Genomic DNA, 55,742 nt, shown 5'->3' on the forward strand with positions numbered 1-55,742 from the left:
GCGGAGAGCGCGCCGGTGGAAGTCGACCGGAACCGACCGCGGGCATCGTCCGTCCAACAGATCAGAAGTGTTCAACCCCGCACGCAAGGAGCGCGATGACCGACTTCCAAGTCGTACCCGACGATGTGGACAAGTTCAGCGGCGCGATGCGTGATCTCGCGGGCCAAGCCGGCGCAGCAGGCAGCCACGCGACGAAGTGGTTCAACCTCTCGGATGCCCACACCGGCATATTCGTCGAGGTCAAGGGGATCGTCGAGCATATCCGGCAAAATCTCGAGGACAACTACAAGCACCTCCAGACGCTGGCCGACGGCTCGGCGACCGAACTCGCCAAAGCCGCCCAGCTCTACCGAACGACCGACTACGAGCACGCTCGGCAGCTCGACGAGACATATCCGGGGAATGCGCGATGACCCGTCCCGAAGAGAAGCTGGTCGATCCTCAGGCCGACGACCCGATGCCGGGCCTGGTGTCGTTCATCGCCGGGGGAAATTTCGTCTCCCCCGCCTACTACATCTCGACCACGATCAAAACCCTCGTCGGCTTCGACGTTTACGGCTGGGCAGGAGAGAAGGTCAACGGCGACTGGGAGGCGGTCGCGAAGGCCGCCGGAGCCGCGGGCAACCTGAGCCGCTTCAATTCGGCGTATGCGGAGTCGATCAACACTCAGTGGCAACAGAGCGCCGGCGCCACCTGGCACGGTCACGCCGCCGACAGCTCGCAGACCTATTTCACACATCTCGCTGCCTGCGTCGAGTTCCAAGTTCGCCCGCTCGAAGAGATCGAACGGCAGCTGACGAATATCAGCACCGGCATGCGGGAACTGGGCCGCCGAGTCGGGGACTTCCTACAGGACATCTCCGATTTGGCCCTGCTCTGGCTCGCATCGCAAGCGGCGGAGGCGGTTCTCGCTTCCAGTCTGGTCGGCGCACCCGCCGCAGCCGCCCAAGCCGCGGTGTCCGCGGCCTACCTGGTCCAAATCGTGGCGAAGGTGGGCGAACTCATCAAACTCGTCACCACCGCGTACAAGGCGATATACGGGATGATCGGATTGCTGAACGCACTGTCGAGCCAGACGACTCCGGAAAACCTTCCCGCACTGCCGAATTCGACCTACGACCACCCGGGGGTTTGATCGAATGGAAGATCGCTCCGAAGTCAGCTTCGACGTGGCACACGGCGACATCGCGGTGTCCCGCCAACTGCGCCGTTCCCTGGAAACGATCAAGTCCGCCATAACCGACCCCGATCTGCGAAAGCAACTCGACGATGTACTGAACGGCCGCCGCGGCATGCGAGACTTCGGTACGTCCGACGCGTTCGCGGGAATCATGGACTCCGTACCCGCCGGCCAGCTGAACCGCGCCCTGACAATGCCGGAAGACCAGCGTCAGGCTCTGGCCCAAGCAGGCGAACAAGAACTCGAACGTCTGCGAGGCGATCAGCACGAGACCGCGCCCACTCCACCTCCGGGCAATGTGCCGCCGACTCCCTCGACGCCCGCGAAAGATTCCGGCAGCCCGGTGATCCCACGAACGAGAAAACCGAATCGCGAACAGCTGTACGCCCCCGATGAACCGGACGAGGACGATCTCTACTTCCAACAGCGACGCAACCGAGGATGGCTGGAGTGAACCCCCGCTCCGGCGCGCAAACCGATGTGGCAGTGCGAATTCGCCTCCGCGAGGATTTCGCGGGAGACCCCGATTTCGATCCGCAGGAAACCTTCGTCCTACAACTGGCCGACGAGCTACCCGACGTATGTACCCGCCACGGCGAGACCGCGATCGAACAGCGCAACAAGGACTTCGACTTCCGCCCGAAGACTGCCCGGCGTTCTACGGAACAACAATGGATACAGCGAACCCCTTCGTACGAAGTCCGGTTCCTGCTGCGAGGCTTCTACCGCGTCGCCACATTCAGATGGTTCGCGGTCAACCCACCATCCACCGTCCTCGAGGGAACGTGGCCGATCTGCGCGAAATGCAAACGCACGAGCCAGATTTGCCAATACACCGGACACGCGATCGTTTTTCTGGGCCTCGCCGCAATTCTCGTCATCCTCGCAGCCACCCAAACAACAACCTCCGACCACCTTCCCGTACCGCTTGTGTTGGCCGTCTTCCCGGGATGGGGGCTGTTCGGGTTGATCGCCGCATACCTGTTCTACCGCCGGTCGACGACGTTCGTACTGTTCCGGCCTATTGCCGATCTCGGGTCAGTACGGATCAGGGCACACCCGCGATTCGTCGCGGCGTTCGAATCTCGCGGGTCGGTGCCTGGGGAGGCGTAGCCCCGTCTGCTCTGCGAAATACGTGCGAACGGATACCGCAGTGCCGGGATTGGGCGACGGTGCAACCTTCGCTGTGACCACGGACCGCAACGATCAGAGCTTGATGCGACTGGCCGTGTGGCGGGGCAATCTGCTGGTGAACGTCTACGTCCGGGGCGAACAACGGCACTTCTTCTGGACCACCCAAATGTCCACCGAGGAAGCACGGCAATCGAGCATCGCGGTCGCGAAAGAGCTGCTGCGGCGCACATGGTAACGCCCCGTTCGCATTTCGCCGACAGTCGGCGGCTGCGCCGACGCTAGGAGTCCGAGACATGACAGGATCGCTATCCGACAGCGAGTTGGCGACATTCGATATCGACGCAATGCTGCGCGCCGGACTGGCCGGCGACAACGACGTCGCCCGTCGCAATCTGTTCAGTATCGGCGCGGTAGGCGCCGCAGTAATCCTGGACCGCGCGCAAACGATCCCCCGATCGCTCACCTATCTTGCCGAGGTCGTACACGCCGGCGGCATCAGCCGCGCCCTCGAATTACCCGAGCCACTGCCGACGACCCCGCAAACCGAAATCTGTCGTTCCTGGCTCACCGCGGCCGCAAGCATCGGTCACTCCGTCGAGACCGACGACCTGTTCGCACGATGGCTTGAAGCGGTCGCCACGATCCTGGCCGTGCGCATCAACGATCGTCAATCGCTGCGGGGATGAGCGGGTGGTGTGTGGGCTCGGCAGGTGGGCCGACGGCGAGGACTTCGCGGCACGACTCCGCCACGCGATCGGGAGACGAGCGACCTCGAGGCTTCCGATCGACGGACACATGGTGTCACCCTCGTTCCGCGCTCACCCCAGTCACGACCATGTTCACCAGGCGCTCGATATACGCGGCGTCGGGTCCCGGCGGTCCAATCACCTTGTGCGAGAACAAGACGTGACTCAACGCGGCCCCGGTCAACATCTCCAGCAACGTGGTGATGTTGGTGGTGGCGGGCAAGTCGCCGCGGTCGATGGCGCGCCGCACTATGTCGCGGGTCGCCGTGAATCGGCTGGCGCTGATGGTCCGGGTGAGCGGTTCGAGCAGCTCGGGAAACACCCGGGCGTCGAGTGCGACACGTAGAGCGACCAATCCGGCCTGAGATTGATAGCCGGTAAGTAGTTGGCGTGCCAGCTCCTTCAGATCACCCTGTGTTGTGCCTGTATCGATCGGGTCGTGCAGCGGCGAGACCTTCTCGAGTGCTGCGATGAGCAGTTGAATCTTGGTCGGCCACCGGCGGTAGATCGCCGCGCGGCCGACCCCGGCCGTCTTGGCGACTGCGTCGATGGTGAAGCCTGACCAGCCGGTTTCCCAGTAGACCGTCTGCACTGCGGCGAACACCCGAGCCTCGATGCCCGGGTCACGCGGACGGCCACGTGCGGGCGCGGTGTCCTGCGGTCGCCTCGGGGAACTCACGGTCTCGATTGTGCCGGACGGTCACGGTCCCGAATCCTTGACTTTCGGACACTGAGTGTCTGTAATTACTTCACGCAGCCGCCCTGTGTGTCCTGGGTCACTACTGAGGGGCTGTTGTGGGGGTCGACGGGATGGAGCAATACGCGATGGGACGCAGTGTCCGGACCTGTTCGGCAGCGCTGATAACGGCGCTTGGGATGTTGTTCACCGGAGTCGGGACGCCGCACGGCTCGGCAAACCCCGCCGATGTGCCGGCGCCATCCGGTTCGTGGGGGGCGTTCTATGATCCGCCCGCGGTCTTGCCCGGCGAAGCAGCAGGCGATGTGATCCGCGAACAGCCCTTCACCCCGGTTCTGTCGGCCCCCTCGCCGACGGGCGCTTTCCCCGGATCGGCGCGGCGCATCATGTATCGCAGCGTCGACGACGCCGGTCGCGCGATCGCCGTGACCGGCACATACTTCGAGCCCAGCACTCGGTGGCCGGGCACGGGGCCGCGGCCTTTGGTGTCGCTGGCTTCGGGAACGATCGGCGAGGGGCGCCAATGCGCGCCATCGATCGCGATGCAGTCGGTGCTGAACTACCGCCCGCCGTTCGACATGTCGATCGCCTACGAACAGCTCGCCGTCGATTATCTACTGGCACAAGGGATCGCGGTCGTCTTCACCGATTACGTCGGCCTCGGAACGCCGGGACCCCACCCCTACGGCAACCGCACCGCCTCGGCGCGTGCGGTAATCGACGCGGCACGAGCGGCGCAGCGCCTGCCGGGAACCTCATTGAGTTCGCGAGGGCCGGTTGGGTTCTGGGGCTATTCCCAAGGAGGCCACGCCGCCGCGGCCGCCGCGGAGCTCCAGCCGACCTACGCACCGGAGCTGAACATGAAGGGCACCTACGCCGGCGCCCCGCCGGTCAAACTCGACGACACCCTGGCCCGAGCAGAAGGAAGCACCCTGATCGGAGCCGTCGGCTATTTCCTCAACGGCGCCGTGCGCACCAACCCGGAGATCCAACCCGTGCTCGACCGTGTCCTCAACGATCAGGGCCGCGGCATGATGCGCAACACGGCCAACCAGTGCGTCGCGGAAACCTTGCTGAGCTACTCGTTCCAGCACACCTCGCAATGGACCACCACCGGCGAATCGCTGGGCGCGGCGGTCGTCGGCGACCCGGTCGGGCGACGCATCGTCGAAGAACAGGCGGTCGGAAACCTCACCCCCGCCTCACCAGTCCTGCTCGCCGCCAACGTCAATGACGACGCGGTCCCCTACAGTCGCGTGCACGATCTCGCGCAAACCTGGTGTTCGCGCGGGGTTCCGGTCACCCTCGATACCATCGAGCTGCCACCGCTCGTCCCGGGAACCGCTGTCGGCCACGGGATTCCCGAGTTCGCCAACGTCCCGAGAGCCGCCGCGTGGATGATCGACCGCTTCAACGATGCACCTGCGCCGCGCTGCGCCTGATGCGGGGGTGTCTCTGAACCATGCTCCATCGCGACCAGCTGTACGCCGGACTAGTACGATTCCTGGCCCCACATGACGGCGGCGTGAATTGCGCGTCGATCAGTAACCCGGCGCGGCCCACCGGGAACCGATAACGGGGATCATCCCCAACATGATGGACCCGAAACCGTTCTTGGTATCCATATCCATCGATCCCGCCGCAGTCTCGGGCCGGAGCAACGGTGGTGTCCCACTCCCCTGGCCCGGCGGTCGGTACTTCGCTGACATCTCCGAATTCGGCATCATCGGTCACACCGCCAGAACATGAATCACCAGAGCTGCTCTGGAATCAGAACTGTCCAGACCCGCCCCGGCGCGAAGGGGATGGCTGCACCAGTGGGGGTTGTATAGGTTGTGCCCGCCTCCGGGGAGGGCCGGGACCACACGGCCGGGAACGCTTGACCGTCGCGAAGTACGAGTGCCTGACCGCTACCTGTCGTATGGGCCAGAGGTGAGACGCTGCCCGCCACGTCGCTGATGGCCGAGTTCTGCACCTGCACACTCTGCAGCACGACCGTACTTGCCATGAGCTGTCCGGTATCGGCAGCGGTGTAGGCAGCACCGTCCATGGACACCAGCCAGCCGTGATCGCTGGGTGACCAGTCGAAACCGATCACCGCGGCCGGATACCGCGCTTCCTCATGTTGCGTGGGCCGGCCGCCGGCGGGCGCAGGACCGAAGTGCAGTTGCGAAGCCTCCGGCCAGCCGCCGCCTTCGGGCAACTGATCGGAGCGGACGAACAGGTTGTGTGGCGCGGCGCGACTGTAATCGCGGTAGTACGCCGCGGGTTGCAGATCGGCCGAGGCGTTCTGGAGCGAGGAGGAATCGATGGCGGGAATCAACTCGGGTGCGGAACCAGAGGATGCCAACGTCGGGTTACCGAACTGGGCCAACAGCGTCAGATCCGTTTCCCGCGCACTCCGGACAGGTCCGATCACCGGGGGTTTCTGTGTCGAGAACACCGCGGCCAGCCGACTCAAACCACCCTCGACCGGCTCGACGTAGACAACATCGGCGGCTCCGAGCCCAACCGGTGGGCGTGCCTGCGGACTGTTGTCTATCTTCGCGACCAGCACGGGCACCCCTACTGGTGAGGGTGGGGGCGAGTCAGGTGCCGCCTGCTCGGGTCCGGTGCGGGTGCCGGTGCCAGTGCCGGTGCGGGCGGCGGGGCCGGTGTCGGTGCCGCTACTGCACGCGAACGTAGTGCACATTCCCAAGGTCATCAGGAACGCGGCAATCCACACCCACCATCGCTGTTGCATAAGGCAAACCTCTAGCTACCAATTTACGCCGCGCTCGACCACTCGGGCCGGTCGCTGGTTGAGGCTTATGCCCCCGGCGAGCGCCCGTGAGTCACCCGACGACCCGCGGCGCGTGGGCACGGACAGGCGGTGAGGTGCTCGCCTGTAATCTCACGATCATGGTGGACACCCCCTTCGGTCGAGTCATCACGGCGATGGTGACCCCCATGCACGTCGACGGCTCGATCGACTACGACGGCCTGCAGAACCTCGCCGTATATCTCGCCGACCACGGCCATGACGGATTGCTGGTCAACGGGACCACAGGTGAGTCCGCCACCACCACCGACGAGGAGGACTACGCCTGCGTGCGGGCGGTGGTCGAGGCCGTGGGCGACCGTGTCCAGGTGATGGCCGGCTGCGGCACCAACGACACCGAGCACTCCACTCGTGCGGCGCGTGAGATGGTCAGCTGTGGCGCCGACGCTCTGCTCGTCGTCACGCCGTATTACAACAAGCCGCCGCAGGACTGCATCCTCGAACACTTCCGTCTGGTCGCCGAGGCCGGCGGCGGTGTGCCCGTCATGCTGTACGACATCCCGGGCCGGACCGGGACGGCGCTGAGCACCGACACCATTCTCCGCGCGGCCGACATTCCCGCCGTTCGCGCCGTCAAAGATGCCAAGGGCGATTTCTTCGAGGCCAGTCGGATCATGTCGAAGACCGACCTGCTCTGGTATTCCGGCGACGACGTCGTCAACCTGCCCCACCTCGCTCAAGGCGCGACCGGCATCGTATCGGTGGTCGGTCACGTCGCGGGCGATCGCTACGCGGAGATGATCGCCGCCGTCGACCGCGGTGACCTGTCTCGGGCACGCGAGATCCACCAGCGTCTCATCCCTGCCGTCGATGCGATCATGCACGTCTCGCAGGGCGCCATTCAGGCCAAAGCCGCGATGAAAATGCTCGGTATCATCTCCTCCGATGCGCTGCGTATGCCATACCGGCAGGGCCCGGCGGAGCATCAGCACCGCCTGCGCGCCGGCCTCGCGGAAGCCGGCCTGTTGTAGACAGGCGCGTGAATATCACCGTGCAGCAACCCAAGTCGAATCAGCTACCTTGGCCGAAGCCGAACGGTGAGAACCACCCCTCTCCCCGCGAGAGACCAGTACCTGTCGGCCTAGGACCACGAAGAACACGGATACGTCAGTCATCGAAGTCGAGCCGAATCTCCCACTGGTCGTCCAACTCCGACCGAAGCCGCTCGCCTACGCGGCGCCCTTCGTCCCAGAAGGGTTGCTCGGCAGTCGGCGAGTCGAACGTCGGATCAGCAGGATCGTTGACTAGATCGTAGGTCGAATCCCAACGGGCTGCTCAGTCGCCGAGCGCGCGCACCAGGGCCGATGAAAAACCCAGTGGTCGCGGAGACGTTGTCGCACACACCATTTCGATACACCCAGGTGGGGTGGCTTGGATCTCTGGTCGAATTATGAGATCTGGCGTCCATATTGTTCATCACGAGGTCACCGTCCGCCGGGGCTCACTCTGCGCGGGCAGTTCTCCAATCTTCCTGCTGTGCAATACTTCGCGCGACAGCTTGTCGAGATGCCGACGCTCGAGGCCGAGTCGCCGGACGGAGGTGCGGTGACACCGTTCGACTCGGACGCCGCACTCACCGAACCCGCGCCGACAAATGCGACTCCCGGAACATCTCCTGCGCCGGGCTGGTACCGGACCCACAGCGTGTGGCCAACTGGCGATCGTGGAGCGGCTCGGCGTGGACCGACTACACCGGTTGATCAGCTGCATGTTCACGCGTCGGTCATCACACTCGATGATGATGGACGGACGGACCGCTGATCGCTTAGCATCGCCGTGTGACTGATAGCGGGGGGAATATTCCAGCTCTTGGCCAGGGGTTTTCGGTTCTCCCGAACCAGGTGCGTGATGTCGGGATCTACATCTACAGCTTGGCTGGCACCTTGTCCGGAGCTCTGAATTCCGCGGCCGAGGAAGTCTCCGAACTGCTCAACGGCAGCTGGACCGGCGACTACGCCGACGAATTCTCCGAGGGCTGGACCGAGGTCCACGACGGCGGGCGGCAGATCTTCGCGGCACTGACCACCATGGCGGAAAAGCTCGGAGTCGTCGCCGAAACATTCCAGTCGATGGATGCGAACAATGCTGCGGCGCTAGATATCCCGAAGCTGAACTGGACGTAGTCCGATGGCTTCACAGTTCTCGGTCGACCTCGAACACCTCGACCAGATCGTGTCCCGGCTGTCCGGTCTGGCTGGCTTCATCGCTGACCATCTCGCCGATATCGAACACCGTGTCGCAGCCCTCCAAGGCACCGGCTGGGAGGGTGTGGCCGCCCGCGCCTATGACGACGCACACCGCGAATGGGTTAGTGGCGCAGAGGAACTCGTCGAAGGCGTCAAGGATATGAGCGACGCTGCCAGACAAGCCCACACTGCGTACAGCACGGCACTGGAACTCAACGGGCGGATGCTGCGGAGCGGGCAACAGTGATCGTCGACTGGCAGATCTACTACGACGCCGCCAAGAAATGCCGTGACCTGGCCGACGAACTGCGTAAGGCCGACAAGCCTGTCCACGACGCGATCAGGGGCGACTGCCTAGGCATGGCCGGCGACGCCCCCGGCTGCGCGGACTGGGGCAAGGCCTACGACATGGCCGCCAGACAGACCCTGCAGGCCAGCGCGAGCCTGGCCAATGCGCTGACCAACTACGGTGCGGTGCTGTACGCGATGGGCCACAACTACGGCGTCGCCAACAAATCCAATCCCTCCCCGCCGCAACCCGATGTCAGCCAGGTCGGCGAATACAAGGTCTCCCTCCCGTCCTCGGTGGCCGACAACGGGCCCGGCCTCGACGATCACGGCGCGGTCAAGGAATTCTTCGACAAGCTGCTGGCCAAGGTGCTCAACAACTTCGGGAAGCTCCCCAACGGCGACAAAAACAAACTCGACAGGGCCCACACCGTCTGGGACACCTTCGCCAAGCACCCCACCGTCACCAGCGCCGCCGCCGGCATCTCCGGGATCTCGGCGATGTTCGACGGAATGGACGACGCCAGCCACCGGAGCCTGCTGCAGGACCATTTCGCCACCCTGAAAACCAGCGCCGACACCGTCGCCACCTCCGCCCAGCAGATGGCCGCTCCCGTCGCGGACTATCGCGACGCCACGGTCGCGCTCGGCAGCGACACCAGCAGCAAGATCAACACCCTCGAACTGACCATCGCGATCACTGCGATCGCCGGTGGTCTGCTGGCTCTGTTCAGCGCCGGTACCTCCGCGGTCGCCGCGACCGCGGCCATCGACGCCGACGTCGTCACCACCATGGAGGCCATTCAGACCGCCTACCAGGCCAGCCGGATGAAGACCGTGATCGGCCTTGCGGCCCTCGCCGCCGGTGCCACCGCCACCATCGACGCCTTCCACGCCCTGCCCACCATCGACCTGGACAAGGCCGTCACCAACCTCGCCACCATCATCGCGATGAAGGTCATCGTCGCCGCGGACGGCGCGATGACGGTGGCGACCAAATACGAAGATCTGCCGCAGGCTCCGGGCATTCCACTCGGCGGCCTCACCGATGAATCCGAGGCCTACATCAACGGAAAGCATGTTCAGGGCGGCCACAACGTCACGCCCGACAAAAGCACCTTCCCCGAAGGTACAGACCTCGATGCACTGACCGAGGCCGCGGAGAACGTCACAGCTCGCGGGCCGAACGATTACGGCAACTACGAACGTGAGGTGGATGCCGGGCACCCCGTCGGAAACAAGTCGCAGAACAACGGCGGCCAACCGACGAACAAGTACAAGGTGATCACGGACAGGTGGGGTACCGTCATAAACATGTTCCCCGAATAAGGAGGATGAGTTGGGGATTACGATAAGCATACAGAACATGAACCACAACGAGATGGAGTCGTTCTCCGGCGCTGCCGCCGACACGCTCTCGGATATAGTCTTGGATTCACCCACCGGTCCGATGATGCGCGGAATTCATAAATACGCCGACACCATGTTCAATTCATACCAATTGAAATTCTTTCTGGAGGAGCTGGATTCCGCGAATCCGCGGAGCGACTCGGAGCGAGAACTGTTCTCCATCCTGCGGCGAGCATCGGAATCGGCGATCCGGCAGCAAGGTTACCTGTGGTTCAGTGGTGACTGACCGAGGTGGGCTGGTAATCAGCACACCCATGCGCGGAGGACATATGAGGAACCAAAAAGCCGAGCGGACGTTCACTCTGAGTGCGACGGACTTCAGCGTTGCGCGGCAGCTGACTCACGAACTTTCGAACATCGCACAGGTCGAGCTGCAAGGCATCGGATGGACCGCCGATACAAAGCAGTTCCTCAAAAATCTCATGTATTCGGTTTCTCGCGAATTGGAAGAACCGAAACAAGTACAGTTGACGATTCGAGAAATCGACAACCACACAGCAGCGGAGCTTGATGCGAAACGGCGGTCCGCGAAGCAAAGCGATCCTGAAGCGCCGATCCACAGGACTATCCCTGAAAGCATCGTGAAAATTTGGCTCACAGCGCTCCGCATAGTATGGCAGCACCTCGGGCCTTTAGAGGGCAGGTACCGAACCGGCTACGACGAGCACGAGATAGAACACGCTCTCGCCGCCATGGAAGTAATGGCCCACTGATTCGAACCCTATCTGTAGGAGCGACGTAGTCGACCACAGCACAGCGCGCCGGATTCCCCCTCCTTCCACGACGCCTTACCGCTTGGCAGTCCGCCATCAGCCTGCCGGGCCCTCTCGACGGATGAGATACGATCTTGCACCCGTTGCCCGCTAGGTCGGCACGTTGGATGCGTTTTCAAGCAGAGCGGTGGTTATGCGCCGGCGGTCAGCGAGTAGGTTGCAGCACGCATCCGTTCGAACCCCGTGCGATGCCCTCCCAGAAACCGAGGAGTGAATTGGCCGGCTTTTCTGCCGGCCGAAGCGGACGTCCGCCTCGGTTTCCATTCCGTCCCTTGGCAATCCGGCCTACGATACCCACCCAGCGCGAGCGGGCCACCGCTAATGTCGGACTTCATGCACAACAGGTCCGATGGTTGCACCGTGCAGCTCCGCCTCCTGACGGGCGACCCCCACGGCGTCAAGATTCTCAGGCGTGCCCGATGGGATGGATACGCCCTCGCCGTCCCCCGGGCCGATGTGGAAACCAAACCGCGCGGGAACTCGAAAAGCTGAATAAGGGCGGAACCGTCATCCTGCTCGGTTCCACCACCGACAATCGGGCCCTTGTCCGTGTCGGCCATGCCAATCCAGCTGCGCCGAAGCCCGTAGGTACCAGCGGCGGCAAGCAGACGGCCACCCTGTAACAGGGCTCGAACTCCCCGCGATCCAGCAGTGGTCCTCGATGGGGTTCGAGTAGGGGTTCGATATGGGGAGCAAGTCGGTAGGCGGCGCGTCCAGTGCCGTCGCGGCATCCGCACACGCCGCGTGCGCGCGGTTCCGGGGCACCGATCCGCTGGTGGTCGGCCGGACGCGACGCAAACTTGCTACCGATGTCGGCTTCGCCGACGATTCGGGTCGTATTCCCGAGGCACGATGGATGCGGGCGATGACCTTCGAGCGGTTGGTGCGCGACACCAAGTTCGTCAGCGAAATTGGCCAGTGGGTCCTCGCAAGCAGTCGGTCCGCCTATCCGCGCGAAGCCCCCCGATTTACTCCGAAATATGATCACTTCACACTATGCTGGCTCGAACGCTGAAACCTGATGCAGTTGTTCGAGAGGAACACCATGAAACGGCTTGCCGTCCTCGCCGTCGCAGCCGCCGCCTTCGGTATCGCTCCCGCGGGCATCGCCGGCGCAGAAGCCGGAATACCCTTGGAGTACAGCAACACTGACCAGATCACCGCGAACTCACCCGTCGTCCTGCAAACCGGCTCGACGGTGATCGATCTGCTCGCGTACATCGGTGCCGGCTGCATCGGCAGCTGGAGCCCGGCTCCGCCCGCGCACTGCCTTTGATTCCGGATTCCGATGATTCGGATCGACGGCTCATCACCACCTCGAGCCCGGCCCGCGGAACCACATCAGCGATCCGCCGGCCACCCGCCGATCGACGCCGGTTCGACAGCATCACGCGCCCGACCGCACCGACCTCGCTCCCACCCGCGACACTCTGAGACAATAGGGACGTGAGCACCACCATCAGCCACAAAAGTGGACATCGACTCGGCGACCTGACCGGCGCCGCGACCGGGACAGCGGCGCTCGTCGCCCGGTAATTCGATGTCTGACCAGGAAGTACCGGGATCGCGATCCGCACCGAAGGACACCGGGGCGGGCGCGCCGAAGGTTGTCCAGCTGCCCCGGCGTCCCCGGCGGGTGGCGCAGGACGCTGCCCAACCCGCCCGCAAGACGTGGCGTTCGGAGGGCAGCCGTGTCAACGATCCGCCGCCGACCAGACCCGTCATGCGATCGGAATTGCAGCGGGAGACCGGGGCGTGGCCGGTGAATCCCGCTGCGGCGTGGCACGGCCCCGCGGTGGGCGATTCGAGCCCTGCGGCGGATGACGCCTGCCCCGGCGATCAGGACGCGAGCGTCGTCGATCTGGACGAACTGCGGCGGAAACGAGCTGGTGAAGCTGCCCCAGCCGCTGGCATCCGGCGGATCGCCAAACCGCGCCGGATCGGCAAAGGCGCGGCTGATGGCTCCGGCGGCGAGACCGACAGCCGCCAGAATGCTCAGGATTCTCCGTCGACCGAGGGGTATACCGGCCGACACCGCAAATAGCCCGGCGGCGTGCGGTTCGTCCAGCCGAGATCGCCGCTCCACCAAATTTGTTCCATTTGCCCGTTTTTGGCGTTTTGACTACCCTCAGACCACCATCGAAGGCACGGGGGACGGTCATGGATCTGCATCAACTTCGGTATGCCAATCCGGGCAGCTGGCAGGCCGCGGCGGACGATCTGCTGGCGGCGGCCAAGGACTGCGAGGAGGCCGTCGCCGAGATCCATGCCAACGGATCGCGGCGGCTGGAGGAATCCTGGACCGACTATCTGGGTGAGCTCGTGCGCGGGCGGATCTCCGATGTCACGGGAAAGTTGGAGGAGATCGGCGTCCTGCTGCGCGGCGCCGTCACCGCGCTGGACACGTTGGAGGATGCGGCTCGGATCGCGCAGGCACAGGCAAGTTCGGCGATCACGGCGGGAACCGTTGCGGGCCTGGAACTCGACGGCGACGTTCTGGTCGTACCCGCCGGGCATCACGATCCGGAGACCGCGGCGGATGACTGCCGGCGGTACAACGCGCTGCTCCTGGATGCGATCGATGCGGCGAATCGTGCCGACCAGGAAGTCGCCGGCGCGTTGCGCAAACTGAATATCAACGTCGACACCAGCTCGCTCGACGATGCGCTGAAACAGCAGTCCGCGGCAGTGGCCGACGCACTCGACGCCATTCGCGAGACCCTGCCGCAGGGCCAGCCCCCCGATGTGGTGAAGGCGTGGTGGGACTCGCTGGCCGTCGATCGGCGCACACAACTCATGTTGGCGGTGCCGGTCGAACTTCACGACCTCAACGGAATCCCCGACAGCGTGAAGAAGGAGCTCGAGGGTTCCAACGGCTACAACGCTGTGAAGGCGGTGCAGTTCGCTCGCGACCACGCGAACGATACCTCGATCGACAAATTCCAGAACAACTGCGCGAACTTCGTTTCCACCACCCTCGCGTCGGCCGGCCTCGACTACAAAGGCACCCTGACCACCGATTCGGACGGCTGGAACCGCAGCCGGGCCGCAGGAATCAACTTCGACCCGCCGGGGCCCGGTTCCCTGCAGGGACTGAGCCACAGCGATACCTGGTTCAATGCCGAGAAGCAGAAGAACTTCTTCCTGAACAATGGGGCGGAGGAGGTCGGGACCGCTGGCGCGAAACCCGGTGATCTCGTCTACTGGGAGCACACGCAGAACGTCGGCGACTACAAGCCGGGCGAAGCGCACCACACGGCGGTGGTCACCGCGGTGCTTCCCAACGGTGACATCCTCTACTCCCAGCACACCACCAACGGGAAGGACTTCAGCCTGACCGACCGGATCGGATTCTCGAATCAGGACGGCGGCACACAGAACGTGCGGATCATTCGGCCGAAGGAGACCTGGTAGTTGAAACGCCCCGCGATCATGTCTGCCGCGATCTTCCTCGCCTGCTTCGCATCTGCCGTTCTCCTACTGGTGGTGGCCGATCACAAACTCGCGGAGCGGACGGACACTCTTCTCGAATCGCATTGTGCGCGAAGCATTCCCGTTCCGACGGCCGCCACCGCCTCCAGCTGGGCCGCGACGGCCCTCTTGATCTGTGCTGCCGCAGCGGCAGTGGTGTTCATCGTGGCCGCTGCGCGATTCTCCTCGACCCCGAGGAAGGTCCTCGCGATTGTCGTCGCGGCGTCGGCGGTGATCATCAGCGTCGGTTACGCGTTGGTCGTGGGATCCGCGCTGCTGCAATCGAATACCGACGAACCGATCTCGCCTCGCTACCATCCGTGCGAAGCGTTCTTCTGACAGGGCTTCATCATGACAGACGTTTGTATCGACCCGGCCACCGCGCAACAGGCCGGGGTGGACATCTCCACCAACAGCAATGAATCCCGAACCCGGCTCGAGCAACAATTCGATGAGATCGAACCGGCGCGGCAAGCGAACGACGGCTGGCAGAGCGGACCGGCGCTCGTCGATTTCGCGTCGGCGCGGAAACAGGACATCTTGTCCAGCCTGGCGGAACTCGAGAGCATCGGAAAGAAGATCGTCGAGGTCGTCAGCGCGCGAACCAGCGTCGACGAACGGTATGCGACCAGTCTCGGTCGGATCGGGAAGGCCGTGGACTCCATGTCCGAATAGCAGTGGTCGCGCGATCCTCGGCCTGCTCGGCTCTCACCCCGGCATTGCCGGCTTGTTGTTCAAGTTCAGCGGCTCGGTCCGCGGGAATGTCACCGGCAAAGCGGTCAAGGCCCGGTGGAACGGTCCTGGTCGCCAGCTCGGCGCATCCGTCGCGAGCTCGATTTCGGGGAGGGCGTCGAGGAGTTGGTCGATCGCTTCCTGGGCGATCAGATAGGCGATGGACTGGGCGGGGCACGCGTGCGGGCCGATGCCCCACGCCAGGTGGGATCGGTTGCCCGTCATATCGTCACTGCGAATGACGGGATCGTTGTTGCAGGCGGCCATGCTGATCACCACCGGCTGATGGGCGGGGAGCCAGACATCGTCGATCAGCATGGGCTGGCGCGGATAGGTGATCAGGAGGTTCGCCAGCGGGGGGTCGTTGAACAACACCTCGTCCACCGCGTCGCGGGAGGAGAGATTGCCGCCGAGCACGCTACCGCCGAAACGGTCCTCGGTGAGGACCAGCAGCAAGGTGTTGGCGATGAGGTTCAGCTCGAATTCGATTCCGGTGCCGTAGATCTGGGAGACGTGGTGGGAGACCTCGGTGTCGTCGAGGGCGGCCGGGTGTTGTTGCAGTACCGAGGTGATGTCGTTGCTCGGGGTGGCTCGTTTGAGGCGCACCAGACTCATCAGCGCCTCGCCGAGGATGCGGTTGCCCTGTTCGGCGTCGACGCCTTCGAGCAGTTTGGCCGTTCCGGCCGCGACCTGCGCGCCGATCTCGGGCGGGCAACCGAGCATCACGTTCACGAGTTCGAACGCGAGGGGGTAGATGTACTGGGTGATCAGTTCCGCCTTGCCGTCCTGGCAGAAGCTGTTGATCAGGGGAAGCGTGGCCTTCTCGACCGCCGCGCGCAACGAGTGCAGGTCGACGGCGTCGATACCGGCGGTGATGGCCTCACGGTAGCGGTGGAAATCGGCACCGGAACTTCTGCTGGCCATCGGGCGCCATTCCAGCAGCGGAAGAATCGGGCAATCCGAGGGCACGGTCTGCTGCCACACGCGCGGGTCTGCGGGAAAGTGTTCGGGGTCGTTGAGAATTCGTACCGCGGTGCGGTAGCCGATCACCAGCGTCGCGGGCACGCCCGGCGCCAGTTCGACGGGCGCGAGCGAGCCGTACCTGCTGCGCATTTCGCGGTAGACGCGGTGCGGGTCGTCGGAGAAATCCGGGGTGAACAGCGGGACTCGCGGGCCGTCGGAACTCGTCGGAGAGCCGTGGGCAACGGGACACATCGTCGGGCGGGTCGGGAACTGTGACGTAGTCATCAACCACTCCAGTTGTCGTATCGCACGCTGCGTCGAACTGCATGACGCGATGTCGCGCGCGTCGAAGGCTGCGGTAGTCGCACCGGACGACCCTGGCCGGGACGACCATCGGCAGCACGATGATCATTCGTGGTAAAGCGTTGGTGCGTCAGACGCCGAGGGCGCCCAGCGAATCGTTGTCGTCGATGGCCGTGGTGATGCGCCGTAACAGGGTCAGGCAGGTTTCGTTCGACTGCATCTTGGGCTGATAACTCGCACGCCCGATGGTGAAAGCCCATGCGGCGTAGGCGAACAGCGACTGCTGCCGGTAGAGCAACCAGGCGTCCTCGAAGGCCGGGGGCTTGCCGCCGGCCTCTCCCAGTTCGTGCAGGTAGGCCGCCAGCAGGTCCCTGTCCCATAGTCGGCGGTCTTCCGGCTCGCATCCGGAATTGACGGTGTAGGCGAAATCGTGTGCCCATCCGCCCCGCATCACGACCTGCCAGTCCACGAAACCCATGCGGCCGGCGCTCGTGCGGTAGGTCTGCCCGATGTGGGGATCGCCGTGCAGTAGTGTCGGCGGAACCTCTTCGGTCGCGATGGTGACCGCCCGCTCGACGCCGGCCCACAGCCGTTCGCTGCTGCCGTGCAGGGCGGGCGGAACAACCTCCTCCGCGCGGCGCAGGCCCACTTCGCACCGCTTCTTCATATCGATCGCGGACAGATACACATCGAGCATGTACGCCGGGGTGTTGAGGACGTCGATCGCCTCGGATTCCCAGAAGGTGCCGTGCAGGCGGGCGAGATTGCGGACCAGATCCTCGGCTTGCTCGCGGGTGATCGAGGCGGTGGGTTCGCTGAAGACGGCGCCTCGAGTCGCGGCGATGTCCTCCATCAGGGCGATCGACCGCCACGAGGCCGGGTCGGACGCGCCCCAGTATCCGATCGGCGCCTCGATGTCGACGGCGAGGCGGAAGTCGCGGAAGAACCGGGTTTCCCCGTCGATCATCTTTCCGCCGCCCAGCAGGATCCGCTGGCTGAAACTGGTGGTGGTCTTGGCGAACAAGCGGGTCGGCAACTGCGCCCGGGTCCCCACATCGTTGTATTCGACCGTGATCGCCACCCTCGTCGAGGTGCCGCTGCTGCCGTTGGACGTCTCGAAGCCCGACACCTCGGCCCCGGGAACATCGCGGCACAGCACCGCGGTCAGCCATTCGGGGGTGATCTTGTCACCGGAGATCGGCACGTCGGCGAGGGAGCGCAATCTGGGTCCGTGAATCTTCTCGCCCAGCATCCGGGTTCCGACGGTGACAGAACGACCGAGCAACCAGAGCTTGTGATTCACGCACGTATCTCGATTCCACTGTAAGACAACGATTATCCGAGCGATCCGGCGCCTCCACCGATCGCGGCGCCAGAGGCACAGTACCTTACATCAGTCGAAAGCGTTGTAAGACAATGAATTGGCCTCAGGAGACCGGCTCGATGCGAAAGACGGCGCAGCGGCCCGCCGCGTCCGCGAAGCTGTCCGGCGAGCCGAATTCGACCAGACCATTCCTGACGAAAGCTTGTGCACCCCTCGGATTTTGGACAGGAAACGCACGCAGCATCGGTTGGCGCTGCGGTTCGGGCACTTCGATCAGATTCACGACCCGCGATTTCCGGCCGCGAGCGAGCACACCGCGTCCTGCCGCGCGGGCATTCTCGACCCATTCGGCGTTCGGATAGGCCTGCACGAGGTACCGGTCGCCGTCGAGCTGTATCGGGGCGACGGGCGTGGTCCGGGGAATTCCCGTCGAACGACCCGCAACGGTGAGCAGGTGGATGGGGCCGAACGGCAGGCCGATGCGATGGGCGGTGACGACGATGCGATTGCGGAAGTCGCGCCGCGAGGGCGACCGATGCGGATTGCCCTTCCGGCCGATGCCCTCGTCGGTCGCGGTGAATCCGACCACCGCGACGATCACCAGAACGAATGCGGCTACGGCGCAGCCGGTTCGGGTGAAATGGAACAGTTCCCAGCGTCGCAGGATATCGGCGTAATTCGCCGGCGGGGTGCCCACCGCCCACCGTTTGATCTGCTGATTGATCGGCACGTTCCCGAATCGCGTCACCAGGAAGGAGAGCAACACCAGCACCGTCGCGCTCGCGACGATCCGACGCTGCCCTCCCCGCGCTCGCACCGCGAGCACCAAGGTACCGAGCACCGCCAGCGCCATCAGCGATTGCATGACGGGGCCGTTGACTCGCATGAGCGCGACATGGAACGTGAACCGAACATCAAGGGGCACTTCACGAAACGCGTACAGCACATTGACGGCGCCGTAGCCGAACGCCCCGGCCAGCAGACCGGGGAACAGGAGTGCGGCTCCCCGGACAAGTTTCGACAGCATCGAGACTCCCATCTGAGTATCGCAACATCGAGTTGCGATATCGTCAGCATGCCCGCCCGTTCGCGATATCGCAACTAGGAGTTGCAATGAGTTCGTCCGCGCCTCTGGGACGTGGACCGAAGGTCCGCGCCGCCGTGCTCGCCGCCACCGTCGACGAGCTGAGCGAACGCGGATACGCCGCGTTCACGATCGACAACGTCGCCCAGCGCACCGGAGTGCACAAGACCACCGTCTACCGGCGGTGGCCCGACCGCGACAGCCTGATCGCCGAGGCGCTGGCCGAGAGTGTCGCGGCGGAAATTCCCATTCCCGATACCGGTTCGGTCGACGAGGATCTCGGCGCGCTGGCCCGCAGCCTCGTCGCCTGGGCCGCCAGCGCCTCCGGGCGAGCCATTCTGGCCGTGCTGGTGTCCACCGCCGCAGGTCTGCCCGCACCTCCGAACTCCGCACGCCATGTCTTCCGCGACCGGATTCGGCAAACGCTGCCGGTGGTGACGCGCGCGATCGCTCGTGGGGAGCTACCCGAAGGCACCGATCCGGCGGAGATGATCAAAACGCTGGTGGCGCCGATCTACTTCCGCGTTCTGATCACCGGAGAGCGGGTGGACGACGGCACCGCGGACGCCGCCGCGAAGGTGGCTCTGACGGCCGCGCGTGCCGGACTGTTCACCTGAACGGGCGAGTGGGTCGCGCCGCTCACTCGTCGGTGGTCCCCGGCATCGTCTTGCCGCGCGCGGATGTCGTGATGCCCCATGCGGCGAGCCGCAGATGGTGCTCGCCGCTGTGCCAGTGCGTGATCGAGGCGTTCGGCACCGGCGGCAAATCAGCCGGTGGCGTCGCACCCACACCGGCCAGCACGTGTGCGGCGGTGACGACGATCGCGTCGTGGGCGACGATCAGAATCCGCTCGGCGGTGGTTCGGTCGAGGTCGGTGAGCAGATCGCGCATGCGCAGCGCGACATCGGCCGGCGATTCCCCACCCGGCGGCCGATAGAACCATTCGCCGAGGCGGGCGCGGCGCTCGAACTCCTGCGGCGCTCGGCGTCGAATGGCTTGCGGCGGAAAGAGTTCGAAGATTCCCATCTCGCGGTCACGGCAGCGTTCGTCGGTCACCATGGGGAAGGCGCCGGCGCCTTCGGCAGTGCGTGCCATCGCCGCCCAGGTCTGTTGCGCGCGCAGATACGGTGAGCACACCACCAGCTGCGGCGCTCGCTCCGGGTCCAGCCCGGCCAGCCACCGTCCGAGCCCGGCGGCTTGCTCGTACCCTGTGGGCGAGAGCTCGACATCGCAGTCGCTGCCGGGGAACGGCTCGTCGGCGCCGGCGCTGAACGCGGCATTGGCTCGGCTTTCGCCGTGGCGGATGATCCAGAGGTCGCGCAGGCGATACCGCGGCGGAATCCCAGACGAGCGGTCTTCCGGAGCCGCACTCGCCGGGTCCGGACCCCTTGCCGTCATCCGATCCTCCCTGTTTCGGTCCCCTACTTCGACCAGGATGCGCGTGCTCGGCGCGCCGAGTTCGATGGTTCTACACGAGCCGTTTCAGCGGGTTGCTCCGATCGAGAAGACGATCTCGATCAAACGGGTGAAGCGGGCGGTCAGGTCGGCGGCCGATTCTTCGGGATGCGCTCGCGCCCAAGCCATTACCGCGTCTACCGCGGCGGTCCAGATGCCGGCGAGAGCTTCGATATCGCGTTCGTCGGTGTCGCCCAGGGCGTCGAGGAACCGGCGTACGCCCGAGTCGGCGTGTGCGGCGATCCGGTGGCGGTAGCCGTGTACCAGGTCCGCCACCGCACCGGTCGGCGGTGCGGTCGGGTCGTGGATGATCCGCCAGGCGGTGCGATCCGGGCCGAGGGTGTCGAAGAGGCCGCGCAAGGCGTTGCCTGGCATCGCGAAAGGTGCTGTGGCGGGGTCCATTTCGTCGTCGAGGCGCTCCAGGAGCGGGTCGGCCAGCGCGGTCAGGCACTCCGCGTAGAGCTGTTCCTTCGAGGTGAAGTGCTGATAGACCAGAGCCTTGGAGATGCCCGCGCGCCCGGCGATGGAAACCATCGACACCGCGGCGAATCCGCGTTCGGCGAACTCCCGCATGGCGGCGATCAGGATCTCCTCGCGGCGGTCCTGCGCGGGCATGCCCTTGGTTCCGAGTCCGGCGGCCGTTGACATGCGCCCGAACTTACCCTACGGTCACTTGCAATGAAGTGACCGTAGGGTCATATAATCGTTCCGGAGAGTGCCTGCGATGACCCTGTGGGAACAGATCAACCAGCCGGTGACCTACGCGGTTCCGTTCTTCGTGCTCGCGATGGTCCTGGAGATCGCCGCCCTGCGCGGTCACGCCGAGGACCGCGCCGGCTACGACGTGATCGACGCGCGGACCAGCCTGACCATGGGCTTCGTCTCACTCTTCGTCAGCGGTGCCGCGAAATTCGCCGCACTCATCGGCTATGCCGTGCTGTACGTGCACGCCCCCTGGCACGTCGACCCGCGCAACCCGCTGTCGTGGGTGGCAGTCATGCTCGCGGTGGACCTGCTCTGGTACGCCTATCACCGCCTCGCGCATCGAGTCCGGGTGGTCTGGGCGGCGCATCAGGTGCACCACAACAGCCGGTATTTCAACTACGCGACCGCGCTGCGCCAGAAGTGGAATCCGTGGTTCGAACTATTGGCCTGGGTTCCGCTGCCGCTCCTGGGCGTGCCGCCGTGGATGATCTTCACGGCCTGGTCGTTCAACCTCGTCTACCAGTTCTGGGTGCACACCGAGACCATCGGAAAACTCCCTCGCTGGTTCGAATTCGTCTTCAACACCCCCTCCCATCACCGCGTGCACCATGCCAGCGATCGGGAGTATCTGGACCGTAATTACGGTGGCATCCTGATTCTGTGGGACCGCATGTTCGGCACCTTCCGCGCGGAGACCTTCCGCCCCACCTACGGACTCACGAAGAACATCGACAGCTCGAACGTCCTCACGCTCCAGTACTACGAATTCGGCGCCTTGTGGCGGGATCTGCGCTCCACCAAGCGAATTCGCGAATGGGCCGGATATTTGTTCGGGCCGCCCGGGTGGGAGCCCGGAGCCGCACGCACGGGCGAGATCGGCGATCGGATTCCCGAAGCCTGACCGCATCGGTATCGAATTCCGGGCGATAACCGTCTGCCCGAGCCCGGCCGGCAGTCGCGCCGATGACGCTCCTGTTACAAATCGGCTCTTGCCACGCCGGCCGAATGTTAACGGCGGGAGAGAAATCCCAGCACGTTGATTACGCGGCACGGCATCCGACTTCCGAAATCCCACGCATTCGGATGCCGGTCGCGTCGAGATATGTTGGCGGACAACGGATTACCAGCGCTCGACCACAACCGTAGACGGTGAACACCCGGCAACGTCGTATTACTCCGGATGTGACCATCACGAAACACCTGGGGCGTGAACTGAACCCATCGGTGAATCACCTCGATTCCTCACCGGTCCTCGTCACATCCCCAGGAGACAAGCATGTCCGCACCCACCGAAACCACCTCCGAGATCGACAAGGCGATCGAGGAGAACATCGCGAAATCGCTGTCCGAGATTCCGCATCCGGCGCTGCCGAAAGGCACCAATATCTATGGCGCCACCAAAATCTTTCCCGACTATCAGGCCGAGGCCGGGGAAACATACTTCACCCTGGTGCACGGGATCGCGCACGAGTCGTCGGTGAGTTTCGTGGCCGTCCTGCAGGCGACTCGGGCGCTGCGCAAGGGGTTCGAGTCGGCGATCTACTTCTATGGGCCGGGTGCGATCAACTGCATCGCCAACCGCGGATTCCCGACCACCGGGGACAGCGGTTTTCCGGGTGAGCAGAACATCAACGACGCGCTGTCGACCTTCATCAAGGAGGGCGGCAAGGTATTCGCCTGCCGCTTCGGTCTGGCTCTGCACGGGGCCCGCGAGGAGGATTTGATCGAAGGTGTCATCCCCGCGCATCCGCTGGATGTGCAGGATGCGCTGATCTACTACGCACGCAAGGGCGCGATCATCAACTCCACCTATCAGGTGTAGGCGGCCGGCATGACCGAGGTATCCACGCGAGTAGACCTGGCGCTACTCGGTATTCGCGTCGACGTGCCGGTGCAGCGCCGTTCCGGAGCCGGGCCCAGCGACGACGGTCATGTGTCGTTCGGGGGTGCCGGCGCTGCCATTCCCATCCGATCCGACAGCCCCTACACGCTGAGCGGGGATCGTCTGCTGCGCGACGGCACCGATCTCGGCGTCATCGTCGAGCCGGTGCGGCGGCCCAGGTTCTACGACCTGCGCACCGCCGAGGGCATCGGCTACGAGCAGATCGCGAGGCTGCACGGCACGGATGTGCTCGCGACGACGGTGGTCCAGACGTGCATTCGATACGGCGAGGACCAACGTTGCCGATTCTGCGCGATCGAGGCGTCGCTGGCGGCGGGCACGACCGTCGCGGTCAAGCGGCCCGAGCACCTTGCCGAGGTCGCGGCCGCCGCGGTCCGGCTCGACGGGGTGCGGCAGATGGTGATGACCACCGGCACCACCGCCGGAAAGAACCGTGGCGCAAGGCATCTCGCGCGCTGTGTGCGGGCGGTGAAGCGGGCCGTGCCGCAGCTGCCGATTCAGGTGCAGTGTGAGCCACCCGGGGATCTGTCGGTCCTCGCGGAGCTGCGGGCGGCGGGGGCGGACTCCATCGGCATTCACGTCGAATCGCTGGACGATCGGGTCCGTGCGCGCTGGATGCCGGGCAAATCGACGGTGCCGCTCGCGGACTACCGGGCGGCCTGGACCGAGGCGGTGCGGGTGTTCGGGCGCAACCAGGTGTCGACCTATCTCCTGGTAGGGCTCGGCGAGGATCCCGACGAACTGGTCGGTGGGGCACGGGAATTGATCGCGATGGGTGTGTACCCCTTCATCGTTCCCTTCCGGCCGCTCGCCGGAACACTCGCCGTCGACGTCGACAACGCGAGCGCACCCTCACCGGTGCTGCTCGAGGACGTAACGCGAAGGGTCGCAACCGAACTGCGGCGCGCTGGGATGCGCGGCGCCGATCAGGCGGCCGGGTGCGCGGCATGCGGCGCGTGCAGTGTGCTGCGCACCGCGGGAGGCTGAGATGACGACGATCGAAACGCCGCGCTGGTGGCTCGACGGATCTGTGGCATCCGGCAGGCCGTCTCCCGATTACTGTGTGCTGTCCGGGCATCCGAACCCGAAGGAACCGCCCGGCGGCTTCCTGATTCGCCCGGCGGATTCCCGGCAGCTGGCCGCCTATCGAACGCTGCGGCGCGAGAGCTTCGTGGTCGAACAGGGCCTGTTCCAGAGTAGCGATGCCGACGATATCGACGATCATCCGCGCACCGTCGTGCTGGTCGCACTGGCGTCGGACGGCACTGTGCTGGGTGGTGTGCGCCTGGCCCCCGCCACCGCCGAGGACCTCGGCTGGTGGACCGGCAGCCGGCTGGTCGTGGACTGTGGCCGCCGCACGCGCGGGGTGGGCAATGCCCTCGTGCGCGCGGCCTGCGCCTATGCGGAGAGCAACAACGTGCTGCGCTTCGAGGCGACGGTGCAGCACCGATACGCCGCGCTGTTCACCCACCTCGGCTGGATTCCGCTGGGAGACACCATGTTCGGCGGCGCACCGCATGTTCGCGTGCGCTGGCCCATCGACCGCATCGACCGGCTCACGCGCTCGACCAAGGCGATGCTGGGCCCGCTGCTGACCACCCTCGGGAATGACCCATTTACCCTGGGCGGCAGACACTTTCGCGGCGATGACGGTGCGCCGGTGCCGGGCAGCGATCTCGTCGCCGCATGTGACGCCATCATCGCCTCGATGGTCGAACGCGATCCGGAATGGGCGGGCTGGTGCGCGGCCCTGGTGAATCTCAACGATCTGTCCGCGATGGGCGCCGAACCCGTGGGGTTGCTCGACGCGGTCGCGGCACCCAGCCGTTCGCTGCTCACCCGCATCCTGCGCGGCCTGGCGCGGGCCGCCGACACTTGGGGTGTGCCCGTATTGGGCGGGCATACCCAGATCGGCCCGGCCGCACTGTCGGTGACCGCCTTGGGCCGCACCGACCGGCCCGTTCCCGGTGGCGGGGGCCGGGCAGGCCACGAACTTCGGCTCACCGCGGATCTCGGTGGCCGCTGGCGCGCCGGATACACGGGGCAGCAATGGGATTCGTCTTCCTACCGCACCGGGGACGAGCTGCGGGCACTGGGCCGGTTCGTCGCCGACACCGCGCCGGCGGCCGCGAAGGATGTCAGCATGGCCGGGATCGCCGGTACGGCGGGCATGCTGGCCGAAGCATCGGGTGTCGGCGCGGAGCTGGATGTGACCCGGATGCCGCGTCCGGCGAATACCGCACCGGCCGAATGGATCACCTGCTTCCCCGGCTTCGCCATGCTCACCGCCGACCGCCCCGGATCCGCGATCGGCCCCACCGGACCCGCCACCTCCGCGGTATGCGGCGTCCTCACCTCCGAACCCGGCGTGCGTTTGCGCTGGCCGGACGGAACCACCACCACAGCGGTGCCCGGCACCGTGACCGGATTGGGTATCTCATGACCGAATTGACCATCTCCGTGGCGGCCGCCGAATTCGGCCGCGATATGGAAGCCTGCTACGACACCATCTCGGCACTGATCGGGCAGGCTCGTGCTCGCGGCAGTCGGCTGCTGGTCCTGCCCGAGGCATGTCTCGGCGGCTATCTGCCCAGCCTGGGCGGCGGCGCCGAGAACGACGAGGCTCGGCAACGCCGGTTGCGCAGCCTGCCGCCCGCCCTCGCCCTGGACGGGCCCGAATTGGCACGGATCGCCGCCATGGCGGGGGATCTCGTCGTCACCCTCGGCTTCTGCGAGGCCGACGGCGAGCTGCGCTACAACGCCGCGGTGACCCTGTCCGGCGACGGCATCCTCGGCTCCTACCGCAAAGTGCATCAGCCGCTGGGCGAAAACCTCTGCTACGCCGCCGGTTCGGAGTATCACGCCTTCGACACTCCGATCGGGCGGATGGGGATGCAGATCTGCTACGACAAGGCCTTCCCCGAGGCCGCGCGCGCCCTGGCGTTGGACGGCGCGGAGATCATCACCTCGCTGTCGGCGTGGCCGACCGCCCGCACCGCCACCGCAGAACGGCTCGAGGACGACCGCTGGACCCAGCGCTTCGACATCTTCGACCGCGCCCGGGCCGTCGAGAACCAGGTGGTGTGGATCGCTTCCAACCAGGCCGGCACGTTCGGCTCACTGCGGTTCGTGTGCAGCGCCAAGATCGTCGGGCCGGGCGGCGACATACTCGCCACCACCGGCACCGCGCCGGGACTGGCGACCGCCACGGTCGATGTCGGCCGGGCACTCGGGCTGGCCCGCGGCGGCGGCATGTACAACCTGCGGGACCGGCGGCCGGAAGTCTACGACAGCGTGGTCGCGCGCCACGGGGTCGTCGGACAGCCGTCGCTGCCGGAGGAATTGGCGGCCGCACATGCCTGAGATGACCCCGCCGTTCGTACCCGCCGCGACTTCCGGAGGGAAACCGTGACTCCGCAACCCTTTTCGATCGAACACCACGAGGTGGTGGTGATCGGCGCCGGGCAGGCCGGGCTGTCGATCAGCTGGTATCTGACCGGGCGCGGGATCGATCATCTCGTGCTCGAACGCGACACCATCGCGCACGAATGGCGCGACACCCGCTGGGACAATTTCACGCTCGTCACTCCCAATTGGCAGTGCGTGCTGCCCGGATACGGTTACAACGGCCCGCAGCCGCACGGTTTCATGACGCGTGACGAGGTCTATGCCTGGGTGCGCGGATACGCCGACACCTTCGATCCGCCGGTGCGCGAAGGGGTGGCCGTCACCGCGGTGACCGTGGCCGCGGGCGGCGGGTTCGAACTCGAAACGACCGGTGGGCCGGTGCATTCCGATCAGGTCGTGGTCGCCGTCGGCGGATATCACATCCCGACCGTGCCGCGCTTCGCCGAACGGCTGCCCGGCTCGATTCGGCAGGTGCACTCCGCCGAATACCACAGTGCCGCAGACCTTCCCGAGGGAGCCGTTCTCGTCGTCGGCACCGGGCAGTCCGGCGCCCAGATCGCGGAGGACCTGCACCTGGCCGGTCGCGAAGTCCATCTGGCGGTGGGCAGCGCGCCTAGAGTGGCCCGCTTCTACCGCGGACGCGACTGTGTGGCATGGCTGCAGGATATGGGCCACTACGACATTCCCATCGAGGATCAGCCCGGCGGGCTGGGCAAGCGCGAGAACACCAACCACTACGTGACGGGCCGCGACGGCGGGCGCGATATCGACCTGCGCCGCTTCGCCCTCGAGGGGATGCGGCTCTACGGGCGGATGACCGATATCTCCAGCGGCACAGCGCGTTTCGACCCGTCGCTGGAATCCTCGCTCGACGCCGCGGATGCCGTTGCCGAGAGCATCAAGGATTCCATCGACGACTACATCGATCGTGCGGGTATCGACGCGCCCACCGAACCGCGCTACCGGCCGGTGTGGCGTCCCGAGCACGAAGTGACCGAAATCGACCTGACCGCAAGCGGAATCACGTCGGTGGTGTGGTCGGTCGGTTTCCGGACCGACTACCGGTGGCTGCGCGTCGGGGTCTTCGACGGCGAGGGCCATCCCTGCCACAATCGCGGTGTCACCTCGGTCGAGGGCCTGTACTTCCTCGGCCTGCCCTGGCTGCACACATGGGGGTCGGGCCGGTTCGCCGCCGTCGCCCGCGATGCCGAATATCTCGCGGATCGGATCACTGTCACCGCCCGCGCGACCGCCGCCGCCTGAAGCGAATTCTCATGGCCGTCACCCGGATCGCCGCCGTCGCCGCTCATTTCGGCACCGGCATCGCCCGCGCCCTCGACAAGATCACCGGCATCGTCGACCGGCTCGCCGCCGACGGCGTCGACCTGCTCGTGCTGCCCGACGCGACGCTCGGCGGCTATATCGGCGACCTCCGCAACCCGGATCCCGCCACCGGGCCGGAGGCCATCGATCCCGAGGGTCCGGAGATCCGCCTGCTGTGCCGGCTGGCCGGGGCCATGACCATCTGCGTCGGCTACGCCGAACACTGTGAAGGCACGCGCTACAACGCGGCGGTCTGTCTGACCGGCGACGGCGTACTCGGCCGCCACCGCAAGGTCCACCAGCCCGCCGGTGAACACCTCGCCTATTCCGCCGGGGATCGCTTCTGCGCCTTCGACACCCCGGTCGGCCGCCTCGGCATGCTGATCGACTACGACAAAACGTTCCCCGAATCCGCGCGCACCCTGGCCCTCGACGGTGCGCGCACGATCGCGGCGCTGTCCGCGTGGCCGGCCAGTGTCACCGACCGCGCCTCCCGGATGCCCAACGACCGCCAATCGCGTCTGTTCGATCTCTACGACCAGGCTCGCGCGGCCGAGAATCAGGTCGTGCTCGCGTCCTCCAATCAGACCGGCATCACCGGATCGCTGCGGTTCCTCGGCCAGGCCAAGGTGGTGGGCCCGGGTGGCGACATCCTGGCCAAGACCTGGTCCAAGGGCGGCCTCGCGGTGGCCGATATCGACGTCGACGCGGAGGTGGAGCGGGCGCGCCGGGTGCTGCGGCATCTCGCGGAACGCCGCGTCGACGCCTACCACAATCTGATGACCGGTAAAGGCGGTTACTGATGCGCATCGCACTGCTCACCTACTCGACCAAGCCGCGAGGCGGGGTGGTCCACACACTGAATCTCGCCGAGGCGCTCGCGCGTCTCGGTGCGGAGGTCACGGTGTGGACGTTGGGCCGGGGCGGCGACGCGGGATTCTTCCGCCCGGTGAATCCAACTGTGACGGTACGTGTGGTGCCGTTCGAAGCCATCGACGGCGAAGCGGTCGGGACGCGAATTCTGCGTTCCATCAGTGTTTTACGCGCCGCGTTCACTCCCGTGGACTACGACATCGTCCATGCCCAGGACTGCATCAGCGCCAACGCGGTCGGCCGATGCGTTCGCACCATCCATCACCTCGATACCTTCACCACACCCGAACTGGCCCGCTGCCACGACCGTGCCATCACCGACCCCTATGCGCATATCTGCGTCTCCGCCGCGGTCGCCGCGGATGTTCACGCCGGCTGGAATCTGCGTCCCGCCGTGATCGCCAACGGCGTCGAGTACGACCGATTCGCCTCCGCCGCAAGCGATTCGGTCACCGCATCGACCGCCCGTCGCAGCTGGCAGCGATGCCTCGGTCCCTACATTCTGGCCCTGGGTGGCATCGAACCTCGCAAGGGCAGTATCGATCTGCTGGAGGCTTTCGCGCTGCTCCGCCGCGACCACGCCCAGCTGCGCCTCGTCTTCGCGGGCGGTGAAACCCTCTTCGACTACCGCGAGTACCGGGGTCGATTCGACGCGCGCGCAACCGAACTGGGCATCCGGCCCGTCATCCTCGGCACGGTCGCCCACGACGCGCTGCCCGCACTCGTCGCCGGAGCCGCGCTGGTTCCGTTCTTCTCCACCAAGGAGGGGTTCGGACTGGCGGCCATGGAGGCCTTGGCCGCAGGGGTTCCGGTGGTCGCTCGCGAGCTTCCGGTGCTTCGGGAGGTCTTCGGCGACGCGATCTCCTACGCCACCGATCCGACCGGAATGGCGGCAACGATGGCACAGAACCTGCCGCGCGACACGGCGCGCATCGACCGTGGCAGGGCACTCGCACACCGATATGATTGGGAGACAGCGGCTCTCGCGCACATGGAGTTCTACCGGGCCCATCTCCGAAGTCCGCGGGTTCGAGCGGATTCCGATGCCATAGTGCCCGAGCCGACCGCGGAACCCTTCGCCCGGCAGGGTTGATCGGACCGGGGTGTCGCTCGGGCGGAATCAGCCCAGCGCTGCGCTCGCCGCCCGCAATTCGCCCAACGCCGAGAGAACATGCCGCGCCAGTTCGTCCGAGGCGTCCCGCTGCCCGTCGGTCCATTCGGCGAACCCGCGTTTGAAGGCGAGAACTCCCAGCTCACTGGCGAGGGCCGCGGTCGGATCCGGTACACCGCGCGCGATGAGCGCCTCGGTCATCGCGGCGGCCAGCCCGACGCTCTTGAGGGCGTCGCGCTCCTGTAGTTCGGCGCTGGCGGCGACGGCCGCCTTCAGACGGGGTGCGAGCTCGCGGTTCATGGGACCCATTGCCGCCGAGGCGCGTTCGAGGCCGGCGGCGACCGCCTCGAGGGGTGTGGCACGTTCGGGCGCTTCGGCGATGCCCTCGGCCAGTAGCCGGCTCAGCGTCTCCTGGCCGGCCACGAGCAGTTCACGCTTGTCCGGGAAGTGCCGGAAGAAGGTGCTTTTCGTGACACCGGCGCGTTCGGCGATCTGCGCGACCGTCGTCGCGTCGTATCCCTGCTCGGTGAACAGGTCGACCGCGGCGACGACAAGGCGTTCTCGTGCGCCCGGTTCCCATCGACCCATGGGTTCATCATAAGTGATGGGACAAGAGTCCCGTCACCGTGGTAGCGTGACGGGACAAAGGTCCCATCACTGGAGGAGTTATCCATGCGCGTCTTCGTCACCGGCGGCACCGGACTGATCGGTTCCGCGGTGGTCGCCGAACTGCTCGGCAACGGCCACACCGTGCTCGCGCTCGCCCGCTCCGACGCGTCCGCTGCCGCCGCCGAGGCCACCGGCGCCGAAGCACTGCGCGGCGGCCTCGCCGACCTCGACGTCCTGCGGGCCGGTGCCGCTCAGGCCGACGGAGTGATCCACCTGGCGTTCGGCAACGACTTCAGCAGCGCCGATGCCCTCGCCGCCACCGTCGCCGAGGAAAGTGCGGCCCTGGCGACGATGGGCGAGGAACTCGTCGGCAGCGACCGCCCCTTCGTCACGGTCTCCGGGACGCCCAGCGTGGCGGGCCGAACATCCGCCGAGACCGATCCCGTATCAACCGACGGGCCCGTGGGTGGCCGCGGGCGGGCGGTCACGGCCGTTCTGGATTTGGCCGCGCGCGGGGTCCGGAGCACGGCCGTGCGGATGCCGCGCACGGTGCACAACCAGGGCACCGGCGGATTCGCCGGCCTGCTGACCAACATCGCCCGCCGGACCGGGGTCTCCGGCTACCCGGGCGACGGCACCCAGCGCTGGCCGGCCGTCCACGCACTCGACGCGGCAGTCCTGTTCCGCCTCGCCCTGGAACGGGCGGAACCCGGTACCGCCTGGCACGCCGTCGCCGACGAGGGCGACCGAGTGCGAGACATCGCGGAGGTCATCGGGCGGCAGCTGAACCTGCCCGTCGAGTCCGTTCCCGCGGATACCTACGGCCCGCTCGGCCCGATCTTCGCGGCCGACCAGCCCTCGTCCAGCACGCACACCCGTGAGGTGCTCGGCTGGGAGCCGACGCACCCCGGCCTGCTGGAGGACCTGACGAATATCCGCCCGTGATCGGTTGCGGGCGTGGCGACGGTGTCGGTTACCGTGCCAGGGTGAACGCCCGCATGCGCCCGCTCGGTGTGGTCGTGATGGGGGTTTCCGGCACCGGGAAATCGACGGTCGGTCGTCTCCTGGCCGACCGGCTCGGTATTCCGTTCGCGGATGCGGACGATCTCCACTCGACCGCCAATATCGCGAAGATGTCCGCCGGGATTCCGCTCACGGATGAGGATCGCGCGCCCTGGCTCGCCGCGGTCGGGGGGTGGTTGCGCGAGCGGATGGCCGAGGAGACCGGCGGTGTGATCGCGTGCTCGGCGCTGCGGCGGCGGTATCGCGATATCGTGCGGGCCGCCGCGACCGAGGTGATTTTCGTGCATTTGATCGCCGATCGCGACGAATTGGTGGCTCGCATGTCGCGCCGCCGGGGCCATTACATGCCTGTGTCCCTTGTCGATTCGCAATTGCGCACGCTCGAGCCGCTGGACGCCGACGAACGCGGAGCCGTGCTTCACACCGATCGGACTCCGGAGGTTCTCGCGGACGAGGCCGCCGCGCTGGTGCGGTCGATGTCTCGGTGATCGGGAGGTTTGCCCTGGCCCGCTGCCGGGAGTTCTAGCTTCGACCCGTGCCGCGCAACCAGACCTTTCCCCATCTGCTCGCTCCCGGAACCATCGGGCCGATGACCGTCCCCAACCGCGTCGTTCTGCCCGCGATGGATATGAACCTCTGCGAAGACGGGGAGATCGAGCAGGGCGATATCGATCATTTCGTCGCGCGGGCGGCCGGTGGGACGGGGCTGATCATCACCGGGTGCTGTGCTGTCGCCTATCCGGTGGGCTGTGCGAGCACCAAGGAACCCGGGCTGTCCGAGGACCGGTTCATTCCCGGGCTCCGGGCGCTCGCGGACGCCGTCCACGCCGCGGGCAGCAAGTTGTGTGTGCAGATGACCCACCACGGCAAGATCGCCCGGATCGATACCGTGCAGGGGCGCCCGCTGCTGGTTCCGTCGGCGCCGAGCGGCTCCGCGGATCTGTCGGCGCTGGCCGACAACACTCCGGAAGAACTGCAGAAGCTGGCCGCCGTCACGGGCGGTAAGCAGGCCACCTATCGCGAGGCCACGCAGGACGATATCGATTGGGTGGTGCGTTGTTTCGCGGAGGCCGCGCGACGGGTGCGAGCGGCCGGCGGTGACGCGGTCGAAATTCATTGCGCACACGGGTACATACTCGGCGGCTTCCTGAGCCGGGCGGACAACAAGCGGACCGATGAATGGGGTGGCTCGCTGGCGAACCGGGCGCGCCTGGCGGTCGAGGTGATTCGCGCGGTCAAGGCCGAGGTCGGCGATTCGCTGGCGATTCTGGTGCGGATCGCGGGCCGTGAATTCGGTGAGGACGACGCGCTGACCACCGAAGAGGCGAAGCAGGCTTCGGCGCTGTTCGAGGCGGCCGGTGCCGACGCGATTCATGTCACGGGCTGGGGACGTAACCCGTTCTCCAATTTCACCGATGGGCCGCTACCCGACCACGTCGGCGCCTATACGGAACTGGCGGGCGAGGTGAAGAAGGCCGTCTCCATTCCGGTGATCGCGGTCGGCCGGGTGCTGCCGGAGATCGGCGACAAGGTCATCGCCGAGGGGAAGGCGGATTTCGCGGCGATGGGGCGGCAATTGCTCGCCGATCCGGACTTGGTGAACAAGCTGCGCGCCGGGACACCGCAGAACGTCCGGCCTTGCATCAATTGCTATGTGTGCGTGCAGGAGAACTTCTGGGACGACACCCCGTTGTGTGCGGTGAACCCAGCACTCGGCAACGAGAAACTCCTTCCGCTGGTTCGCAGCACGACCGCGAAACATGTCGTCGTGGTCGGAGCCGGTCCCGGCGGGCTCGAGACCGCCCGCCTCGCCGCCGAACGCGGCCACCGAGTCACGGTGCTGGACAAGGCCGATCGCCTCGGCGGCACCCTCTGGTTCTCCAGCCTCACCACGCCCGACAACGAACGGCTGCTGAACTGGCTGAAGGTTCAGGTCCAGCGACTCGGCATCGACATCCGTCCGAAGACCGAGGCGACCGTGCCGTCGATCACGGCGCTGAATCCCGACGTGGTCGTGGTGGCTACCGGGGCGGTGCGGGATCGCCCGGCAGTTCCCGGCAGCGATCTGCCGCACGTGCACACCGGTGACACGTTGCGCGCCTTGATGACCGGTGTGGGCGATGTTTCGCGGGTGCCACCGTTGCTGCGTACCGCCGCGAAGCTGGGCAAGATTTCGGGGGTGACGAAGAGTCCCGCCGCGATCCGGTCGGTGACGCGCCACTTCCTGCCGATGGGCAAGAATGTGGTGGTGATCGGGGGTTCGCTTGTCGGACTGGAACTTTCGGAGTTCCTGGCCGAACGCGGGCGCGCCGTGACGCTCCTCGAGGAAGGCCGACAGCTCGGTGTGCCGATGGCGATGCCGCGGCGGTGGACGGCCGTTCGGCATGCGGGCGAGGCGGGCGTCACCATTCACCGGCACGCGACCGTACTGCGAATCACCGAGCAACACGTCGAGTTTCGCGTCGGCGAGCAGATAGCGACCGCGCCGGCGGACATGGTCGTGGTGGCCTCCGGGGTCTCGGCGCAAGCACCCCTGGCCGATGCGCTGGCCGGGGTGGTTCCCGAAGTGCATGTCGTGGGTGATGCCGGTTCCGTCGATTACATCGAGGGCGCGATCCACTCGGCATGGAAGGTCGCGGCCGCGTTGTAATTCAGACGCGCAGGAGTTTCCTCATCCCCCACCGCAGTCCGCGTCCCAGCGCCACCAGGAAGACTGCGACCACAGCCGAACCGAAGGCGCAGCGCAGCCAGTACGCGGCGCCGACCGGGGCCTCCCCCATGGCCGCGTGCAGGCCGTTCTGCCACGCGGCGGCGCGCACGACGACCGCCGTCACCACGAAGCCACAGATCAGCAGGATCGGGACGCGGTGGCGGCCGAAGCGTTCGTCGATGTCGATCCGCCAACGGCTCAGCGTCCAGCGCAGCAGACCGGACACTCCGATAGCCAGCGCCACCGGCACACCGGTCAGGATGGCCTGGGATACGGAGGTACGTGGCAGCACGGCCGGCAGCAGCGACATCACGACGGCGAGGGTGACGGCGACGACCGTATCGATGCGCGGACGCACGTGGAGAGACCGGTGCCGGCGGGGCTTCGTCGTCGCGTTCGCCCGCGGGGTTGCGCTCTGCATCGTCACGGCGCTTACCCGGCGGCACCGGCTTCCGCGACGGCAGCGGCGGCCGGGAGCCGAGCCGGGCGCAGGCGCCGCCACGCCACGATGCCGACGATCGCCGCCGAGACCGCTCCCACCGCGGCGGGACCACCGACATGGAGCAGCTGATCGCTGAGCCGTTCGCCCGACAGCTGCGTGCCGAACAGGAACTCCGGATCCGGCGTCGCGTAGTTCTGCCGCCGGGAATTCAGGTCGACCCCCGTGGTGGCGACCGTGGCCAGGACGTCGCAGCGGGCGCGGGCGGCGGCGTCGGTGCGCGTATCGCAGGCGGCGTGCATGCGGCGCTGCAGGGTGGCGTCGATGGCCTGGCGTGCCCACGGCTGCAGCGGTTGCTGCCGCTGTTCGGCGTAGCGCAGCATGTCGTAGCCCAGGTCGTGCGCCTTGCACGCCTCGGTGAACTCGGCGGGAAGCTGGATCGGCGACGAGCAGTCACCGTCGGGATCGACCAGGATCCCGTCCTCGACCACCGGCCGATAGCCCGCCTCGGCCGCGAAATCAGCGGGCAGGGCCACCGACCACGGGTGATCGCCGACCAAATCGGCCACGGCGGCCCGAGCCGGCAGATTCTCCACGCCCGGCTTCGCCACCGCCGCCGAGGCGGGCATGGCGGGCGCGAAGGCCAGCGGGACCATGGCGGTCATCGTCGCCAGCAGCACCGAGACGACCACCTGGCGAACCTTGCCCAGGCGTCGTGGCCGGCGATCTCGGGCGGGTGCGGTGGACGTCGATTCCGGCAGGGCGCGCGGCCCGGCCGAACCCGGTGATGCGTCGGTCATGGATGCCGAAGGTAACCGATTCAGCTGAGAAAGACCGACTCGTGGGCCTCAATCCCGCATCAGCCCGATCCAGATGTGGTCCCGTGCGCGGGTCAGCGCCACCATGGTCTGCCGTGCCGCCAGCTCCGCCCGGTCGCGCTCGCTGCCGCGCAACCGGTCGACGGGCGTCGTCGGCGCGTCGGTGAGGTGGAACACCGCGGCGAAGTCCATCCCCTTGGCGCGGTGGACGGTTCCCACCTTCACCGCATCGTGCTGGGTGCCGTCGTAGTGTTCGAGGGAGACGGACGGGATCTTCTTGCGGCGCAGTGCTGCTCGGATTCTCTCGGCCTGGCGGTTGGTGTCGGTGATCACGGCGATGTCGGAGTGCGGATATCCGGAAGCGGCCAGGGCGGCGACCACCTTCTCCTCGGCCCGCGACCGGGAGAAGGTCTCCGCGCGGGCCGAACCACCCGCCAGCACGACCTCGCTGTCACGCAGGACGAATCCGGGGGCGCCGTCCAGGTCGTCGACCGTATTCGTCGCGTCGACCCGCTTGGCGTAGTCGTGCACGGCGGCGCGATTGCGGTAGTTGGTGCGCAGCACCGCGCCGCGGCCGACGATCGGGATGCCGGCATCGGAGAGGCGCCAGCCGCCGGGATAGACCTGTTGCTGACCGTCGCCGACCAGCAGCAGCGGTGAGGTCGAGGTGCCGCCGGCGATCTGGTGGACGAGTTTGAGTTCCATCAGGGTGAAGTCCTGAACCTCGTCGACCACCACCAGGTCGTAGGGCGCGTCCAGCGGCGCCGCGCGCAGTTCGTCGATCGCCAGATCGATCACATCGTTGAAATCCACCGTCGCGAGGTCCTGCAGCGCCGCCTGATACGGCAGGTAGAGGTGCGTCCAGACGAGCTCGCGTTGCGGCTTGTCCAGACGCAAGCGGTTTCGGCCCACCCGATCGATCTTCAGGTACAGATCGCGGTCGATGCCCTGGCCCTTGATGACCCGATGCAGTTCGTCCTTCCAATAGCTCGGATTCGGTTCGATGGGTTCGAGGTGGCGGCGGGCGTTGCGCCAGGCGTGATAGAACGCGTTGTCGCCGCTGCCCAGGCGGCAGCCGATATCGCGACTGCGGAGGAAATGAGTGGTCCAGGAGTGGAGCCCGGTGAATTCCACCCGTTCACCCGCGTGCGGGGCGAGGCGCCGGAATCCCGATTCGTGATAGGTCGGCAGCGTTCGCACGAAACTGGTGAAGAGCTGCCGCCCGGCGCCTTCCTTGGACAACCGCGCCATGCGGTGCAGGGCGACGACGGTCTTTCCGGTTCCGGCGGGACCGCTGAATCTCGCGGGCCCGTTGTAGTTGCGGTAGACGAGGTCGAGTTGGGCCGGATCGAGGAATGTCATCCATTCGCTGAACGGTCGCTTCAACGCCCGCGCTCGTTCTTCTTCCCGCAGCGTCGTCGCGTCGAAAAGCCCTTCGGCGGGTACGGTTTCGGGCCCGGCGCCGCTGTCGGCGGACAGCAGCGCGAACCAGGTGTTGCGTTCGGCGACAGTCATCGCGATCTGCCGGGCGCTGCGGCTGGACAGGCTCGCTTCGGCGAACAGCCGCGCGGCAATGGTCGTCGGGTCGACCGCGACGTAGCGGGCCTCGGCCGGAGTGTCGGCCGCCTCGTCCATCAGCAGCAATACCTCGATCATATGCGGCACGTACCGGGTGCGGCCGGCGGTGAGATTCGCGAACGTCTCCTCCGCACGCCAGCGGATCCGGCGTAGTTCCGCGGCGGCCGGCACCACGTCGGTGCGGACCAGAGCGAAGACACCGCCCGGGCCGACGGCGTAGGCGTCGAAGCGATCCGAACGGCTGTTCTCGCGTTCCACGAGCACATGCCAGCCGTTGCGCATCAGCGGCACCGACAGGAATCGCCGCCAGGCCGGCGTGAGGACGGTCAGTTCGCCGAGCTGTTGCGCCACCCGCTGACGCCGCCGCTCGAAATGAATATCGGGCATCTCGGACCCCCTTGCCGGCGTAGCCGGGCGGGTCCTTCGGTGGAGCCGCCACACCCCTGGCTACCAAAACCTCTGTCTATCAAGGTATTACATTGCACAAGGGAGCGCAGAGGATATGGTGCGGCGAATGTCGGCGGGAGCGGTTACACCGGCTGATCGCGTTCGGCGGCATCGAGATCCGGCGCCCACGCGACGCCGTTGATGTGACTGCCGCCGTCGACGAACAAGGTGTTCCCGGTGAGATAACGCGATCCGTCGGAGGCGAGGAAGACCACCACGGGCGCGATGTCGTCGTACGGATCTCCGATGCGTCCCATCGGGTTCGCCGCGTCCGCCATCGCTTCCATCTCGGGATGTTCCCCCAGGACGCGCTGGAAGCTGCGACTCTTGGCGGCCGGGCAGACCGCGTTCACCGTGACGCCGGTGGGAGCCCATTCGCGGGCGGCGGTGCGGGTCAGGGCGCGCAATGCCTCTTTCGCGGCGTTGTATTCGAGCGAACCCATATGAGCGTTGACGCCGTTGAGGCTGCACATGTTGACGACTCGCCCCCACCCACGGCTCTGCATATACGGAAACGCGGCGCGCATCGCCCAGAACGGCCCGTAGTAGCCGAGGGCGATGCCGTGGGCGAGTTGTTCGTCGGACTTGTTCTCGACGCGGCCGATCGTTCCGCCGCCCCAGGCGTTGTTGACCAGGATTTCGATGGATCCGTAGTCGGAAATCGCTGTCCCTACCGCGTTTTCGACGTCGGCGCGTTCGCGGATGTCGGCCGCGACGAACCGGCCGCCGATCTCGTCGGCAACCGCGCGACCCGATATCTCGTCGAGGTCGGTGATCACCACCCGTGCGCCTTCGTCGGCGAAGCGGCGGGCGATTCCGGCTCCGATGCCGGCGGCGGCACCCGTCACCAGGGCGACCTTGCCGGCGAGTTGGCCGCTCATCGCGCCACCCCTTCGATTCCGGCGGTCAGCAGATCGCGGGCCGCGGGATCGCCGTCGACCGTGCGGGTGGTGCGGGCGGTGATCTGCCAGCGGCCGTCGATCCGGCGCAGGGTGAAGTGGTTGGCGCCGGTGCGGGCCACGACGTTGCGGCCGTTGTGCTGGACCACGAGGATCGATTCGCAGACCGCGACCGCGTCGTCACCGTCGACGGTGGCCACCGCCGGACCGTGGAAATGCAGGCAGCCACGCTCGATCAGGCCCTGATGAGCCTCGGAGGCGACCATGGCGGCGACATCGGCGCGACCGCGCATCTGCCAGTCCTCGACGTCGTAGGTGCCGTCGGCGGACCACAGGTCGGCGGCGGCGACGTTGCCCGCGTCGACCAGCGGGCCGTACGAGGCGATCAACCGCTCGATCGCGCGTTCGTCCTCGACGCGGGCGAGACGTCGGTGCAGGTCGGCCAATTCGGTCACGGCGAGATCCTTCCGATGGGCAGGCGGCCGGACATCGCCGCGACGTCGGCGGTCCGGTCCACTCGCATCGAGTAATAGCGCGGACCACGCAGAGGTGGTGGCACCGTTCCGCCCATCGGGACCGGATCCGCACCGGCTGATCGGTTCCGGTGGCACGGATCACCACGATTCGGACGCCCTGATTCGACCGGACCGCACCGATGTAGCCTGTCCAGCCGGTGGCGGTGGCGGCCTCGGGCCCGTCACGCCGCTTCCCGCATCACCCTCTTCACGTCTCGGAGGTCTGCCATGACGACGTTGTCCTCGCCGCGTCCGGACGATCCGGCGGCATCGCCGAACCGCTACGAGCGCTTCGTCGCGTTGGGCGACAGCCAGACCGAGGGGCTGTGGGACGGTGACGACGGCAGCGGCTTGCGCGGCTGGGCCGATCGGCTGGCCGAGCGCCTGGTTCAGGACAATCCGGAGATCCGGTACGCGAATCTGGCGGTGCGTGGTCGCCGCCTCGCCGAGATCCGCGACGAACAGCTCGACGCCGCTCTGGCGATGGAACCGGATCTGGTCGGCATCTGCGCGGGCATGAACGACGTCACGGCGCCCGGCACCGATCTCGTGGCCGCACTGGACCTGATGGAGGAGCTGTACGCGAAGCTGACCGCCTGCGGCGCAACGGTTGTGACGACGACCTTCCCGGACGTGCGCCGGATCGTGCCACTGGCCGCCCGCTACATCGGACCCCGCGTCGACCTGATCAACGATCGAATTCGCCTGTGCGCGAGCCGATACGGACTGCGCCTGGTGGATCTGTTCGGGGCTGCCTCGATGGTCGATCTGCGCATGTGGAGCCCGGACCGGCTGCACGGCTCCGAACTGGGCCACGAACGGTTCGCACTGGCCGCCGCGGAGGCACTCGGCCTCGACGGCGCCGACCACAGCTGGGCCCATCCGCCGGACGGCTCCGAGCGGTTCCGCGCGGCCGGCGCGGGCGGCGAACTCGCCTGGGTCGCAGCGACATTGCGTCCGTGGGTCTGGCGGCGGCTGCGCGGCGTGTCGACCGGTGCGGGCCGACCGGCGAAACGCCCGGAATTGCTGCCGGTCACGCCCGGCGGAATGCCCTGAGAAGCCGGACAATTCGCCGCGGCCGAGTTTGTCCGCTTCGCCGGAAACCGAATTTTTCCTCGGGTCGGATCACCCGCAGCCCCCGTCGATGCGGTAAACAATTCGGGTGGACAGTGACGGTCGACAGGACCGACGCGGGCTGAAACTCCTCACCGACCGCAGCGCCGAGCCGGACGGATTCGTCGCGTCGGCATTCGAGCCGATCCGGCTGACCCAGGCGCGTCGCTGGGCCGAACTGTCCGTCGCCGAACTCGCGGACGCGGCAGGTCTGTCCGCCGCGGTCGTCGAACAGTACGAGATCGGCGCCGTGCAGCCCGATCCGGACGTTCCGGCCGATCTGGCCCGGGTCTTGAAGGTCCCCGTCGAGTACTTCGCCACCGGGCGCCCGATGTGCCGGATCGACGCCGCGGACGTGCATTTCGACGATCCCGGTTCCGCGTCGGCGTCGGATCGCGCGAAGGCGGTGGTGTTCGCGGAGTACATCTGGGAGTTGGCGTACACGCTGGGCTGCCGGATGCGGTTTCCGGCGCTCGACCTGCCCGCCCTCGAGCAGGGACTATCACCCGCCGACGCCGCGCGCCTGCTTCGCGACCACTGGGGAATCGCTCCGGGCCCGCTGGCGCATCTTGGCGCGACCCTCGAGTCGCGCGGCATCGTGGTGGCTCTGGCGCCGGCGACGAGCGCGGCCATGGCCCGGGTCGGCACCTACGCCACGCACACCTGGGGCCGCTCGCTGATCGTCGTGGCCGCACGGCATACGCAATGCGTGTACGGCTACCGGTTCGCCTGTGCGCGCGCACTCGGTCATCTGCTGCTGCACCCCTGCCCGCTGCCGGGAGATCGAACTCAGGCGCTGGAGGCCGACCGGTTCGCCGCCGAACTGCTCGTTCCCGCCGAGGAGATGGACCGGCTGTGTCCGTCGCCGATTCACTTCCCCAGCCCGGCGGCGCTCGCGCGCCAGTGGGGTGTGCCGACCGAGGTGATCAGGCGGATCGTGCGGGACCGGACGCCTCGGATGCGCAGCATCGAAGCGACCCGGACCCTGCACCACGACCGCGAGCCGGTCGCCGAATATCCCGGCGAGGGCCCCGGCCTGCTCGCGGAGGCCGTGGTGCGCGCGCACAACGCGGGGTTCGGGCGTACCGAACTCACCGACGAATTGCGGTGGAACTCATGGCTTCTCGCGGAAGTCCTCGGCGAGGCGCAGATCGGCCCGCACCTGTCGGTCGTGCACTAGCGGCTCAGCCCCGCACTTCCCGCATCACCTTCGCGAACCCCTCCATCGCCGGCTCCAGCACGGTGACATAGGAAAAGCCGTACCGTTCCCGGCGTTCACGCATCTGATCGGCCATCTCGGCGGGCGTGCCGATCAGCAGGGTCGGCGCGTCCAGGACCTCGTCGACGCTCAAATGATCCATCTGCGCGGCGATCTCGGTGGCGGCGGCCTTGCGGTCGGTCGTTTCGACGACCTGCTGGACGAGGATGTTGAATTCCGGATCGCGGTCGTACTCGGTGACGAAACGCCGTGCCGCGGCGACGCGTTCGTCGACCGTCTCGGCACTGGACAGGCGCATCGAGCCGTCGGTGGCGCCGGGGACGGGTTCGCCGCCGGTGAAGGCGATGATGTCGGCGTGGCGGGCGGCCAGCCGCAGCATGCGGTTACCGCTGCCGCCCAGCAGGATGGTGGGCCGCGGTTCGGGCAGCAGCCGATGGAGTTCGGTCAGGGTCTTCTCGAGGTGGTCGACCCGGGTTCGGGGGGTGCCGAATTCGATCCCGGCTTCCTCGAACTCGTCTCGCACGTAACCGGTTCCGAGACCGAGTTCGAGCCGGCCGCCGGTGAGCTGGGCGGTGCTCACCACGTCGCGGGCCAGCAGGACCGGGTTCCAGAACGCGGCGTTCAGGACGAAGGTGCCCACTCGCGGGCGTTCGGCGGCCTGCGCGGCGGCGAGCACCGACGGGAAGGGCGCCGGAAGTTCCAGGTGGTCGGGGACCAGCAGCACGTCGTAGCCGAGGGATTCGGCCCGTCGACATTTGGCGGCCCACTCGTCGGCCGACCCGGGGCTGAGGAAATTGACTCCGAAGCGGAATTCGCGCACCCCACGACTCTATAGACGGCTACTCGGCCATCGCATGGTCGCGTTCGACCACGCTGGTCGGCACCTTCGGCAGCGCGCTCGGATGCTCGGTACGCAGCCAGGCCAGCAGTTCCTCGCGCACCGCGCAGCGCAGCGTCCACACGTCGTCGGCGTTGCGGGCCGACATGGAGGCGCGCACCTGGATGCCGAAGGGGGTGCTGTCGGTGACCAGCAGATTCCAGCTGCGGCCGTCCCAATCGTCACGGGTGCGCAGATAGTCGCGCAGATGTTCGCGTAGTTCGGCGACCGGCGTGCTGGTGTCCAGATAGAGGAAGACCGTGCCGGTAATCTGCGGGCCGCCCTTGGACCAGTTCTCGTACGGTTTCGAATTGAAGTACGAGACCGGCATGGTGAGCCGGCGGTCGTCCCAGATGCGGACCGTGAGGAACGACAGCGTGATCTCCTCCACCGTGCCCCACTCCCCCTCGACCACGACGGTGTCGCCGATCTTCACCGAATCACCGAACGCGATCTGCAGGCCCGCCACGAGATTGCCCAGCGTCGACTGCGCGGCGACACCGGCGATCACGCCGATGATGCCTGCCGAGGCCAGCAGCGAGGTCCCGAGGGTCCGCAGATTCGGGAACAACAGCAGGATCGCGACCGCGGCGGTGGTGATCGCCAGCACCGTGGTGATGATGCGCCGGACCAGGGTCAGCTGCGTATGCAGCCGCCGCACCTTGGCGATGTCGAGGGTGCGGTGCGCGTACTTGTCCAGCGTATTCTCGGCGACCGCGTCGACGGCGCGCATCACCACCCAGGCGGCGGACAGGATCGCCACCGCGGCGAGGATGTTGAGCACGACGGCGTCGTGGCGCAGGTGGATCTCTGCCAGCGGATAGGTGAAATGCAGGGCGATCGTCGCCAGAAACACCTGCAACGGCAAGTGGACGCGACGCAGTAGACCGGGCAGTCGGTTAGCGGGATGCTTCTGCGCGGCGTGATTCAACAGGCGGTCGACCACCGCGCCGAGTGCGATGGTGACCGCGAGCGTCGCGGCGAAGACCACCAGCGGTCGAAGTACCTCCTCCAAGGCTTCCAACTCCTTGCGATGGCTGTATCTCGGGCTTGCTGTCTCTCGGGTTTCCAGCCACGCTACCGAGCGAAGCCGGAGGTCGCCGCCGCTCGTAGCTGTGCGAAATCCGACACTTTCGCGACCTGCGCCGACGCGGTGAATAGTGTTTCACCGCAAGGCTTCCGGGTATTTTCCTCGCTCCTCCGGGGATCGCTCCAGGCCGACACGCACCGCATGCGCCGGACGATACGCGCCGGCTCCGTCGCGGGGCGTAGCCGTGGATACGCCCGCGGGCGCAGGCACGATTCCCCGAACCGTCCTACGCTGGGTGCATCGTGATTTCGTTCTCCCGGTGAGGCGGTTGCCATGACCGATTTCGACCCCGCGGTGTTCGGGTCGCCGAGCGTCCGCGTCGGCACGGCCGAACGTGAACAGGCCGCGGCCGCGCTCGGCGACCATTTCGCGGCCGGGCGCCTCGAGCTCGACGAATACGACGAGCGCGTGAGCCGCGCCTATGCCGCGAAAACGGCCGCCGACCTGATCGTCCTGTTCGCCGACCTGCCGCGTCCGCAACCAGCCCCGCCGGCCCGTCCGCAGCGCGAGCAGCGGCGGCCACGACCGATGTTCCCGGTCCTGCTGCTGGCCGCCGTGGTGGTCGGGGTGGTGATCGTCGCCACCACACATATGATTCCGTTCTTCGTCTTCCCGGCGCTGTTTTTCCTGTTCATCCACCACCGCCGCGGATACGGCCCGCCCGGATACGGCCCCCGGCGGCACTACCGGGTGTGAACGCACGGCACGGAGCCGGTTCGCGCGGACATGCGCAAGATCGGTCAAGCGCGAGATAACCCGCGCCGACCACACTGAACGGTGTGACGACCGGACGTGACCGATTACGGGAACTGCTCGATTCCGTTCTCGACGAGAACAACACCACGCTCAGCGCGATGGCGCAGGGGGCCTTCGTCTCGCCCTATCACTTCTCCCGGCAATTCTCGCGCGGCACCGGCGAGTCGCCGGTGGCGATGCGGCGGCGGGTGCTGCTGGAACGCGCCGCCTGGCAGTTGAGTGGTGGGGCGGCGGTGACGGACGTGGCCTTCGCCGCCGGATACGACTCGGTCGAGGGGTTCAGCCGGGCCTACAGCCGCGCCTACGGACATCCGCCCAGCGCTACGCCGGCCGCATCCCGCACCCGTTGGCTTCCCGCGGTGAACGGGATCCATTTCCATCCGCCGATGTCGCTGTGGGTGGAGGGCGAACCGAAAGGCAGACACGATATGGATCCGACGTCGCTGCTGCTGCACCACGACGTGGAGGACACGCGCGAACTCCTCGACAGGGCGAAGAGCCTGGACGACGATCGGTACCGGCGGCAGCGTTCGACGGCGGCGGTGCTGTCGTGGGACGGACCGGACGCATCCATCGCGACCGTCCTCGCGACCCTGGTGTGGACCAAACAGGTGTGGCTGGCCTCGATCGAAGGCACCGATCAACCCGACCGCGGCTGCGACGACCTCCCCGAGCTGACGCGGCGATTCGAGCAGGTGGTGCCGCGATGGCTGGATACCGTCCGCGACATCGACCGCCGCGGCGGCTGGGACGACACCCTGATCGACGCCCTGTGCGAGCCGCCGGAGAGTTTCGTCCTCGGCTCCGTGATCGCCCACGTTCTCACCTATTCGGCCTACCGGCGACTGCTGGTACGCCAATGGATCGACAGCGAATTTCCTGATCAGACAACAGAACACGACAACGGCGACCCGATCATGTGGTTGCGCAAGAGAGGATGACCATGCCCCGCACCGTCTACTACACCGCCACCACCCTGGACGGATTCATCGCCACACCGGACCATCGGCTGGACTGGCTGGTGACCCGGCAGGTCGACAACAAGGGACCGATGGGTTATGACACGTTCATCGCCGATATCGGCGCCATCGCCATGGGCGCCAACACCTATCGGTGGATCCTCGACAATCATCCCGATATGGAATGGCCGTACGCGATGCCCGCGTGGGTCCTCACCCACCGCGACTTCGACCCGCGCACCGACGGGGCCGACGTGCGGTACACCCAGCAGCCGGTCACCGTCGTGCACAAGGAGATGACCGAGGCCGCGGCGGGCAAGAGCATCTGGATCGTCGGCGGCGGCGAGCTGGCGGGGCAGTTCGCCGACCACGGTTTGCTGGACGAGGTGTGTGTATCGATCGCGCCGATCACGCTCGGGGCGGGACAGCCGCTGCTGCCCCGCCGAGTCGAGCTGAAGCTCACCGAACTGGCCCAGAACGGCGAATTCGCCTGCGCCCGTTACACTCTCGTCCGCTAGCCGCGACCGCGCTCGAGGCCGTTCGCGTCAGGCGCCGGGCGGCGGAGGCAAGGGACGGCCGTCGGGGCCGGTCGGCGGCGGGCACGGCTGACCGTCGGCGCCGGTGGGCGGGGGCAGCGGCTTGCCGTCCACACCCCGCGGCGGCGGCAGCGGGCGACCGTCCGGGCCGATCGGCGGCGGCGGGCAGCCGTTCTGCGCGGCCGACGGTTCGAGCGCCTGATGCTGTACCGGTGCGAGCGGAGCCGCCGCCTGCGCGGCCGTCAGGCCGAAGCCCGCGATCGCGGCGGAGGCGAGAAGTGCGGCAGTAGTGCGAATCATGCCGATTCCTTGTCTCGAAAGGTGTTGTCCGTCATGGGTTTGGACGCTCCCGAGACGCGGCGGTTCCACGGAACCGGAGATGTGAGTCAGCTCACAGTCGGGCGGCGGTGAGGACCATGGTGGCGTACGGCATCGTGAAGCCGCCGCCCATCGCGTCGATGGCCGCGCCGACGCCGGCGAGCACCTGATCCACCACCTCCGCCGGAGCTCGCGTCAGCGTGCCCTGGGTGGGCATCTGGTCCAGCCACTCGTCGCGGGTGTAGCGACGCTCCCAATCGAAGCGCCACCGCTGCACCTCGCCGAATCCGCCGGCATCGCGAATCCCGTCGGCGGAGTTGACGAGTATCGGCTCGTAGGGATCCACTGCCCGGTCGGGGTGGGCCGGCGGACGGAACGGCGAATCCGGGAGCAGCCGGCGGTAGACCTCGGCGAAGGCCTCGGCCACGGCGGGCGGCAACTCGAAGACGTGCCAGAACAACGCCAGCAGACCGGTGGGACGCAATGCCTGTGCCGCCGTGCGCGCACCCTCGATCGGATCGATCCAATGCCACGCGGTCCCGGACACCACGGCGTCGAAGACGCGCCCGGCCGGATCCCACTCCTCGAACCGGGCCACCTCCGCGTCCAGACTGCCACGGCGCGCGAAGTCGGCCATCCGGGCATCGGGTTCGACACCCAGCACGGCGCATCCCGCGGCCCGGAACTGCCGCGCTTCGATGCCGGTTCCGCAGCCGGCGTTCAGGTAGCTGCGGCCCGGGCTCGCGGCGACGATGCGGTCGATCATGGCTTGCGGATACGGCGGGCGGGTGCGGTCGTAGCGGGCCGGATCGGTGCCGAAGGATTCGCCGGTCGACCGGCGCTGGTCGGGCGTGATCGCCGGTGCGGGCGGTTCGGTGGAGGACATGCGCCCACGCTAGGACCCGCCGGCGCGATCGTCAACCAGAAGTTGACGAAGAGAGGATTGTCAATGTGTGATTGACGTGAACTCGCGGGTTCCGGCTCGTTGCCTGCGCTGCTCACCGTCCCCACGCGAGGGTTATTCGCGTCGTCGCCAGAAAATCCGCGGTCAGTTCGCGCAGGGCCAGGAACTGCCCGCCCGTCCCGTATTTCCTGCGCAGACTGCCGAAGTCGGTGAACGCGGCCGCGGCGGCGATCTGATTGGAGTCGGGGATGCGGGTCGGGAACAGCCGCGGCAGCGTGCGATTGGCCTGCAGGATCTCCAGGGTGGTGCGGTGGACCGCCGAGGAACGCCGGTACTTGGTGACCACGACCCCGAGCTCCTCCAGCGGGTCGCCCCAGCGCGCGGCGAGGTGGCGCAGATGCGCCTGCACCGGCGGAATTCCGTAGGTGGACATGATGTCCGGGATGGTGGGGATCATGTACCCGTCGGACAGCCGCAGACCGTTCTGGGTGATCGGGCCGAGATTCGGCGGGCAGTCGACGAGGACGTAGTCGTAGTCCTCGAGCACCCCCGACAGCGCCCGGGCCAGCACCGTGGTGGGCTCGCCGTGGCGCAGTGCGGGCATCTCGTCCTGCAGCGCAATCAGTTTCGGCGAGGCGGGCAGCAGATCGACGGTGGTGACGGCGTGCATGGGCGACACCTCGTGCTGGATCAGCGGGCGCACATCGGGCGCGGGCCGCCCGGCCAGCGCGGCGGCGAAGATCGCGGCCAGGGTCTGGCCGGCGGAATCCAGTTCCACCGAGCGGTTTTCGCCGACCATCATCGCGGTGAGATTGGCCTGCGGATCCAGATCGATCAGCAGGACTCGCTTGTCGAATTCGGCGGACAGAATTTCGGCCAGCGCGGCGGTGGTGGTGGTCTTGCCCACCCCGCCCTTCAAGTTGAAGGTCGCCACCACGTACGGGCGCGAGCGGCCCGGCGTGCGCTCGTTCTCCCAGATCCGTTGCGGCCGTTCCAGCCGCAGCACCCGGCCGGCCCGGGTACGGCCCAGCCAATCGAAACCGTCCTCGTCGCCCGTCGCCGCGTTCGCCGGCTGCGCGGCGTCGACCGGACCCACGACCTCGACCGATTCCGTGCGCTGTCCGGACATTGTCTCGCTTCGTAACTCCACCAGCCCGAGAGCCTCCATTCGCACAACCGTCGGCACGGTGCGCTACACCTTAATGATCGACACGCGCTGCGGCACTGCGCGACACCGGCCCGCGAGGCGGATATTCGACGACTTTTCCTGCGATATTGCACGTTCGGCGCGGTGGGCGGCGAAGATACCAGAGTGCGAACGAAATTCTCCTCCGAACTCGCGGCGCTCACCGAAGAGCTCGCTCATATGGCTCGGTTGGCACACGAGGCGGCCGAACGCGCCGCGGTGGCGATCGAGAACGCCGATCTGACCGCTGCCTACGAGGTGTTCGCGCTGGAGGAGAGAATCCAGGCCGAGCACGCCAAATGCGAGGACCGGTCGGTGATTCTGCTCGCCCTGGAGGCGCCGGTCGCGCGGGATCTGCGCAATGTGGTGACCGCCATCCAGATCGCGGAGGATCTGTCCGGCATCGCGGGCGGGCTCAGCCGGGTGGCCGACGGTGTGGTGCGGAAGTTCCCGGAACCCGTGGCGCCCGAGGACATCACGCATCAACTCTCGGCGATGGCCGCGGCGCTGGTCGACCTCACCGCGGCGGCCATCGCGGTGATCTCGGCCCAGCAGGTGGAACCGGACACCACGCTGATCCCGCCGGATCCGGCGATCGAGCAGCTCCAGCAGCAACTGCTGCGGGCGGTCGCCGACGACGGCTGGCAGCACGGCAATGCGATGGCGGTCGAAACGGCCCTGCTGGCACACCATTTCGAGCGCTGCGCCGCACACTGCGTGCGGATCGGGCGGCTGATCCGGTTCTTCCACACCGGGGTACCGCTGTCGGCGCAGACCGACGAGGAGTGAGCCGAACTCACACCCGGGCGGGAGCGCGTAAGACCCGAGGCAGTCCCCGACTATTTCCCACTCAGCCCGCAGAGTCTCTCGGCGAGAGATACGCCGGCAGGACCGCATTCACCAACCAGACTCCATTGCCGGTGCGGTAGAACGACTGCCCGTCGCGATGCATCCGCCCGGCCGCGACGTCGAAGACCACCGGGCGCCCGTGCCTACCGCCCACCGCGCGTGCGGTTTCCAGATCCGCCGACAGGTGAACCGCATGCCGGCGCATCGGACGCATGCCACCGCGAACCGGCACCAGCGAATTCCGTCCGGCGGGCTCCCGTCGTGCTCGGTGGCGGCCTCCGTGGTCACGCGCACCACCGTCTCCGACCGCGTCGCTCCCCCAAGGCGCTCCGAGCCTACCCAGTAACCTGGGCGCATGACAGCTGTTGCAGATCGTTCACTCGGCCCGGAACTGGCACGTACCGAGAGCATCGGCCCCGACACCGATGTCCTCGTGGTCGGACTTCTGTCCACCGACGACGGGCCCGTGATCGCCGCGGCCGACGTTTTCGACGGGGTGCTCGATGCCGGCACCCGGGAGCAGTTGCTGGCCTCGCTGCTGGCCGTCGGCGCGAAGGGCAAGGCCGAGGAGCTGACCCGGATCCCGGCCCCGGACGGGCTCGGCGCGACCAGTGTGCTCGCGGTCGGACTCGGCGGACAGGACGCGCTGGATGCCGAGCAGATCCGCAAATCCGCCGGTGTGGCCGCCCGCTCGCTCGCCGGCACCGCCACGGCCGTCACCACGCTGTCCGGACTGGATCTGGGCGCCGCCGCCGAGGGCTTCTACCTCGGCGCCTACACCTTCACCACGTTCAAGTCCGACAAGTCCGCGCCCAAGCCGGCCGAACAACCGCTGCAGCGGGTCGAATTCCTGGTTCCCACAGCCGATTCCGGCGAAGAGGAACTGTTCCGCGCCCAGGCCGTCGCCGAGGCGGTCGCGACCGCGCGCGATTTCGTCAACACTCCCCCGAACGCGCTCTTCCCGGCCGAATTCGCCGAGCGCGCAGCCGAATTGGCGCGGGCGGCCGGACTCGAGGTGGAGATCCTCGACGAGAAGCAGTTGGAGGCGGCCGGTTACGGCGGCATCGTCGGCGTCGGCAAGGGCTCCTCGCGCCCGCCGCGGCTGATCCGCATCACCTACTCCGGCGGGGACACGAAGGTCGCCCTGATCGGTAAGGGCATCACCTTCGACACCGGCGGCATCTCGATCAAGCCGGCGGCCAATATGGAAAATATGACCTCCGATATGGGTGGCGCCGCGGCGGTCATCGCGACCACCCTGGTGGCGGCGCGGCTCGGGCTCCCCATCACGGTCACCGCGACGGTGCCGATGGCCGAGAACATGCCCTCGGCAACCGCGCAGCGTCCGGGTGATGTGCTCACCCAATACGGCGGCACCACGATCGAGGTCATCAACACCGACGCCGAGGGCCGGCTGATCCTGGCCGACGCGATCGTGCGGGCGGGCGAGGACGATCCGGACTACCTGATCGACGTCGCGACGCTGACCGGCGCGCAGATGGTCGCACTCGGCACCCGCACCCCCGGCGTGATGGGCACCGAGGAGTTCCGCGACCGGGTCGCGCGGCTGTCGCAGGAGGTCGGCGAGAACGGCTGGCCGATGCCGCTGCCCAGCGAATTGCGCGCCGACCTGAATTCGAAGGTCGCCGATATGGCCAACGTGTCCCCGCACCGCTGGGGCGGCATGCTGGTCGCCGGAACCTATCTCAAGGAATTCGTGCCCGAGGGTGTGCAGTGGGCGCATCTGGACGTGGCGGGTCCGGCCTACAACACCGGCGGGCCGTTCGGCTACATCGGCAAGGGCGGCACCGGCGTTCCTGTGCGCACGCTGGTCGCCGTGTTGACCGATATCGCGGGCGAATAAGCGGCGCAAGGGCATTCGAGAACCCGGCGGCACGCTCGGACGTGGTCGTCCGGGGTCTCGGTCGGCGTGTGACCATCACCCCGGGTAACTCCACGAGTGATTTCGGCTCAGACATCAGCGCGTCCCCGCGGCCCTTGCGACGGGGCGCCGCTCCCCGCTGGATCAACTTGCGGATATCTGTCCGCGGACGCTTACTCCGCGGACAGATCCCGCAGATCGGCCTCCAGCGCGCGCTTACGCTCGATGCGTTTGCGGGCGTCGTAGTCGCGCATGCGCTGCGGGTAACCGGTGCGGCCCACGTCGTAGACGGGAATCCCCAGGCGGGTCGACAATTGGCGTGCGCCGCGCTCGCCCACGACCCGGCGCGTCCATTCCCCATCGGCGGCGATAAGTATCGCTGTGACATCGGTCACTGTCGTCTTGGGTTCGATATACGCCTCGACGCCCACGTGGGTGCGCACCCAGTCGGCCAGATACCGGATATCGGAGGCGTCGGCGCCTCTACCCGCGCGGCCGCCGCGGAAACGATCGAGCAACCCCACGGCCGCCTACCTCCTGTTCGCGTGTCGGGTGCGTGCGCTCCCGATCCATCGATAGTGCCAGCTGTCGGGCATTTCGGGCGGATGCCCAGGTCCGCCGCGGACACCGTGTCCCGACCCGGCGGTTTCGCGCGGGGTGTCGAATCAGACACGCCGAGCCCGACGATCGTCATCGAGGCAGCTCTCCGCAGCGGCACGGATGCTGCGATGTCGCCATGGGCCCGCCGACCGCCCGCCCTGTGGTACGTATCGCAACGGCGAGTGCAAGGATGGAGAACCGGAACAAGAACCGCACGGATCTCCGGTGCCACAGGAATGTTCGGTGGCAGTCGGGTGCTCGCCGCGACCGCGGCGCGCCCCCGCCGAGAGACGAACTGTTGTGAACCCGTCGAGCAGTTAGAGGAGTCAACGGACATGGCCTTCTCCGTCCAGATGCCAGCTCTTGGTGAGAGCGTCACCGAGGGCACTGTGACCAGGTGGCTGAAGCAGGAAGGAGACACGGTCGAGGTCGACGAGCCCCTGCTCGAAGTGTCCACCGACAAGGTCGACACCGAAATCCCGTCCCCCGCAGCGGGTGTACTCACCAAGATCGTGGCCCAGGAAGACGACGTCGTCGAGGTCGGCGGCGAACTGGGCGTGATCGGCGATGCCGGTGAGGAATCCGCGCCGGCGCCCGCCCCTGCCCAGGAAGCACCTGCGCAGCAGGCACCCGCGGAATCCGCGCCCGCGCAGGAAGCGCCCGCCCAGCAGGCCCCCGCGCAGGAGGCTCCCGCGCAGCAGCCCGCGCCCGCCGCACAGTCCGGCGGCGCCGCCGACGGCACCCCGGTGAAGATGCCGGAACTCGGCGAATCCGTCACCGAGGGCACCGTCACCCGCTGGCTCAAGCAGGTCGGTGACCAGGTCGAGGTCGACGAGCCGCTGCTCGAGGTCTCCACCGACAAGGTCGACACCGAAATCCCCTCGCCGGTGGCAGGCACGCTGCTCGAGATCAGCGCGAACGAGGACGACGTGGTGTCGGTCGGCGGTCAGCTCGGCGTGATCGGCAGCGGTTCGCCCGCCGCCGCGCAGTCCGCGCCCGCCCCGGCTCCGGCGCCCGCCCCGGCTCCGGCGCCCGCCCAGCAGCAGGCACCCGCCCAGGAAGCGCCCGCCCAGCAGGCCCCCGCACAGCAGGCACCGCAGCAGGCTCCGGCCCAGCAGCAGGCACCCCAGCAGGCTCCGGCCGAGCAGGAAGCGCCCGCGCAGCAGGCGCCCGCGCAGCAGGCTCCCGCGCAGCAAGCTCCGGCCCAGGCCGCGCCGTCGACCGCGTCCGGCAACGGCGAATCCCCCTACGTCACCCCGCTGGTCCGCAAGCTGGCTCAGGAGAACAACGTCGATCTGTCGACGCTGAAGGGTTCCGGCGTCGGCGGCCGCATCCGTAAGCAGGACGTGCTCGCGGCGGCGGAGGCCACCAAGGCTCCGGCCGCTCCGCAGCCCGCCGCCGCTCCGGCCGCCGCTGCCGCGCCGTCGGCTCCGGCCGGCGCCCGTCCGCAGCTGCAGGCACTGCGCGGCACGGTCCAGAAGGCCAACCGCATCCGGCAGATCACCGCCACCAAAACCCGCGAATCGCTGCAGACCACCGCGCAGCTGACCCAGACCCACGAGGTCGACGTCACCAAGATCGCGGCGCTGCGGGCCAAGGCCAAGAGCGCATTCGCCGACCGCGAGGGCGTCAACCTGACGTTCCTGCCGTTCTTCGCGAAGGCCGCCGTGGAGGCGCTGGGCGTGCACCCCAACGTCAACGCCTCCTACAACGAGGACACCAAGGAGATCACCTACCACTCCTCGGTGCACCTGGGCATCGCGGTCGACACCGAGCAGGGTCTGCTGTCGCCGATCATCCACAACGCCAGCGACCTGTCGCTGGCCGGACTGGCCCGCGCGATCGCCGATATCGCCAACCGCGCCCGCACCGGTGGCCTCAAGCCCGACGAGCTGGCCGGCGGCACGTTCACGATCACCAACATCGGCAGCCAGGGCGCCCTGTTCGACACCCCGATCCTGGTTCCGCCGCAGGCGGCGATGCTGGGCACGGGTGCGATCGTCAAGCGCCCGATCGTCATCTCCGACAACGGCAGCGAGTTCATCGGCATCCGCTCGATGTGCTACCTGCCGCTGACCTACGATCATCGCCTCATCGACGGCGCCGACGCCGGCCGCTTCCTGACCACCATCAGGCACCGGCTGGAGGAGGCCGCGTTCGAGGCCGATCTCGGTCTGTAAACAGCTGGGCGACACGACGATTCGGTGACGACATGAAGGTTGTGATCGCCGGTTCGTCCGGACTCGTCGGGACGGCGCTGGTCGCCGCGCTGCGTCGAGACGGGCACGAGGTGGCTCGCCTGGTGCGCCGTCCCGCCGCGGCCGAGGACGAGTTCAGCTGGGATCCGGTGCGGGCACAGGTGCCCGCACCGGCCCTGAGAGCGGCGGATGCCGTGGTCAACCTCTGCGGCGCCGGACTCGGCGCGCGGCGCTGGAACGGCAGCTACAAGCAGCAGTTGCGCGACAGCCGCATCGGCCCGACCGATGTGCTGGCCACCGCGGTCGCCGCCGCCGGAGTGCCGACGCTGGTGAACGCCAGCGGCGTGCATTTCTACGGCGGCGACACCGGCGACCGGGTGATCACCGAATCCGATTCCGCCGGAACGGGTTTCCTGGCGACGCTGTGCCTTGACTGGGAGGCCGCCACCCAGCCCGCGGTCGACGCCGGGGTGCGGGTGGTGCAGGTGCGCAGCGCGGTGGTGCTCTCGCGTCACGGCGGCATGCTCGCCCTGCTGCGGCCGCTGTATTCGATCGGACTGGGCGGGCGCCTCGGCAGCGGGCGTCAGTATCAGCCGTGGATCTCACTCGACGACGAGGTCGCCGGCATCTCGTTCGTGCTCACGAATCCGTCGGTGCGCGGACCGGTCAACATGGTCGGCCCGGCGCCGGTGACCAATGCCGAATTCAATCGGGCGCTGGCGCGGGCGCTGCATCGTCCGGCTCCGTTCATCGTGCCCGCCGTCGCATTACAGGCCGCGGTCGGCGAACTGGCCCAGGAGGCGATCCTGCGCGGCCCGCGCGCGATTCCCACCGTGCTCGAGGAGGCGGGCTACACCTTCCGCCACGAAACCATCGGGCAGGCGCTGGCCTCGGTGATCGGCGACAACCGCTGATCGACCACGGTCCGCGCTGGTGTTCTCCGGCCACGCCGCCGTAGGCTCGAATGGCGTAATCGGCTCGGTCGCTGTCCGGCGCCTCGTCGGAAGTCGCACAACGCAAGGCGGACAGCGGGTCATCGCGCGAAGAAGGTGACCGGTGTGGCACAGACGGCTCCCCAGGCTTCTCCTGGGCCGCGGACGCGCTCGCCTCTCGTCCCGGCGGCGGCCCGGCAGGCCCTGCTGCGCGATGGTGTCCACCTCGTGCCCGCCGCCGTCACCACGTCGTGGCTCGGCGTGGACGAACGAGCATGGGCCCGTTTCCACGCCCACTGGGACGCGCTGCGCCCGGACGAGTACGCCTCCGAGCGGGGAACCCGCAGACTGCGGCGCTACGGCCTGTTCTCCTTCTCGGCGGCGACCGGGCAGTTCCGTCGGCTCCCGCAGGAATACTTCGTGCAGCCGGAGGCCACCAATCCGCTCTATGTCGGCAGGGACCGCATCTTCGAGCCCCTGACGGATTCGTTCGTCGCCGCGCCGGTTTTCCGCGCTGTGCTGCGGCTGCTCGGGCGATTCGCGACGACGCTGGACGACCCGCCGGAGTGGACCGTGAAGGTGCACCCCTTCCGAGTCGTCGCCGCCGCGGACGCGCGGGGGCTGCCCACGCCGGAGGGCCGGCACCGCGACGGTGTCACGCTGGTCGCGTCGCTGCTGGTCGGTCGGCGAAACGCCACCGGCGGGGTGAGTTCGGTCTTCGACACCGACGGCAGGCAGTTGGTGACGGCGACGCTCGGCGAGCCCGGAGATCTGCTGCTGGGCGACGACCGCCGCACTCTGCACAGCGTGTCGCCCCTGTCTCCGGTGGATCCGAGCCGGGCGGCCTACCGCGATGTCCTGGTCGTGACGTTCGCCCCGGAACCGCACAGGAGGTGAGGCGATGGCACCGCCACGGTCAGCGACGGATACGAAGATCCTGCCGATCGTCGTCGGACTGGCCTTCGCCTTCACCATCACGGTGGTGGACCCGCTGGTGCTCAACCTCAACCTGCCGCAGGTGAGCCGCGCTCTCCACGTTCCGCCGCATCTGATCGGGCTCTTGGGTGGAACCGCGACGCTGGTGATGGCCGCCGCGGTCCTCGCCGCGGGCAACCTCGGCGACGCGTTCGGACTGGAGCGGCTGCTCACGCTGGGGCTGATCGTCGTCACGGTCGCCGACCTGTTGTCCTTCTTCTCGCCCGGTTTCGGCTTCCTGCTGGCGATGCGGGCTCTGGCCGGACTCGGCATGGCCGCGCTGCTGGGCGGGCCCCTGGCCCTGCTGAAAACGTCGGTGCCGGAGAGCAGGCGGGCGGCGGCCATCGGCATGCTCATGGGCGTCGAGATGGTCCTGTGTGGTGTCACCCCCGCGCTCACGGGCTGGGTGGTCACCACCGC

Annotated in this window: 62 protein-coding genes (1 of these 62 running past the window's edge); 42 read left to right on the forward strand and 20 right to left on the reverse strand. The window is 67.3% G+C overall.

Going from position 1 to position 55,742, the window contains the following annotated elements; all coding sequences use genetic code 11:
* The 6 genes from ACPCUW_RS22210 to ACPCUW_RS22235 all read left to right on the forward strand — a co-directional run.
* On the forward strand, positions 1–413 hold a 413-nt coding region (locus ACPCUW_RS22210), incomplete at its 5' end, for a type VII secretion target (RefSeq protein WP_423426852.1).
* Positions 410–1,135, forward strand: coding sequence for a hypothetical protein (locus ACPCUW_RS22215; RefSeq protein WP_423426853.1), 726 nt, complete (start codon positions 410–412; stop codon positions 1,133–1,135). The genes ACPCUW_RS22210 and ACPCUW_RS22215, both read left to right, overlap by 4 nt.
* 4 nt (positions 1,136–1,139) lie before the next feature.
* Positions 1,140–1,634, forward strand: coding sequence for a hypothetical protein (locus tag ACPCUW_RS22220; RefSeq protein ID WP_423426855.1), 495 nt, complete (start codon positions 1,140–1,142; stop codon positions 1,632–1,634).
* On the forward strand, positions 1,631–2,293 hold the full coding sequence (locus tag ACPCUW_RS22225; RefSeq protein WP_423426857.1) for a hypothetical protein: 663 nt from the start codon (positions 1,631–1,633) through the stop codon (positions 2,291–2,293). Before ACPCUW_RS22220 ends, ACPCUW_RS22225 begins: the two co-directional genes overlap by 4 nt.
* A 73-nt stretch (positions 2,294–2,366) precedes the next feature.
* Positions 2,367–2,549, forward strand: a complete 183-nt coding sequence (locus tag ACPCUW_RS22230) for a hypothetical protein (RefSeq protein ID WP_423426858.1) — start codon at positions 2,367–2,369, stop codon at positions 2,547–2,549.
* Between the two features lie 58 nt (positions 2,550–2,607).
* Positions 2,608–3,000, forward strand: coding sequence for a hypothetical protein (locus tag ACPCUW_RS22235; RefSeq protein WP_423426860.1), 393 nt, complete (start codon positions 2,608–2,610; stop codon positions 2,998–3,000).
* Positions 3,001–3,115: 115 nt separating this feature from the next.
* Here ACPCUW_RS22235 and ACPCUW_RS22240 read toward each other — a convergent pair whose 3' ends face one another.
* On the reverse strand, positions 3,116–3,739 hold the full coding sequence (locus ACPCUW_RS22240; RefSeq protein ID WP_423426862.1) for a TetR/AcrR family transcriptional regulator: 624 nt from the start codon (positions 3,737–3,739) through the stop codon (positions 3,116–3,118).
* A gap of 299 nt (positions 3,740–4,038) precedes the next feature.
* Between ACPCUW_RS22240 and ACPCUW_RS22245 the strand changes: the two genes are divergently transcribed.
* On the forward strand, positions 4,039–5,199 hold the full coding sequence (locus tag ACPCUW_RS22245) for a lipase family protein (protein WP_423426864.1): 1,161 nt from the start codon (positions 4,039–4,041) through the stop codon (positions 5,197–5,199).
* A 308-nt stretch (positions 5,200–5,507) separates the two neighbouring features.
* Here ACPCUW_RS22245 and ACPCUW_RS22250 read toward each other — a convergent pair whose 3' ends face one another.
* Positions 5,508–6,314, reverse strand: a complete 807-nt coding sequence (locus tag ACPCUW_RS22250; protein WP_423426865.1) for a DUF3048 domain-containing protein — start codon at positions 6,312–6,314, stop codon at positions 5,508–5,510.
* A gap of 344 nt (positions 6,315–6,658) precedes the next feature.
* On the opposite strand from ACPCUW_RS22250, the gene dapA reads away from it, so the two are divergent.
* From dapA to ACPCUW_RS22310, 12 genes are all read left to right on the forward strand, one after another.
* Positions 6,659–7,549: a 4-hydroxy-tetrahydrodipicolinate synthase gene (gene dapA / locus ACPCUW_RS22255; protein WP_423426867.1), complete on the forward strand. Its 891-nt coding sequence runs from the start codon at positions 6,659–6,661 to the stop codon at positions 7,547–7,549.
* A gap of 807 nt (positions 7,550–8,356) precedes the next feature.
* Entirely contained in the window at positions 8,357–8,701 is a 345-nt protein-coding gene (locus ACPCUW_RS22260; protein WP_423426869.1) for a type VII secretion target, read from the forward strand.
* Positions 8,702–8,705: 4 nt separating this feature from the next.
* Complete coding sequence (locus ACPCUW_RS22265; RefSeq protein ID WP_423426870.1) at positions 8,706–9,011, forward strand: WXG100 family type VII secretion target; 306 nt, start codon at positions 8,706–8,708, stop codon at positions 9,009–9,011.
* Positions 9,008–10,381, forward strand: coding sequence for a hypothetical protein (locus ACPCUW_RS22270; RefSeq protein WP_423426872.1), 1,374 nt, complete (start codon positions 9,008–9,010; stop codon positions 10,379–10,381). The genes ACPCUW_RS22265 and ACPCUW_RS22270 overlap by 4 nt, the downstream gene beginning before the upstream one ends.
* A 37-nt stretch (positions 10,382–10,418) precedes the next feature.
* The gene (locus ACPCUW_RS22275) at positions 10,419–10,688 is read left to right on the forward strand and encodes a hypothetical protein (protein ID WP_063027375.1); all 270 of its coding nucleotides are present in this window, start codon (positions 10,419–10,421) and stop codon (positions 10,686–10,688) included.
* 43 nt (positions 10,689–10,731) lie between these two features.
* Complete coding sequence (locus ACPCUW_RS22280; RefSeq protein WP_423426874.1) at positions 10,732–11,175, forward strand: hypothetical protein; 444 nt, start codon at positions 10,732–10,734, stop codon at positions 11,173–11,175.
* A 745-nt stretch (positions 11,176–11,920) separates the two neighbouring features.
* Positions 11,921–12,250, forward strand: coding sequence for a hypothetical protein (locus tag ACPCUW_RS22285; RefSeq protein WP_423426876.1), 330 nt, complete (start codon positions 11,921–11,923; stop codon positions 12,248–12,250).
* A 6-nt stretch (positions 12,251–12,256) separates the two neighbouring features.
* Complete coding sequence (locus tag ACPCUW_RS22290; protein WP_423426877.1) at positions 12,257–12,511, forward strand: hypothetical protein; 255 nt, start codon at positions 12,257–12,259, stop codon at positions 12,509–12,511.
* Positions 12,512–12,958: 447 nt separating this feature from the next.
* Entirely contained in the window at positions 12,959–13,279 is a 321-nt protein-coding gene (locus ACPCUW_RS22295) for a hypothetical protein (protein WP_290047293.1), read from the forward strand.
* A gap of 116 nt (positions 13,280–13,395) precedes the next feature.
* Positions 13,396–14,649, forward strand: a complete 1,254-nt coding sequence (locus tag ACPCUW_RS22300) for an amidase domain-containing protein (protein WP_423426879.1) — start codon at positions 13,396–13,398, stop codon at positions 14,647–14,649.
* Complete coding sequence (locus ACPCUW_RS22305) at positions 14,650–15,045, forward strand: hypothetical protein (protein WP_423426881.1); 396 nt, start codon at positions 14,650–14,652, stop codon at positions 15,043–15,045.
* Between the two features lie 12 nt (positions 15,046–15,057).
* Positions 15,058–15,381: a hypothetical protein gene (locus tag ACPCUW_RS22310; protein WP_423426883.1), complete on the forward strand. Its 324-nt coding sequence runs from the start codon at positions 15,058–15,060 to the stop codon at positions 15,379–15,381.
* A 33-nt stretch (positions 15,382–15,414) separates the two neighbouring features.
* Here the strand turns inward: ACPCUW_RS22310 and ACPCUW_RS22315 are convergent, their stop codons facing one another.
* From ACPCUW_RS22315 to ACPCUW_RS22325, 3 genes are all read right to left on the reverse strand, one after another.
* The gene (locus ACPCUW_RS22315) at positions 15,415–16,686 is read right to left on the reverse strand and encodes a cytochrome P450 (RefSeq protein WP_423426884.1); all 1,272 of its coding nucleotides are present in this window, start codon (positions 16,684–16,686) and stop codon (positions 15,415–15,417) included.
* A gap of 148 nt (positions 16,687–16,834) precedes the next feature.
* Positions 16,835–18,007, reverse strand: coding sequence for an aminoglycoside phosphotransferase family protein (locus ACPCUW_RS22320; protein ID WP_423426885.1), 1,173 nt, complete (start codon positions 18,005–18,007; stop codon positions 16,835–16,837).
* A gap of 124 nt (positions 18,008–18,131) precedes the next feature.
* Complete coding sequence (locus tag ACPCUW_RS22325; RefSeq protein ID WP_423426886.1) at positions 18,132–19,055, reverse strand: nitroreductase/quinone reductase family protein; 924 nt, start codon at positions 19,053–19,055, stop codon at positions 18,132–18,134.
* Positions 19,056–19,141: 86 nt separating this feature from the next.
* Between ACPCUW_RS22325 and ACPCUW_RS22330 the strand changes: the two genes are divergently transcribed.
* Complete coding sequence (locus ACPCUW_RS22330) at positions 19,142–19,729, forward strand: TetR/AcrR family transcriptional regulator (protein ID WP_423426887.1); 588 nt, start codon at positions 19,142–19,144, stop codon at positions 19,727–19,729.
* A gap of 22 nt (positions 19,730–19,751) precedes the next feature.
* On the opposite strand, the gene ACPCUW_RS22335 is transcribed toward ACPCUW_RS22330, so the two are convergent.
* On the reverse strand, positions 19,752–20,510 hold the full coding sequence (locus ACPCUW_RS22335) for a histidine phosphatase family protein (protein WP_423426888.1): 759 nt from the start codon (positions 20,508–20,510) through the stop codon (positions 19,752–19,754).
* A gap of 84 nt (positions 20,511–20,594) precedes the next feature.
* Positions 20,595–21,215, reverse strand: a complete 621-nt coding sequence (locus ACPCUW_RS22340; RefSeq protein WP_063017808.1) for a TetR/AcrR family transcriptional regulator — start codon at positions 21,213–21,215, stop codon at positions 20,595–20,597.
* Positions 21,216–21,291: 76 nt separating this feature from the next.
* On the opposite strand from ACPCUW_RS22340, the gene ACPCUW_RS22345 reads away from it, so the two are divergent.
* The 8 genes from ACPCUW_RS22345 to ACPCUW_RS22380 all read left to right on the forward strand — a co-directional run bounded on the left by ACPCUW_RS22345 (position 21,292) and on the right by ACPCUW_RS22380 (position 29,872).
* Positions 21,292–22,173, forward strand: coding sequence for a sterol desaturase family protein (locus ACPCUW_RS22345; protein WP_423426891.1), 882 nt, complete (start codon positions 21,292–21,294; stop codon positions 22,171–22,173).
* Between the two features lie 375 nt (positions 22,174–22,548).
* Positions 22,549–23,094: an MSMEG_0572/Sll0783 family nitrogen starvation response protein gene (locus ACPCUW_RS22350; protein WP_030515292.1), complete on the forward strand. Its 546-nt coding sequence runs from the start codon at positions 22,549–22,551 to the stop codon at positions 23,092–23,094.
* Positions 23,095–23,103: 9 nt separating this feature from the next.
* Positions 23,104–24,162 carry an MSMEG_0568 family radical SAM protein gene (locus tag ACPCUW_RS22355; protein ID WP_423426893.1) on the forward strand — a complete coding sequence of 353 codons (1,059 nt, stop codon included), beginning with the start codon at positions 23,104–23,106 and terminating at the stop codon, positions 24,160–24,162.
* 1 nt (position 24,163) lies between these two features.
* Positions 24,164–25,618: an MSMEG_0567/sll0787 family protein gene (locus ACPCUW_RS22360; protein ID WP_423426894.1), complete on the forward strand. Its 1,455-nt coding sequence runs from the start codon at positions 24,164–24,166 to the stop codon at positions 25,616–25,618.
* Complete coding sequence (locus ACPCUW_RS22365) at positions 25,615–26,538, forward strand: carbon-nitrogen hydrolase family protein (protein WP_063017800.1); 924 nt, start codon at positions 25,615–25,617, stop codon at positions 26,536–26,538. Before ACPCUW_RS22360 ends, ACPCUW_RS22365 begins: the two co-directional genes overlap by 4 nt.
* Before the next feature lie 45 nt (positions 26,539–26,583).
* Complete coding sequence (locus ACPCUW_RS22370; protein ID WP_423426896.1) at positions 26,584–27,846, forward strand: MSMEG_0569 family flavin-dependent oxidoreductase; 1,263 nt, start codon at positions 26,584–26,586, stop codon at positions 27,844–27,846.
* A gap of 11 nt (positions 27,847–27,857) precedes the next feature.
* Positions 27,858–28,709, forward strand: a complete 852-nt coding sequence (locus tag ACPCUW_RS22375; protein ID WP_423426897.1) for a carbon-nitrogen hydrolase family protein — start codon at positions 27,858–27,860, stop codon at positions 28,707–28,709.
* A complete protein-coding gene (locus ACPCUW_RS22380; RefSeq protein ID WP_423426899.1) occupies positions 28,709–29,872 on the forward strand; it encodes an MSMEG_0565 family glycosyltransferase in 1,164 nt (387 codons plus the stop codon). Before ACPCUW_RS22375 ends, ACPCUW_RS22380 begins: the two co-directional genes overlap by 1 nt.
* A 27-nt stretch (positions 29,873–29,899) precedes the next feature.
* Here ACPCUW_RS22380 and ACPCUW_RS22385 read toward each other — a convergent pair whose 3' ends face one another.
* Positions 29,900–30,478 (reverse strand): TetR/AcrR family transcriptional regulator, encoded by a 579-nt coding sequence (locus ACPCUW_RS22385; RefSeq protein ID WP_423426901.1) that lies wholly within the window; start codon positions 30,476–30,478, stop codon positions 29,900–29,902.
* An 84-nt stretch (positions 30,479–30,562) separates the two neighbouring features.
* Here ACPCUW_RS22385 and ACPCUW_RS22390 point away from each other — a divergent pair, with 84 nt between their 5' ends.
* Genes ACPCUW_RS22390 through ACPCUW_RS22400 form a run of 3 tightly spaced genes read left to right on the forward strand, consistent with a single transcriptional unit; the run spans position 30,563 to position 34,172 of the window.
* Entirely contained in the window at positions 30,563–31,444 is an 882-nt protein-coding gene (locus ACPCUW_RS22390) for an SDR family oxidoreductase (RefSeq protein WP_423426902.1), read from the forward strand.
* A gap of 53 nt (positions 31,445–31,497) precedes the next feature.
* Entirely contained in the window at positions 31,498–32,010 is a 513-nt protein-coding gene (locus ACPCUW_RS22395; RefSeq protein WP_423427068.1) for a gluconokinase, read from the forward strand.
* A 47-nt stretch (positions 32,011–32,057) separates the two neighbouring features.
* On the forward strand, positions 32,058–34,172 hold the full coding sequence (locus ACPCUW_RS22400) for an FAD-dependent oxidoreductase (RefSeq protein ID WP_423426904.1): 2,115 nt from the start codon (positions 32,058–32,060) through the stop codon (positions 34,170–34,172).
* A gap of 1 nt (position 34,173) precedes the next feature.
* On the opposite strand, the gene ACPCUW_RS22405 is transcribed toward ACPCUW_RS22400, so the two are convergent.
* From ACPCUW_RS22405 to ACPCUW_RS22425, 5 genes are all read right to left on the reverse strand, one after another.
* Positions 34,174–34,590 carry an alpha/beta-hydrolase N-terminal domain-containing protein gene (locus ACPCUW_RS22405; protein ID WP_423426905.1) on the reverse strand — a complete coding sequence of 139 codons (417 nt, stop codon included), beginning with the start codon at positions 34,588–34,590 and terminating at the stop codon, positions 34,174–34,176.
* Positions 34,591–34,664: 74 nt separating this feature from the next.
* Entirely contained in the window at positions 34,665–35,471 is an 807-nt protein-coding gene (locus tag ACPCUW_RS22410; RefSeq protein ID WP_423426907.1) for a hypothetical protein, read from the reverse strand.
* A 48-nt stretch (positions 35,472–35,519) separates the two neighbouring features.
* Positions 35,520–37,454 carry a UvrD-helicase domain-containing protein gene (locus ACPCUW_RS22415; RefSeq protein WP_423426908.1) on the reverse strand — a complete coding sequence of 645 codons (1,935 nt, stop codon included), beginning with the start codon at positions 37,452–37,454 and terminating at the stop codon, positions 35,520–35,522.
* A 143-nt stretch (positions 37,455–37,597) separates the two neighbouring features.
* Positions 37,598–38,395 carry an SDR family NAD(P)-dependent oxidoreductase gene (locus ACPCUW_RS22420; protein WP_423426910.1) on the reverse strand — a complete coding sequence of 266 codons (798 nt, stop codon included), beginning with the start codon at positions 38,393–38,395 and terminating at the stop codon, positions 37,598–37,600.
* Positions 38,392–38,868, reverse strand: a complete 477-nt coding sequence (locus ACPCUW_RS22425; protein WP_423426912.1) for a nuclear transport factor 2 family protein — start codon at positions 38,866–38,868, stop codon at positions 38,392–38,394. Before ACPCUW_RS22425 ends, ACPCUW_RS22420 begins: the two co-directional genes overlap by 4 nt.
* A 288-nt stretch (positions 38,869–39,156) precedes the next feature.
* Between ACPCUW_RS22425 and ACPCUW_RS22430 the strand changes: the two genes are divergently transcribed.
* Both ACPCUW_RS22430 and ACPCUW_RS22435 read left to right on the forward strand, forming a co-directional pair.
* Complete coding sequence (locus ACPCUW_RS22430) at positions 39,157–39,984, forward strand: SGNH/GDSL hydrolase family protein (RefSeq protein WP_423426914.1); 828 nt, start codon at positions 39,157–39,159, stop codon at positions 39,982–39,984.
* Positions 39,985–40,090: 106 nt separating this feature from the next.
* Entirely contained in the window at positions 40,091–41,221 is a 1,131-nt protein-coding gene (locus tag ACPCUW_RS22435) for a helix-turn-helix domain-containing protein (protein WP_423426915.1), read from the forward strand.
* Between the two features lie 4 nt (positions 41,222–41,225).
* Here the strand turns inward: ACPCUW_RS22435 and ACPCUW_RS22440 are convergent, their stop codons facing one another.
* Together ACPCUW_RS22440 and ACPCUW_RS22445 are read right to left on the reverse strand one after the other, a co-directional pair.
* Positions 41,226–42,080 (reverse strand): TIGR03621 family F420-dependent LLM class oxidoreductase, encoded by an 855-nt coding sequence (locus tag ACPCUW_RS22440; protein ID WP_423426917.1) that lies wholly within the window; start codon positions 42,078–42,080, stop codon positions 41,226–41,228.
* A gap of 19 nt (positions 42,081–42,099) precedes the next feature.
* The gene (locus ACPCUW_RS22445) at positions 42,100–43,152 is read right to left on the reverse strand and encodes a mechanosensitive ion channel family protein (protein WP_423426918.1); all 1,053 of its coding nucleotides are present in this window, start codon (positions 43,150–43,152) and stop codon (positions 42,100–42,102) included.
* A gap of 348 nt (positions 43,153–43,500) precedes the next feature.
* Between ACPCUW_RS22445 and ACPCUW_RS22450 the strand changes: the two genes are divergently transcribed.
* The 3 genes from ACPCUW_RS22450 (at position 43,501) to ACPCUW_RS22460 (ending at position 45,460) form a co-directional block, all read left to right on the forward strand.
* Positions 43,501–43,923 carry a DUF1707 SHOCT-like domain-containing protein gene (locus ACPCUW_RS22450; protein ID WP_051755959.1) on the forward strand — a complete coding sequence of 141 codons (423 nt, stop codon included), beginning with the start codon at positions 43,501–43,503 and terminating at the stop codon, positions 43,921–43,923.
* Between the two features lie 83 nt (positions 43,924–44,006).
* The gene (locus tag ACPCUW_RS22455; RefSeq protein ID WP_197516726.1) at positions 44,007–44,924 is read left to right on the forward strand and encodes a helix-turn-helix domain-containing protein; all 918 of its coding nucleotides are present in this window, start codon (positions 44,007–44,009) and stop codon (positions 44,922–44,924) included.
* Between the two features lie 2 nt (positions 44,925–44,926).
* Entirely contained in the window at positions 44,927–45,460 is a 534-nt protein-coding gene (locus ACPCUW_RS22460; RefSeq protein ID WP_063017830.1) for a dihydrofolate reductase family protein, read from the forward strand.
* Between the two features lie 27 nt (positions 45,461–45,487).
* Here the strand turns inward: ACPCUW_RS22460 and ACPCUW_RS22465 are convergent, their stop codons facing one another.
* From ACPCUW_RS22465 to ACPCUW_RS22475, 3 genes are all read right to left on the reverse strand, one after another.
* Positions 45,488–45,778 carry a hypothetical protein gene (locus ACPCUW_RS22465; protein ID WP_423426920.1) on the reverse strand — a complete coding sequence of 97 codons (291 nt, stop codon included), beginning with the start codon at positions 45,776–45,778 and terminating at the stop codon, positions 45,488–45,490.
* A gap of 91 nt (positions 45,779–45,869) precedes the next feature.
* Positions 45,870–46,682 (reverse strand): class I SAM-dependent methyltransferase, encoded by an 813-nt coding sequence (locus tag ACPCUW_RS22470; protein ID WP_423426922.1) that lies wholly within the window; start codon positions 46,680–46,682, stop codon positions 45,870–45,872.
* 112 nt (positions 46,683–46,794) lie between these two features.
* Entirely contained in the window at positions 46,795–47,829 is a 1,035-nt protein-coding gene (locus ACPCUW_RS22475; RefSeq protein WP_423426924.1) for a ParA family protein, read from the reverse strand.
* Between the two features lie 183 nt (positions 47,830–48,012).
* On the opposite strand from ACPCUW_RS22475, the gene ACPCUW_RS22480 reads away from it, so the two are divergent.
* A complete protein-coding gene (locus ACPCUW_RS22480; protein ID WP_030515320.1) occupies positions 48,013–48,675 on the forward strand; it encodes a phosphate signaling complex PhoU family protein in 663 nt (220 codons plus the stop codon).
* A gap of 61 nt (positions 48,676–48,736) precedes the next feature.
* On the opposite strand, the gene ACPCUW_RS22485 is transcribed toward ACPCUW_RS22480, so the two are convergent.
* Positions 48,737–48,967, reverse strand: coding sequence for an RNA 2'-phosphotransferase (locus tag ACPCUW_RS22485; RefSeq protein WP_423426926.1), 231 nt, complete (start codon positions 48,965–48,967; stop codon positions 48,737–48,739).
* Positions 48,968–49,090: 123 nt separating this feature from the next.
* Between ACPCUW_RS22485 and ACPCUW_RS22490 the strand changes: the two genes are divergently transcribed.
* Positions 49,091–50,599, forward strand: a complete 1,509-nt coding sequence (locus ACPCUW_RS22490; protein ID WP_423426928.1) for a leucyl aminopeptidase — start codon at positions 49,091–49,093, stop codon at positions 50,597–50,599.
* A gap of 191 nt (positions 50,600–50,790) precedes the next feature.
* On the opposite strand, the gene ACPCUW_RS22495 is transcribed toward ACPCUW_RS22490, so the two are convergent.
* On the reverse strand, positions 50,791–51,141 hold the full coding sequence (locus tag ACPCUW_RS22495; protein WP_063019567.1) for a hypothetical protein: 351 nt from the start codon (positions 51,139–51,141) through the stop codon (positions 50,791–50,793).
* A 411-nt stretch (positions 51,142–51,552) separates the two neighbouring features.
* Between ACPCUW_RS22495 and sucB the strand changes: the two genes are divergently transcribed.
* From sucB to ACPCUW_RS22515, 4 genes are all read left to right on the forward strand, one after another.
* Entirely contained in the window at positions 51,553–53,397 is a 1,845-nt protein-coding gene (sucB, locus tag ACPCUW_RS22500) for a 2-oxoglutarate dehydrogenase, E2 component, dihydrolipoamide succinyltransferase (protein WP_423426930.1), read from the forward strand.
* A 32-nt stretch (positions 53,398–53,429) separates the two neighbouring features.
* Positions 53,430–54,329, forward strand: a complete 900-nt coding sequence (locus ACPCUW_RS22505) for a TIGR01777 family oxidoreductase (protein ID WP_423426932.1) — start codon at positions 53,430–53,432, stop codon at positions 54,327–54,329.
* Between the two features lie 222 nt (positions 54,330–54,551).
* Complete coding sequence (locus tag ACPCUW_RS22510; RefSeq protein WP_423427070.1) at positions 54,552–55,244, forward strand: 2OG-Fe dioxygenase family protein; 693 nt, start codon at positions 54,552–54,554, stop codon at positions 55,242–55,244.
* 4 nt (positions 55,245–55,248) lie between these two features.
* On the forward strand, positions 55,249–55,742 hold the beginning of the coding sequence (locus ACPCUW_RS22515) for an MFS transporter (protein WP_423426934.1). The gene runs 1,060 nt beyond the window's last position; only the first 494 of its 1,554 coding nucleotides appear in the window; it begins with the start codon at positions 55,249–55,251; its stop codon lies beyond the right edge, outside the window.

Origin of the sequence: Nocardia sp. AB354, from assembly GCF_049538315.1 — a bacterium.
Classification (GTDB): Bacteria; Actinomycetota; Actinomycetes; order Mycobacteriales; family Mycobacteriaceae; genus Nocardia; species Nocardia nova.

Excerpts from the sequence above, each read along its gene's own strand:
- ACPCUW_RS22310 (WP_423426883.1), top strand. The coding sequence starts at position 15,058 with ATGACAGACGTTTGTATCGACCCGGCCACCGCGCAACAGGCCGGGGTG.
- ACPCUW_RS22280 (WP_423426874.1), top strand. The coding sequence starts at position 10,732 with ATGAGGAACCAAAAAGCCGAGCGGACGTTCACTCTGAGTGCGACGGAC.
- ACPCUW_RS22410 (WP_423426907.1), bottom strand. The coding sequence starts at position 35,471 with ATGACCGACGCATCACCGGGTTCGGCCGGGCCGCGCGCCCTGCCGGAA.
- ACPCUW_RS22365 (WP_063017800.1), top strand. The coding sequence starts at position 25,615 with ATGACCGAATTGACCATCTCCGTGGCGGCCGCCGAATTCGGCCGCGAT.
- ACPCUW_RS22290 (WP_423426877.1), top strand. The coding sequence starts at position 12,257 with ATGCAGTTGTTCGAGAGGAACACCATGAAACGGCTTGCCGTCCTCGCC.
- ACPCUW_RS22505 (WP_423426932.1), top strand. The coding sequence starts at position 53,430 with ATGAAGGTTGTGATCGCCGGTTCGTCCGGACTCGTCGGGACGGCGCTG.
- ACPCUW_RS22325 (WP_423426886.1), bottom strand. The coding sequence starts at position 19,055 with ATGCTGTCGAAACTTGTCCGGGGAGCCGCACTCCTGTTCCCCGGTCTG.
- ACPCUW_RS22490 (WP_423426928.1), top strand. The coding sequence starts at position 49,091 with ATGACAGCTGTTGCAGATCGTTCACTCGGCCCGGAACTGGCACGTACC.
- ACPCUW_RS22390 (WP_423426902.1), top strand. The coding sequence starts at position 30,563 with ATGCGCGTCTTCGTCACCGGCGGCACCGGACTGATCGGTTCCGCGGTG.
- ACPCUW_RS22475 (WP_423426924.1), bottom strand. The coding sequence starts at position 47,829 with ATGTCCGGACAGCGCACGGAATCGGTCGAGGTCGTGGGTCCGGTCGAC.
- ACPCUW_RS22215 (WP_423426853.1), top strand. The coding sequence starts at position 410 with ATGACCCGTCCCGAAGAGAAGCTGGTCGATCCTCAGGCCGACGACCCG.
- ACPCUW_RS22340 (WP_063017808.1), bottom strand. The coding sequence starts at position 21,215 with ATGTCAACGGCCGCCGGACTCGGAACCAAGGGCATGCCCGCGCAGGAC.
- ACPCUW_RS22430 (WP_423426914.1), top strand. The coding sequence starts at position 39,157 with ATGACGACGTTGTCCTCGCCGCGTCCGGACGATCCGGCGGCATCGCCG.
- ACPCUW_RS22275 (WP_063027375.1), top strand. The coding sequence starts at position 10,419 with ATGAACCACAACGAGATGGAGTCGTTCTCCGGCGCTGCCGCCGACACG.
- dapA (WP_423426867.1), top strand. The coding sequence starts at position 6,659 with ATGGTGGACACCCCCTTCGGTCGAGTCATCACGGCGATGGTGACCCCC.
- ACPCUW_RS22300 (WP_423426879.1), top strand. The coding sequence starts at position 13,396 with ATGGATCTGCATCAACTTCGGTATGCCAATCCGGGCAGCTGGCAGGCC.
- ACPCUW_RS22330 (WP_423426887.1), top strand. The coding sequence starts at position 19,142 with ATGAGTTCGTCCGCGCCTCTGGGACGTGGACCGAAGGTCCGCGCCGCC.
- ACPCUW_RS22220 (WP_423426855.1), top strand. The coding sequence starts at position 1,140 with ATGGAAGATCGCTCCGAAGTCAGCTTCGACGTGGCACACGGCGACATC.
- ACPCUW_RS22285 (WP_423426876.1), top strand. The coding sequence starts at position 11,921 with ATGGGGAGCAAGTCGGTAGGCGGCGCGTCCAGTGCCGTCGCGGCATCC.
- ACPCUW_RS22345 (WP_423426891.1), top strand. The coding sequence starts at position 21,292 with ATGACCCTGTGGGAACAGATCAACCAGCCGGTGACCTACGCGGTTCCG.
- ACPCUW_RS22375 (WP_423426897.1), top strand. The coding sequence starts at position 27,858 with ATGGCCGTCACCCGGATCGCCGCCGTCGCCGCTCATTTCGGCACCGGC.
- sucB (WP_423426930.1), top strand. The coding sequence starts at position 51,553 with ATGGCCTTCTCCGTCCAGATGCCAGCTCTTGGTGAGAGCGTCACCGAG.
- ACPCUW_RS22450 (WP_051755959.1), top strand. The coding sequence starts at position 43,501 with ATGACCGATTTCGACCCCGCGGTGTTCGGGTCGCCGAGCGTCCGCGTC.
- ACPCUW_RS22415 (WP_423426908.1), bottom strand. The coding sequence starts at position 37,454 with ATGCCCGATATTCATTTCGAGCGGCGGCGTCAGCGGGTGGCGCAACAG.
- ACPCUW_RS22335 (WP_423426888.1), bottom strand. The coding sequence starts at position 20,510 with ATGACGGCAAGGGGTCCGGACCCGGCGAGTGCGGCTCCGGAAGACCGC.
- ACPCUW_RS22380 (WP_423426899.1), top strand. The coding sequence starts at position 28,709 with ATGCGCATCGCACTGCTCACCTACTCGACCAAGCCGCGAGGCGGGGTG.
- ACPCUW_RS22385 (WP_423426901.1), bottom strand. The coding sequence starts at position 30,478 with ATGGGTCGATGGGAACCGGGCGCACGAGAACGCCTTGTCGTCGCCGCG.
- ACPCUW_RS22355 (WP_423426893.1), top strand. The coding sequence starts at position 23,104 with ATGACCGAGGTATCCACGCGAGTAGACCTGGCGCTACTCGGTATTCGC.
- ACPCUW_RS22360 (WP_423426894.1), top strand. The coding sequence starts at position 24,164 with ATGACGACGATCGAAACGCCGCGCTGGTGGCTCGACGGATCTGTGGCA.
- ACPCUW_RS22265 (WP_423426870.1), top strand. The coding sequence starts at position 8,706 with ATGGCTTCACAGTTCTCGGTCGACCTCGAACACCTCGACCAGATCGTG.
- ACPCUW_RS22465 (WP_423426920.1), bottom strand. The coding sequence starts at position 45,778 with ATGATTCGCACTACTGCCGCACTTCTCGCCTCCGCCGCGATCGCGGGC.
- ACPCUW_RS22470 (WP_423426922.1), bottom strand. The coding sequence starts at position 46,682 with ATGTCCTCCACCGAACCGCCCGCACCGGCGATCACGCCCGACCAGCGC.
- ACPCUW_RS22395 (WP_423427068.1), top strand. The coding sequence starts at position 31,498 with ATGCGCCCGCTCGGTGTGGTCGTGATGGGGGTTTCCGGCACCGGGAAA.
- ACPCUW_RS22350 (WP_030515292.1), top strand. The coding sequence starts at position 22,549 with ATGTCCGCACCCACCGAAACCACCTCCGAGATCGACAAGGCGATCGAG.
- ACPCUW_RS22420 (WP_423426910.1), bottom strand. The coding sequence starts at position 38,395 with ATGAGCGGCCAACTCGCCGGCAAGGTCGCCCTGGTGACGGGTGCCGCC.
- ACPCUW_RS22460 (WP_063017830.1), top strand. The coding sequence starts at position 44,927 with ATGCCCCGCACCGTCTACTACACCGCCACCACCCTGGACGGATTCATC.
- ACPCUW_RS22295 (WP_290047293.1), top strand. The coding sequence starts at position 12,959 with ATGCGATCGGAATTGCAGCGGGAGACCGGGGCGTGGCCGGTGAATCCC.
- ACPCUW_RS22315 (WP_423426884.1), bottom strand. The coding sequence starts at position 16,686 with ATGACTACGTCACAGTTCCCGACCCGCCCGACGATGTGTCCCGTTGCC.
- ACPCUW_RS22235 (WP_423426860.1), top strand. The coding sequence starts at position 2,608 with ATGACAGGATCGCTATCCGACAGCGAGTTGGCGACATTCGATATCGAC.